Source organism: Polaribacter reichenbachii, assembly GCF_001975665.1.
Taxonomy (GTDB): Bacteria; Bacteroidota; Bacteroidia; order Flavobacteriales; family Flavobacteriaceae; genus Polaribacter; species Polaribacter reichenbachii.
In genome coordinates, this window is record NZ_CP019419.1 from 3,430,930 (window position 1) to 3,488,600 (window position 57,671).

Consider the following 57,671-nt stretch of genomic DNA (forward strand, 5'->3'; position numbering starts at 1 on the left):
ACCGTTAGTTTTAAAGGATTTTTAAAGAAATTCATTCGATCTCCACCACTTTGTAAATAATCTGTAGTTAATACTGAATACGATTTACTTTTATCAAAAGGCTTTCCGTTTATTTTTAGTGTATAATCATTGCCCTTAATGGTTAAATCGATGTTCTGAGACAAAGGATGAGCAGCCTTAGTTTTTATAAAATATTGAATTAATTCCTCCATTTTATCCCCAGAAAGGGTAACCACAACCAATTCATTTTCAAAAGGCATTACTTTAAAAGCACGTTCTCTTGTAACTACTCCTTTAGGGATTATTGCACGAATTCCCCCAGAATTAAACATTGAGAAATCGATATTCTTCTTTGTTTTTTTATGAAAAACAGGGTTTGCCATTTCTATACATAAATCTGCCAACAAGTTTCCTAAGTTACTTTGTTTACCAATATTTTCTTTGGTTAAATCGATTGGAGCAAACGTTAAAGGCTCTTGCATATCGTCTGTGAGTTCTTCTTTATAAGGCTTTATTATCTGATTGATATCTTCAGAAGCTACAATTGTAGTATCAATTTTAATATTTTTTCCGGTGATTTTAGTAACGCTCTGTTCTGTTTTTTTACAAGAAGCTAACAACAGAAAAAGACAAAGAAAATGGGTAAATTTCATAATGGTGTTATTTGTCCGAAAGCTAATAATTTATAGGTTAAAATTCATGTTAATTTTTAATTAATATGTTATTTATATTTTTAGTTATAATAAATACTTTTCTTTTACTTAACGCACTTTTCACGTTTAAGTAACCTTGTTGTTGTACGCTTGTAAGTTTAAATATACAAGATGACAAGAGGCACTTTTATCGCTTTTTTTATACTATTACAAACTTTAGGACAAGAGATTAAATTTGAAAACTTTACGGTTAACAACGGACTTTCTAATAATTCTGTAAGAGATATTGAGAACGACGTAAATGGTGGTTTATGGATTGCTACTTGGGATGGTTTAAATTACTTTGATGGTTATACATTTACCGTTTTTAAAAATGACATTGATGCTAAAAATAGTATTGCAGGTAATTTTATTACCAAAATAAAACGCGATGCAAAAAACAGAATATGGATTATTACTGAAGATGCAAAAATTAGCAGATATATAGGTAACAAAAAATTTAAAAATTACACATTTAAAGAAATCCCAAAAAACATTTCTATTTCTAAAAATGGAAATGCATTGGTTTGTACAACTAAAGACTGTTATGAGTTTATTGATGGTCAGTTTATAAAAACCAAACAAATTATTGAACCCTCTGAAACTGATAAATTAAAAAAACTTTTATTAAACCAATATCCACACCTCTTTATTAATGATGTTTTAAAAGACCAAACAGGTAACATTTGGTATGCTACTCGTAAAAACGGTTTATTTATTATTAAAAATAAACTCGATAAAAGCAATACCTATCATATAGAAAATTACGTTAAAGACCCTTATTCTTCTACCAGTTTTAATAGCAATGAAATAGAAACATTACACGAAGACCTTTTTGGTAATATTTGGTTGGGGGCAAAAGATGGCGGAATTTGTATGGGGTATTCTAATTCTGATAAAATTCTTTCGGTTGCACCTCACCCTATAGAAGCCCCAAACATACCTAATGAAACTTTACGTGCCATAACCAAAGATATAGAAGGTAAACTTTGGTTGGGCTATTACACCAAGGGCTTGTATTCTTATAACGCTGAATCTAAGAACTACAAGAAATTTAATATTAAAGAAGCAAATCATCAACCAGATTGGAAACGTATTCGCTCTTTGTTTACAGCTTCTGATGGAACTATTTGGGCAGGAACTTACGCTGGTATTATAAGAATACAAAAAAATGGAAGCTATCTTTTATATAAAGCTAAAGATATTTCTAATTTACCTAATAATAGAAATTATTCTATTTACGAAGACAACCACAAACAATTATGGATTGCATGTTGGGGTGGTGTTGCTAAATTTAATTTAATCAGCAATAGGTTTGAAGCTTTTAAAGGGCAAGAATTATTAACTAAGTATCATATTAGAAATTTAAAGTTTTTAGACAATGAACTTATTTTAGCTACTGAAAATCACGGCGTACAATTGTTAGATGTTCGTGAAGGAAAACTCAATAAAATTACTGTACAAAAAGACCTCTCTAATTATCATAAAGAAGATAAAAATGTAACAACTAATAGTAAAAACATAAAATTAATTGATATTAAAAATGGCGAATTACAAACTATAAATACCAACAAAGGCCTTTTAAGTAATAGTATTTATGCTGTTTATAAAGATAAAACTACGGGGTATTATTGGCTAGCCACTTTAGGTGGGTTAAGCATTTATGATAAAGAAAAAGGGATTATAAAAAACATTACAGAAAAAGAAGGTTTACCCAGTCAGTTAGTATATGGTATATTAACGAACAATAAAGAAGTTTGGATTAGCACCACAAAAGGAATTGCAGTAATTAATAAAAATACTTTTTTGGTAAAAGCTTTTTATCCTAAAGGAGGTTGGCAAGTTTCTGAATTTTCTGAAGGCGCTTATTATAAAGATGCTAAAGGCGATTTGTATTTTGGAGGTATTAACGGATTGAATTATTTTAATCCGAATAACATTCAATTTAATAATGCCAAAGCCAAGCTAAAATTGTTGGTCGATTATAATGAGAATTTTAATACTAACATTGTTAAAAGCCACAACCACAATCATATTGATATTGATTTGGTGCCTATTCGATTTCCGATAAAAGTAGAAAAAAACATTTATTACAAATTAGAAGGTAAAGATCATGACTGGATTTTATTGAATGTAAATAACGAAATTAGTTATAGCAATTTAATACCAGGCAATTATAACTTTTTAGTAAAAGAAGGTAAAAACAGCAAAACCAAATTGCTATTTTCTTTGCAAATACAAAAACCATTTTACCAAACCGCTCTCTTTTATGTTTTATTAAGTCTCCTCATTTTAATTGGTGCAATTATTATTATTTATGTTAAAAACAAAGCTGCTATAGCACAAAAAAAGAAATTAGAAGCTAAAATTATTGCACGTACCAAAGTTATTGAAAATCAGAAAAAAGATTTGCAGCTCATTAATAGCAAGCTCGATGAAAAGAATAAAGAAATTGTACAACAAAAAGAAAAGTTATTAGCACTACACAACAATCTTAAAAATGAAGATTTTGAACTAGAAAAATTTAAAACCTTTGTGTTATCAGAATTTCAAGAACCGGTTTCTCAAATTATAAAAAAAGCTAATGCTTTATCAGAAGATTCAGATCACAAAAAAAGCATTCTACAACAATCTAATCAATTGGTAACATTAATTTCTGAATGGAATTACCTAAGCCACATTAAAGATATTGGGGCTATAAAAACTTCTGCAATTCACCTATTGCCTGTTCTAAAAAACAACATTCATAAATTAGAAAAGTCGTTACACAACAATAAAGTAGATTTTAATTTTACTATTGATGCAGGCATAAATTGGGTAGAAGTTGATGTTTTACGCTTTCGGTTAATGCTGCAATATTTATTTAACGATATTAGTAAATATTCAGATGCAGGTAGTAAATTAGAGGTAAACATCTATTGCAAAAACGCCATATTAAGTTTAGAAATTAACTCTAACAGTAGTCTTTTAATCAACAATTGGTATAGTGTTTCGCATTACAGTCCATATTTTAAAGCTTTACAAACTTTGTTATTAGATTTACAAGGCAGGTTTATAAACCATAATTTAAATTCTCTATTTAAAATTACTGTACAAGTGCCCATTAACAGCATTAATATTAAAGAAAAACAGACAGAAACCATTTCTTGGAAACATTTTAATACCCAAGAAAACTTAGCCAATAATAAAAAAAATGTACTGGTTTTTAGTGACGAAGGTAATTTTGCTACTGCAAATCAAATCTTAGCACAGAGCGATTACAATTTAATCTTCGAGAATTTAGCTAGTAATCTAAACTCTGCTACCAAACAAATTCCCATACAAATTATCGTTTTATATCAAGTAAACTTTTCTAAAGAACTCTTGTATTTTATCAATAATTCCAGTGAAATTCAAAGAAAACAAATACCAATGATTTACATCTCTGAAGATATTAATTACGAATTAAGAGAACAATCTATCGAATTCGGAATAGACAGTTTGGTTCAGCTACCTGCCAGTGAATCTTTTATTCAGAAAAAGATGGAATCACTCATCAACAAAAAACATATTTCTACAAAAGAAAATCAATTTCAACAAAAGATCTTCGACATTTTAACAGATAAAGACCAAGTATTAACTGCCAATGATAAGCTGTTAAAAAAGAGTTTAGAGATTATTAAAAAAGAAATACACAACCCTGTTTTTAATGTAGAAATGTTGGTAGACCTATTGGCTATTTCTAGAGTAAAATGCTACCGATTATTTAAAGAGCGTTTAAAACAATCGCCTTCTGATGTAATTATGTCTTTGCGATTGCAAAAAGCAGAAGCCTTGTTAAAAACAAACAAATTAAACATTTCAGAAATTAGTTTTGAATGCGGTTATAACGATCCTAAGTACTTTGCAAAGACTTTTAAGAAGCATTTTGGCAAAAGTCCTAAAGAATTTAAACAGCAGTTTTATTAATTGTTTTGTTATTATAGGATTTTCTTAATGTTAGCGAATTGTTACTGCAACCAAACAACACCCAATCTGTTTCTTTTATATACCAATTTGAACGATTTATACACCTTCTAGAAACCAAAACACCCCTAATGGAGGGTAGGGAAAACTACTTTTATTTCAATCAAAAAAACTTAAATTAGAATGAACAAATTTTATTTAGTACTAATTCTTGCCTTAGGATGCCTATCTTATACAAATGCGCAAGTGCAAGTATCAGGAAACGTGGTTTCGGATACTGAAGGACTACCCATACCTAATGTTACTATTGCTTTAAAAGACAAGCAAAGTAAAGGCACAACTACAGATTTTGATGGAAACTTTGTGCTACAACTAAATGATGAAAAAGGTATTTTAATCTTTTCTTATTTAGGATATGAAACCCAAGAAGTAGCTTATGCTGGCAGTCAAACTTTAAAGGTTATTTTAAAAGAAGAAGAAAATTCTTTAGAAGAAGTGGTAATTGTAGGGTATGGTTCGCAAAAAAGATCTGATGTTACAGGAGCTATTTCATCTGTAAAAAGCGAAGATTTTAATCAAGGAGTAGTTGCAAACGCGGGTCAATTATTACAAGGTAAAGTGGCTGGTGTAAATGTTTCTTCTACTAGTGGAGAACCAGGAGCAACACAAGATGTAATTATTAGAGGTGTAGGTAGTTTACGTTCGGGTACTACTCCACTTTATATTGTAGATGGTTTTGCATTAGACAATTCTGGCAATGGCGTTGCTTCTAATCCGTTAAACTTTATCAATCCTCAAGATATCGAAAGTATCGAAGTTTTAAAAGATGCTTCTTCTGCAGCAATTTACGGTTCTAGAGCAGCAAATGGTGTTATTGTAATTACTACCAAAAAAGGAAAGAAAGGAAAAACGAAAATCAACCTAACCTTATCCAACGGTTTTTCTAAAATAGCCAATAAAGTAGCTGTTTTTTCTGCGGATGAATTTAGAACCAATGTAAATGCGGTTAACGGAACTTTGGTTGATGGTGGAGCTGCTACAGATTGGCAAGACGAATTAACTAGAACTGCTATTTCTAAAAACGTTAACTTTTCGATGAGTGGTGGTACAGACAATTCTTCTTATGCTGCCTCTATTGGTGTAGATGACCAAGAAGGTATTTTAAGAAACAGTAATTTAAAACGTTATTCAGGTCGTTTAAACTTAACACAAAAAGCTATTGACGATAAATTAAATGTTACTTTTAATTTAACAGCCACTAAATTAGACAATACCAGACCCAACTCTAGATCTGTTGTGGGGAATATGTTAAGCCTAAACCCTACTGATGCGCCTTATGAAAATGGTGTTTTAAAAGGGAACTTAAGCAACGATGTTTTAAATCCTTTTATTGCTGAATCTATTTACGGAGACTACACCAACAACAACCGTATTTTGGCAAATATTTCTCCGTCTTATAAAATTATAGATGGTTTAACCTATAAATTAAACGTAGGTGTAGATTATTCTATTACAGAAAGAGATGTACAATACATGCCTTATGCTACAGAAACTAATACAACATTAGGTAGTGTAAATACAGCGACTACAAAAAACAGTAACACCCTTGTAGAAAACACCTTAAACTATAATTTATATACAGATTCAAGTAGTTTTACTTTTCTATTAGGGCATTCGTATCAGCAAACAGAAGTAAGTCAAAAGCAATTTTACTTAGAAGGTTTTCCTGATAATGGTGTAGCACCAAGATATCAATTAGAAACTGCGAATCAGCAAACCATACAGTCTGCATACGCTACTAAAAACGAGTTACAATCTTTTTTTGGTAGAGTAAATTATACGTATAATGATAAGTATTTGGTAACAGCAACCATGCGTGCAGATGGATCTTCTAAATTCGGAGAAAACAATAGATATGGATATTTTCCTTCTGTTGCTTTGGGTTGGAATATTAGTAAAGAAAGTTTCTTAGCAAACTCAGATCAAATCAACAACTTAAAATTAAGAGCAAGTTGGGGACAAACAGGTAGCCAAGAAATACCTTCTAAAATTACACAAGCAAGTTATACAGAAAGTAACACTGAGAATGATACTTATCCTTTAGATACTGCTGCCACCGATTTAAGTGGTTATCCTTATGGTTCTATTTTTACACGTTTGGCAAATCCTGATATTCAGTGGGAAGTTTCTACGCAAACGAATATTGGTTTAGACTTTGGTTTGTTTGGTAACAAATTAACAGGTACTATCGATTATTTTAGTAAAGTAACAGATAACATTTTATTAGAAGTTGCCCCTACAGATCCTATTGTACCAGTATCTAGTTATTGGACCAACATACCTAATATGGAAATAAAAAACAATGGTATAGAATTGGCTTTAGATTATAACAATTATGTAAATGATAATTTTTCTTACAATATTGGTGGTAATATTTCTATTACTAAAAACCAAGTTAACAACTCACCTTACAAAATATTAACTACAGGTGCTGCACAAGGTTCAGGACAAACTGGCGCTACGATTAACGGAGTTTTAAATGGTGAATCTATTGGTGCATTTTACATGCAAGAATTTACAGGAATAGATGCAGATGGCTTAAATCAGTTTGCAGATGCAAATAACGATGGAGAAATCTTAGATGATGATCGTAGGGTAGCCGGTAATGCCTTACCCGATTATATTTATGCTTTCTATTTAAACTTTAACTACAAAAACTTCGACTTAGGTTTAAACTTTAATGGAGCTGGAGGAAACAAAATATACAATCACGTAGCCATGTCTTCTTTTAACAAAGGAAACTTAGCCAACTCTTTTAATACAACTGATAGAGCTGTAGAATTTTTAAATGAATCTGCTACCAACTCTAACTTGGTCTCTACAAGGTATTTAGAAGATGGTGATTTCTTACGATTAAACAATGCAACTTTAGGTTATAACTTTAATCTAGACGCTTTAGGACTTGGAGAAAGCATTAAAAACCTGCGTTTATCAATTACAGGGCAAAACTTATTTGTAATTACAGATTACAGTGGTTTTGATCCAGAGATTAATACAGGTAGTGCAATAGGTGGCATTCAGACTTTTGGTATTGATTATTTCAGTTACCCAAAAAGTAGAACCATTCTTTTAAGCTTAAATGTAGAATTTTAATAAAGACAACAATGAAAAATAGAATAAAAAGTATCGTATTCGCCATTAGTATAGTATGTTTATCTAGCTGTAGCGATTTAAAAGAAGAAGTTTTAGATGAGTCTTTAACAGGAAGTGGACAAGCTGAAGCCATTAGTGGAGCCATTGCTCCTGCATACGGACAAGTTTCTTGGACCTGGAGGCACACCAATTATTATGGTTTGCAATTAATACCAAGTGACGAAGCCATTTTACCATACAGAGGTGGAACAGATTGGTATGATGGAGGTAAATTTTTAGCTGCCCATACACATTCCATTACACCAACAAACGACTTGGTAAAAAGCGCTTGGACAGAGCTTACTATCAATATTTCTAGAACAGTAACTGCCATAGAAGTTTTAAGACCTTTGGCAGCAGCTGGTAATACAGAAGCCGAAGGCGCTTTGCACGAAATGATTGCATTAAGAGCTTATTTAAACATGCTGGTTTTAGACAGCTGGGGTATTGCCTTTAAAAAAGAATCGTCTAATGTAGATTCAGAAATTTTAAGAACGCAAGCTGCTATCGATTATATAGAAAGTGAATTGTTATCGGTTGCTGATGTTATCAATACCAACAAAGGTGCTGGTAGAATGACACAAGCTGCGGTTTGGGGATTTTTAGCAAGATTACATTTGAATGCTGCTGTGTATAGAGACCCTTATGGAACGCCTAACTTTACAACTGAAGATATGGATAAGGTAGTTGCCTATACAGACAATATTATCAACTCTGGTCAGTTTTCATTATCTCCAGAATATTTCGATTTATTTAATGATAACAACAATAGCAACCCAGAATTAATATTCGCTTTAGACCAACGAGGCATCTTAAAAAGAGAGCACAGTCGTTGGGCATATTGGTCTATTCCTGGTTCTATGTTTCCAAGACCAGAACACATTAGCGCAGATGGTACAGATGGTCCAGCCATTACATCTGATTTTTATGAAACTTGGGTAGCTGCTTATGGTAGCATAGATCCTGCTGATGCAGACCCAAGGTTTTTACAGAAAAACACACAAGAAGTAGCCAATGGTGTTAACGATCTTACTGGTCTTTCTCCTTTAAATGATGCCGATAATTACTACTGTGTACAAGCACAAGACTTCGAAATTGATCGAGGTATTTTAAGAGGCATTCCTTGGGCTGCAAGAAAAGATGAAAATGGTGCTTTTTATACTTGCGATGATGGGTACAGAATTTATCCTGTAAAACAGATTAAAGGAAATGGTACAGACAAAAATGTAGATTATGTAAACCTTACGTTAAATGTAGATTTTACCAACGAAGGTAGAGCACATCATACAGGGTATCGTGTTTCTAAATATCAATTTAGCCATTCTTCACCAAATGGAAACAATTATAGTGATGTAGATTTAGTATTGATGCGTTATGCAGAAATTTATATGATGCGTGCAGAAGCTAAATTAAGAAAAGGTGATGATGCAGCAGCATTAGCAGATGTAAATGTGGTTAGGACCTCTAGAAATGCTCGTGAGCCTATACCTACTGCCCTATCTAGTATTGATTTAGATATTTTATATAGAGAACTTGGTTTTGAGTTTTATTGGGAAGGTTTAAGAAGAACCAATCAAATTCGTTTTAGTCACTATGAAGATTCGTGGACAGAAAAAACGGATACAGACGTAAATAATAGATTATTTCCAATACCACAAGTAGCTATAGATGGGGCATCTAACACGCCTGGTTATTTAGAACAAAATAAAGGATATTAGTTTTTTTTTGTTTATTGCTTGGGGAGCTTTTCTATAAAAGAAGGCTCCCTTTTTTATACAATACAACATTAAAAAACAATTCAAATTTTAAGCATTAGAATGAATAGATTTACAAAAACAATACTACTGAGTTTAGTGGCTATGTGTTACATAGGCTGTGAAAATAAATCAGTACAAAACACCCCAAAAGAACCACTCAATGTTATTTTTATGGTTGGTGATGGAATGGGGCTCTCACAAATCTCTACCGCTTTTTATTTTGGTGAAGACACACCAAATTTTGAGCAATTTCAAGACATTGGTTTTATAAAAACACCAAGTACAAGCCATACCATTACTGATTCTGCTGCTGGTGCTACTGCTTTTTCAACGGGTCAAAAAACCTATAAAAGAGCCATTGGTATGTCTAAAGACAGTTTACCAATTCCTACTATTATAGAAACTTTACAAAAAGAAGGCTATACCTCTGGTTTGGTAAGCTTAACGCCTATTACACACGCTACTCCTGGTGCTTTTTATGCACACGTAAAAGATCGAGATTTGCATGAAGACATTGCCTTAGATTTGGTAAAGTCTAATATTGATTTCTTTGCAGGTGGTGGGTTAAAATACTTAAAACACAGATCAGATCAAAAGGATTTGTATGCGGAGTTAATTACAAAAAACTACAAATTAGACTCTGTTGAATTGTCGAAATACGACATTAATAAGAAAAACGGATACTTATTAGCTCATGAAGGTTTGCCTTCTAAACTAGAAGGTAGAAAGCGCTTTTTCCAAGACGCCACACAATTGGCTTTAAACTATTTAACCGAAAAAGAAAAACCGTTCTTTTTAATGCTAGAGGGTTCTTATATTGATTGGGGAGGTCATGCAATGGATGCAGAATTACTAAAACAAGAGGTTCTAGATTTTGATAAAACCCTAGGTGTAGTTTTAAAGTACATCAAAAAACACCCAAATACATTGTTAGTAGTTACTGCAGATCATGAAACAGGAGGTGTTAGCATTGGTAAATCTTATGTAGTTGACGAAGCCACTGGAGAACGATCTGAAGAAGTAGACAACGTTTCTATCAATTTTAATAACGATCAACACAGTGGAACTTTAATTCCTGTTTTTGCCAAAGGAAAAGGTTCGGCACATTTTAGAGGTATTTATGAAAACAACGAAATCTATCATAAAATACTCAAAGCCATCCACCATAAATAAACAATACTATGAAAAACAATTTTAAAATTCTTATTGCCTTATTCATCGTTTTTACTGGGCTAAACAACAAGCTTGTGGCACAAAAAAAAGCCATCATTCATTCTCATAACGATTATAAGCAATCTATGCCTTTTTGGAATGCCTTTGCCAACGGAGCTACTTCTTTTGAAGCTGATATCTTTTTAAAAGACAATAATCTTTATGTTGCACACGACCTTAAGGATATTCACCCTTCAAAAACCTTAGAAAACTTATATCTAAAACCTTTAGAGAATGTTTTGAAACCCGAATATCAACAGGATAAAAAACTTATTCTTTTAATTGATATTAAGTCAGAAGCAGTGGCTACTTTAGCTCGATTGATTACTACTTTAAAAGCGCATCCTGCTATCATCAGCAATAAAAATATTCAAATAATTATTTCTGGTAACCGACCTAAAGCGCTTAATTATGTAAATTATCCTGAATATATCTTTTTCGATTATCAAGAATTAGGTACTGAGGTTGCTTCTGAAATATGGCACAAAATTGGAATGGTTAGTTTAAATTTTAAGCGTTTCTCGGAATGGAATGGAAAAGGAAGATTGACTCATGATGATGAAAAGCGTGTAGCTGCTGTTATCTCAAAAGCAAAGAACACCTACAAGCCTTTCCGTTTTTGGGCAAGTCCAGATTCTAAAAGAGCTTGGAGAGTTTTATCAGAAATGGGTGTTGATATCATCAATACAGATCATCCTTTTAAATGTGTAAATTATTTTAAGTCTTTATCAGAAAGAGTTGTAATTTCGGATACCTTTTCTGATGTATATGCACCTACATTTAAAGCAGACCAAAAAGATTTACCCGTTAAAAATATTATTTTATTAATTGGCGATGGTAATGGTTTGGCGCAAATATCTGCAACAACCTTAATGAATAAAGGGCAATTATCTTTAACCCAATTAAAAAGTATTGGTTTTATCAAAACCCAAGCTGCAGACGATTTTACTACAGATTCTGCTGCTGCAGGTACAGCTTTGGCTACTGGTGTAAAAACCAATAATAGAGCCATTGGAACAGATGTAAACGGAAAGCCCTTAGAAAGTATTACTGAACTTTTACACAAAGAAAACTTTAGTACCGCTGTAATTAGTACTGATAATATTTTGGGTGCAACTCCTGCTTCTTTTTATGCACACGCCATTGACAGATCTGATGATTCTGTAATTGCTAAAGATTTACTAAACAGTAAACTGAACCTTTTTATTGGTGGTGGCGCTGCTACTTTTAAAGAATCTACCATTGATGCGCGTTTTAACATCTTACCCTCAATCAGTGATTTGAATACGACTACTGCTGATAAAGTAGGAATTTTTATGTCTGAGCACGGAATGAAATCGATAATTGACGGTAGAGGAAATGTGTTGGCTGAAGCCACCAAAACCGGATTGGCATTTTTAAAGCAAAAGAAAAAGCCATTCTTTGTTATGATTGAAGCTGCTAAAATAGATCATGCAGGACATTCTAATGACACTGCAGGCATCTTAGCAGAATCTATAGATTTTGACAAAGCTATAACAGAAGCTTTACTTTTTGCAGATAACAATCCAGAAACCTTAGTTATTATTACTGCAGATCACGAAACCTCTGGTTTTAGCATTCCGCAAGGAGATGTTAAAAAACACGAAATAGAAGGGGATTTTGCCTCTTACGATCATACAGCCATTATGGTACCCATTTTTGCTTATGGTGCGCAATCGAACAAATTTCAAGGTGTGTATGAAAACAATGAAGTTTTTCATAAAATACTAAAAGTCTTAAAAAAATAACTCACCCCTATCCCCTATTTTTTTTATTAAAAACCCCAAACGTAAGTTTGGGGTTTTTAGTCTTTTTTCATCCATAGAAATAGGGTGCTTTTTTGATGTTTTGTTGAGGTGACTAACTATGGCTTTGATATGACTTTCCTATGGCTTTCCTATGGCTTTGCTATGGCGCTGCTATGGTGTTCCTATAGAAAGGGAATTATGCATTTAACTCTTGCATAATTTCTGCAAATAATTGATAGGATTTTATTCTGTCGTTAATATCGTAAATATTGGTTACTGCGATTAACTCATCAGCTTGGGTATAGGCTAAAAATTCTTTTACTTGAGCCTTTACTGTGGCTTTACTCCCAATAAATGAGTATTTTAACATTTGATGTACTTGCGGATTATTCATTACTTCTTTGTAGTAATTGCTCATTTCCGTTGGTGGTTGCACTGCTGCACGTTTACCAGTAAATAGCCCCACAATTAATTGAATTAAAGAAGTTGATAATCGTTCTGCTTCTTCATCAGTATCTGCAATAATAATATTTACACCTGCCATTACATAAGGTTTTTGCAAATCTTCTGAAGGTTGGAATTCCTCCCTGTAAATTTTTAAGGCGCTCCCCAAATAAGCTGTTGCAAAATGACTTGCAAATGCATAAGGCAAGCCTTTTTTAGCTGCCAAATGTGCACTATCTGTACTCGACCCCAAAATATAAAGTGGTACCTCTACCCCTTCTGCGACTGTTGCTCTTACCTTAGCGACAGCATTTTCTACTGAAAAGTATTGTTGTATTTTTTCTACTTCTTTAGGAAAATCTTGAGCAGCCACCATAAAATCAGAACGAATGGCCTCGGCAGTTTCTCTGTCAGTTCCTGGAGCTCTACCCAAACCTAAATCAATTCTATCTGGGTATAAAGCAGCTAAGGTTCCGAATTGTTCTGCAATAATCAAAGGCGAATGATTAGGTAACATAATTCCCCCAGAACCAATACGCATTGTTTTGGTACCTTGAGCAGCATAGCCAATTAAAACAGCAGTAGCACTAGAACCAATGTTTTCTGAGTTATGATGCTCTGCCAACCAATACCTTGTATACCCTGCATCTTCTGCACTTTGTGCCAGTTGTAAAACATTGGTAAAGGTTTGTTTTAAACTTTGATCTTGCGATACCAAAGCCAAATCTAAAATGGAATATAAAGTGTTCTTTGCTTTCATATATTGCTTTTAACCCTATATAAACCCAAAAGGTTTACTTTTTAAGGGAAAGCAAAGTTACGCAAGCTTATTTGTTCTGTATTCTAAGATTTTGTTAATTATCATCTCCCTAACATCCTAAGAAAAATAATGCATTTAAATAACCATTATTTAACCGCTAATCTCTTGTCTTTAAGTGATAAAATACGGAAATTAGTAAAAAAATTAAAATGATGACAATATTTGTTGATATGGACGAAGTACTAGCAGATACTTATGGCCAACACATTGCATGGTACAATAAAAACCACCAACAAAGTTTAACCAAAGAAGCGATTGTATCTGGTGAAGTTTGGGAAAATGTTCCTGCAGCGCATCAAGAAAGTGTAAAGAAACACGCTTTTATGCCTGGATTTTTTAGAAACTTAACGCCTATGGAAGATTCTATTGAGGTTATGCAGGCCTTGTACAACAAGCATGAGGTATATATTGCTACTGCTGCCACACAGTTTCCAACCTCTTTAAAAGAAAAATGTGATTGGTTAGATGAACATATGCCTTTTATTTCTTGGCAACACCGAATTTTATGTGGCCATAAGTTTATTTTAAAAGGCGATTTATTAATTGATGATCGTGTTTATAATCTAGAAAATTTCGACGGAGATACATTATTGTACAACTCTAAACACAATACTCTTGAAACTGGTTATACACGTGTATCTCATTGGCAAGAAATAGCCAAATTGCTATTGTAATTTTTTAATAAAATAATGCTACTTTACTTTTCTTGTTGGGGGACTATTCTTTACCAATATGACAATAAAGCAAAGCAACATTATTATGAGCCCATCTTAATTATTTAATATTGCTACAATTTGTTCTTCGGAAATTACAGGATTTGCACCCTCGCTACTTGCAACAATGGCACCAACTGCAGAGGCTTTATTTAAAGCCGCTTGTGGCTCAGTATCTTTTAATAATTGATCTATTAGCGTTGCTAAAAAAGAATCGCCAGCCCCAACAGTATCCACTACTTTTATTTTATAGCCTTTATTGTAACAAAATTGTTGATCTTTAAATAGTATTGCTCCTTTTTTACCTAAGGTTACACAAATGCATTTTGTGTTTGTTTTTTTTGCAATCCATTGAATAATGGATTCTAAATTATCTGTAGGCTGCCCTAAAGCTTTTGCAATTTCAAAAATTTCTTCATCATTAAATTTGATAAAATCTGCTGCATACATTAACTCTAATAAGGTTTCTATAGTATAATGAGGTGGTCTTAAATTGATGTCTAATATTTTATACTTTGCGCATTTTAAATATTCAAATAACGAGTCTCTAGAAATCGCATCTCTAGCAATTAAACTACCAAATACAAAAGCATCTGCTTTAGCAATCATTAATTTTGCATGCTCTTCTATGGCTATATGATCCCAAGCTCTTGGATGCATAATGGTGTAAGAAGCACTACCTTTAGCATTTAGCGAAACTTGTACATCGCCGGTTTTTAAATGTTTATCTATCTGAACACCTTCTGCATTAATTTTATGATTTTTTATAAAAGCAGCAATTTCGTCCCCTTCTGTATCTTTACCAATTCTTGTAATAATTGCTACTTCATTATCTAAAGATTTTAATCTTGTGGCTACGTTTAAAGGAGCTCCTCCTATTTTTTTATGTGTAGGAAAAATATCCCACAAAACTTCTCCGAAACAAACTATCTTTTTCATTAGGCTTTTGATTTAGCGTATTTGTTATTTAAAGCAATTACACAAGCTTCTACACCTTTATTTACAATATCTTGATAAGCTTCTGTGTACGCTTTTACAAAAGTATTATTGGTGTTTAAATCTCCAAAAACACTGTCTATTTCTAAAAAAGTTGCTGGCTTAGTTTGTGCTTCAATCGCCTTAGATTGTAAGGTTATTTTTAGCGCATCTTTAATCGCTAAAGAGTTACCATTTTCATCAACACCAATGCTATAAATTGCCCAAGCAGCTGTTACCAAAGCAGCCATTTGAATGGATCCTTTATCTTCTAATTGACTATTGATGGTTGGTAGTATAAAAATCGGGAACTTAGCAGAAGTTTCAGAACAAATACGGTCTATTTGATCTTTAATGTTAATGTTACCAAAACGCTCTAACAACGAATGTTTATAATCGTGTAAATTGATGCCTTCTAAATCGCCTAAAGTAGGTGTAACTTCTACATCCATATAGTTATTCAGAAAGGTTCTAATGTTGGGGTTATTAACAGCTTCATCAATCGCATTATACCCAACTAAAGCCCCTAACAAACCTAATACAGAATGCCCAGCATTTAACAAGCTTAGTTTCATTTTTTCGTAAGGCACTACATCTTCTACAAACTGTGCGCCCACTTTTTCCCAAGCAGGTCTGCCCGCAATAAAATCATCTTCAATAACCCATTGTTTAAATGGCTCACAAACTACCGGCCAAGCATCTTCAATGCCAGTATTTTCTTTTAGATAGGTAATATCTTCTGGCGATGTTACTGGCGTAATACGATCTACCATGGCATTAGGGAAAGATACATTACTTTCAATCCAAGATACCAAGCTAGGTGCAGCTTTTGCTACATAACTCAACAGCATCTTTTTAGCCATATGCCCATTTCCTTGAATATTATCGCAAGACTGAATCGTGATTCCTTTTAAGCTACGCTCTTTTCTTAATTGTAACGCCTGGGTTAAATAACCAAAGATGGTTTTTGGTGCCTCCGAATTTTCTAAATCATGAATGATATCTGGATTGGTAAAATCAAATTGTTTGGTAGCCTCATTATAATTATACCCCCCTTCTGTAATGGTTAAGGTGATGATCTTTACTTCTTCACTTGCCATTTTTTCAATGACTTGCTTCGGATTTTCTGGCGCAAACAAATATTCTACAATCGCACCAATTACTTGTTTGGTGTACGAACCATCTAATTCTTTAATGATTAAAGTATATAAACCATCTTGCTCTTTTAAAGTGTTGTAGATTTTTGTATCAAAATCTAATAAAGCCACACCACAAATACCCCAATCTTTACTACTTTCTTCGTGTAATAATTGGTCTGTATAAAAAGCTTCATGGGCTCTATGAAAACCACCAATACCTACGTGTACAATACCGGTTTTTAGGTCGTTTCTTTTGTAAGTTGGCGTAGTAATACGTTCTGCTATCACAGCTAGATTTTTATTGTTTAATTTTAAGTTTTCCATGATCCTTATTTTTTTATTGAATTACTTCTTCTTAATACCCAAATTGATGTAATGAAGTAAATTACTGTACACACGAATCCGTAGGTATAAAAGAATTCACGATTTGCTACATATTCACTTTTATTTGCGCTGCCAAATAATACCATACTAGACAACACTAACGTAATGATTAAAACAAGTATACCTACCCATTTTAATACTTTTGTAAATGCACTATTATCGATAACAGGTGCTGTTTCTTGTTTTGCTTTTTCTTCTTGAAACTTTTCGATATTTATGTTTCGTGTCCTTTCTTTTTCTTCTTCTACAGGATACCTTTCTTTAGCACCATATTTACCAGCTAAGAAGGTATAGATAATAATGGTGAAAATCCAAGTAGGAATAAACAAATAATAGAAAGACATTACATTTAAAGCATTTAGCCCAAAACCAAATACCAAGCCTAAAGCCCAAGAAGCAATGGCTGGAGTGCTATAGGTTAATTTTTGATAACGTGCAAAATAACGTGTATAGCCTATTTTAGGAAATATCTGATGCTCTGCAAACACAATACTACCCACAGGCACAACCAATAAACCTGCATACGTTAATAAAGGTAACATTTGAGAAAACACAAAAGGGAAACACGCCACTACAACAGTAACAATACCTACAATAATGGTGGTCTTTTTTCTTGATGTCTTTGTAAATATGGCTTGAGCAGCTAAACCTGCTCTATACAGATTGGCTACAGCTGTGGTCCAACCTGCCACAATTACAATTACAAAACCAGACCAACCCAAAGCATAATAAGCTACATCTCCTGGATCTAATTCCACAATAGATTTCCCAATAATTACAGCAGCTCCTGCCCCCATAACTCCTGCAGATATCCAAGCAATAAAATGTCCAAACATCATTCCTGTACTTGTACTTAATCCGTACACTTTCTTTTTTGCAAAACGGAATAATGCCATATCTATCAATCCGAAATGCGTTATGGAATTGGCAGCCCAAGCAAAACCAATGACTTCTAATAAACCAATACCAGGTTCACCATCACTATTTACCCCTGTCCAAATAGATTCATCACCTAAATGAATCAACTCGCTCCAACCACTTGGAATTGTTTGCCCCAAAACCTCTAAAGATAAGGCTGGTAACAAAACAAAGGCACCACTAATAAACATGACAAATAACCAAGGTGCACAAATGGATGAGAATTTAGACACCGCTTTAAATCCGAAGATAGCAATTGCCACAACCACAGCACCTACACACAATACAATGAGAATAAACCAAAGATTTGTTGGGTACCAATCGAGTTGGGCAGGAATGTTAAAAGCAAATCGAACCGCTGTTGATGATACTGTAATCATTGCTGCAGAAATTACTGTAAAAATAATTACATTGGCCCAGTTGTATAGTTTGGTCATTGAATCTCCTGCTATTTTATTTAAGTAGGTATATAAACTCAATCTTGTTTCTACAGCTATGGGAGACGTTATAAACGTCCAACTCAATACCGCTAAAATATTACCAATTAATAACCCTAATATAATATCTAAGGTAGTTGCCCCTAAAGCTACAAAAGTAGCTCCAATTACAAACTCAGTGGCTGCAACATGTTCTGCTGCATACAAACCTGCAAAATGCGTCCAATTATATAGTTTGTGTTTTCCAATTGGTAATTGTTCTTCTTCCACGTTGTTAAACTGCGGAAAGTTATTGGATGTTTCCATATTATTTTTGTTTATAGTTAATCGTTAATTTAAAATAAAGTAAGGTCTACTTGTAATACGGTTTTTTCTTGTTCTGGGTTCCACATTAATGTAACATCCACAGGAAGCTTATAATCTAGTATTGATAATTGTTTGTTATAAGTAGCTCCTACATTTATGATGTTTCCTGCACTTTGTGTATAAAATGTTTTATCTGTAAAAAAAGACCAAGCTCCCCCAGCAAATAGTGATAAACTCTCTGTTTTGTTTTGCCAAACTTTGCTATTTACCTCAAAATAGTGCGTCCAAGAATTTGTTAAACTACCATCAGATTGTACTTCATAATCTCCAGAACCACCGTTTATAATGGTTGCTAAATACAAAAGTGTATTTGGAGTTAGATTATATCCGAAGTTAACATCTACAAAATTATAACCCTGTGTTTTGTCATAACTCCAATAGCTTAGTTTGTCTCCTCGTTCTTCTACACCTGTATAGTTATTATGCGTAACAGCTTCTATAAAAAAGCGGTCTGAGAATCTGTATTTTGTATAAATAGACAATTCTTTATAATACGCACTTACATTGTTGCCCGTATTTATGTTGCTCACATCTACAGGACTAAAACTTGCTCCTCCCCAAAAACCAAAGGTAAATTTCTTGTTTTTAGAGTTAAATTCTAAGCTGGTGGCAAATAAAGCCCCTGGGTGTACTACAAAACCGTGCCAAGTATGCATGTTCTTTACATGCGCACTAATGCTAAAAGGTTTGTACTCTTTTTTAACTGCTGTGGTTTGTGCCTGTGTACTAAGCACATAAAATACTAAAATAATCGCTAACCACATTGTTGAATGTTGCTTTTTAGTATTTAAAATAAGATCTTGAAGTGATAAGATTAAAGCATTCATTGGATCGTTTTTAATCAGCGAAAATATATAACGTCATTTTTACGTTTATTTTTCAAATGTATAAAAATAATATTTACCAAATGTTAATTTTCGTCAAAATAATAGGTTTATTTACCATTTATGTGTTCTAAATTGATAAATATCATCTTAAAACATTAATATGGGTTAAAATATTATAGACGTTAAATAAACGTTTATTACTATATTTTGTTTAGATTTGTAACAGAAATAATATTTATGACAAACGAGTTGATACAAAATTTATCGGTAGATTGTGTGGTTTTTGGATTTGACACCAATACCAAGACTTTAAACGTATTATTAATAAAACGTTATTTGGAGGATGAAAAAACCAATCAACCCTTAGTAGACGATTATGTGTTAACCGGATATCATGTATATCAGAATGAAAGCTTAGACGATTCTGCTACGCGTGTATTAAAGGAATTAACTGGATTAACTGGGCAGTACAAAAAACAGTTTAAGGCTTTTGGTGATCCGAATCGTTTAAAGAATGAAAAGGATTTGATTTGGGTAGAAAACCAAAGATTTAATGTAAGAACGATTACTATTGCCTATTATTTTCTATTAAAAACCGAAGATGTAGATGTTTCTAATAATACCTACCAAGCCAAATGGCATCCTATTAATCAATTGCCTAAAATAGGTTTCGATCATAAACAAATTATCTTAGAGGCATACGAAGATTTAAAAACAAAATGTTTGTCTGAGCCTATTATCTTTGAGTTGTTACCCGATAAGTTTACGATTAATGATGTGCAAGACTTATATGAATCAATCTTAAACATAGAAATCGATAATCGTAATTTTAGGCGTAAAGTTATTAATAAGAAGTATATTATTCCTTTGGATGAAAAACAAGTGGGAGTTTCTAAAAGACCTGCGCAATTGTATATGTTTAGTAAAGACATTTATCAGAAAATATATCAGAAGAGTTATTTGATTAATATATAACTGTACTCAATACTAGTTTTTCTCATTTCAATCGTAAAATTCACTAGAACTGACAGTTATTGGTTTGGGGTTGTTTGACCACATAGACACATAGGGAACATAGTTTTTTTTGTCTCTTGTCATTTCGACTTTTTGGAGAAATCGCATAACAACATAATTCATAAAACTCGTGTTCTCGATATTAATTTTTCTCATTACAATCATAAAACGCACTCGAACTAACAGGTGTGGGTTTGGGTTGACCACATAGACACATAGGGAACATAGTTTTTATGTTTGTCTCTTGTCATTTCGACTTTTTGGAGAAATCTTATCCCAATATGAATGATAAAAAGCTGTTCTCGATACTAATTGCACTCATTTCAATCGTGAAATTCACTAGAACTGACAGTTTAGGTTTTAATTGAGCTAAAAGGTGTGTAAAAGAGAAGAGCACACAACCTTTTACGGTTATGTACTCTTGCAATTCAATCCCCCAATCGAATCACTTTTCATTTAGTGCTAAAAACACTACATCTTCATAAGCACTTTTTCTACTGCTGTTCGGTTGGGTAAACTACCATTATTAACTATCAAACCTACTTTTGTTATCAATAAAAAATCTTGTTTTGTATTGATCGTGTAAAATTAGTATTTATTGAAATTTTAAATGAAGCAAAATAGGTATATGACTTTTTCGTGTCTACTAAAAACACTTTTATATAGACGAACGTTTTTTACTAAACACCACTTTAACAAGTCTTTAACTTAATTTTTAGATATCTAACATTTTGATTTATTGAAGAATCGTATAAATATTTAGATGGTAAAATAACTGTTCTCGATACTAGTTTTTCTCTTTACAATCGTAAAATGCACTCAAACTGACAGTAAAATCTAATAAAAAAGAGCACATATAATTTGTACTATATGCACTCCTCAATCACTAATCAATCAACCAAATTGAAACTTAATTCATTTCTATAATTCCTACTATTTCGTAGGCTCTCATACCATCTACTTGTACTTTTTCGTACAATATGTTAGCGTATTCGTAATATGTTTGTCCGTCTATAACTACTTTTTCAACTTCATCTGGTAGTTCGTAAACAATGGTTCCTATTTCTGGATCTACCACCTCATAAGCATTATTACTTTGTATGTAAAAAACACCTTCTGTATAATAATAGTTATTGTTGTTGAAACGGATTCTTCTGTGGTTAGCAGGTAGAATGTTTATGCGAAAACCCACTTTAGGCGCAATCGCTATATATAGTCCCCTAGAATAGGTATAATAACGGTTGTTGGCATAATAGTAGTTGTTACCTCTAAAACTTACTGTTCTTTTGTTTGGTACATTTCTTACAGCTACCACTTTTCTAGATGATTTTTTATACGTTACCGTAGATCTAGGTACTCTTTTTGTAGTACTGGTTCTATTATTGCTATTCGTAGTTACTGTTCTTTTAGTTACTGTTGTTGTTTTTTTAGTACTTGTATCTCTTCTAGATTGTGCATTGGCTTGCGTGCTGATTGCCAACACAAATAAAGAAGGTAAAATAAACTTTGATATCCTAACGTTCATAATGCTACTTTTTAAATTAAACTTCTTTTTGTTATCAATACTAAGACCTTGTTTTGCATTGATAGTTTAAAGGTATCTTTTAAATAAAAGTTAAAAAAAGAAAATAGACGTTTGCAGTTATTCTAACTACAGAATGGTGTTTTTTATAGAACAGATATTTTGGTTTAGTATGTTATTGACTAGTTTTTTGTGTTTTTTTTATCATATAGAAACATAGAAAACATAGTATTTGAATTTTCTTAATTAACTGTTGTTTTTACTCCTTGTCATTTCGACTTTATGGAGAAATCTCATAAGAACATAAATTATAAAACTCGTGTTCTCGATACTAATTTTTCTCATTGCAATCGAAAAATTCACTCGAACTGACAGTTGTTGATTTGTATTTTGAGTGGGTTAGATTGAACACATAGTAACATAGAAAACATAGTATTTTAAATAGCCCCATAATAAAATAGAGCTATATCTTATTGATTACCGGTTCCAATTGCTGAAATATACTCTCCTATAGGTATGTCCATTGAAATACCTAAAAATGCATTATTACCAAACCTCTGATTTTCAATAAAGGGAAAACCAATTGAAAAATTTAAATCCAAAGAATTATAAAATCTTAAACCTGTACCTAAACCAACATGAGAAAAATCAAAGTTCTGATCTGTGGTAAGATTAGCTATTTTATATAATAAACCTGAACCATAAATGGTAAAATACCATTGATTTACAAAAGGATTAGGTTCATTTTTTATGTCTTCAGTATTTATTATAGATTTTGCCATTTTATCTGCATAATCACTATTTTTAAAACCTTTTATCTTAAATTTATACCCAATTTTTTCAGAGGCAAAACCAATTGAATTTATGTTCTCGATTACACCATCCGATTCATATTTATATTTTTTTAGCAAGACATTTTGGCTAATACCTATTGTAAAATAAATAGAGTGTTTACCATATTCATTTTCTCTATTATATTGTTCTACAAAAGTATTTAAAAAAGATAATATATCTATTTCTATGATTTCTTTTGTACTGTTAACGATAGTGTATTTTTCTATGCCATTTAAAAGTTTTTCATAAATCCTTCGAAATTCATCTATATTTCCCTCTTTATCTTCTTTATTATCCATTGTTGTAACAACAAAATTATGTGATTCATCTAGAAGCTGAAGTATAAATGAAAAAGTATTGGCTTTATCAAGCCTATCAATATTAGAGATAAACTCAAAAAATGTTATAATATCTTGATTAAGCTCTAAATGATTTAATTCTTTTGGTGTTAAATAATATTTCATTAAAGGAATTATACCGTCTGTAGCCTTAATCATTTTATCAATAATTGAATCATTTGCTCTATCAGTTACCAACAGTTTTGCTTTTATCAGTTTTGGTAAAACATCTTCTTCAAAATACAATACATCATCTATTTTTAATTCTTCTTTTTCAGATAATTCCTTTGTTTTAATATATAAATCAGTAAAAAAATCTACATTATTTTTTAAAAATAGAGTATCATTATTATTAAAGTTTTCAGAAAGTATTTCTTTTGAAACATTCCCCATAATTTGCTTTAAAAAACTTAAATCTTTTATAGCAATCTCTTTTAGCTCTTCTTGATATTTTTGAAATTTTTTTTCAAATGAAGTAATGGCTGAAATATCAATAATACCTATTTTTTTTGCAAAGGTTTTAATTTTAAAATCATTTAGTTTTTTCTGTACCTTTTTATTGTACCATTTAACAGTATCTATAGTTATCGAGTCTAACTCTCTTATCTCTTGCAGTTCTTTCGTGATTAAAGGATAATAAGTCTCTAATTCTTTATTAAAAGTGAAATCTTTTTCATATAAATTTTTAAACTTTTCTACCTTAGCCTTTAATTTAGTAAATACATTTTTATTTGGAATAGTATCAATGGTTTTTTTATTGATTTCTCTAATTAATGAATATATAGTATCAACCTTATTTTTTAAATTTGGAAGGTAATTGTGATAATTTTCAACTATTTTTTTTGTTTTTTCTAAATTTGATCTTAAATTATCTTGATTACTAGGACCGATGTTAACTGTATCTGAAATACTATTATTTATAATACTTTGCTTAAATTCATTAATTTTCTCATTATACAAATCTATTAGACTTATTGTTTGGCTAATTTTTACAGAAACTTCTAAAGCATTTATAAATTTTGAATCTTTATTATTTTTAGCTAGCTGTTCAAATAAATTATTTTTATTTAGCAATGCTGTTTTAGACTCTCTTAAATACAAGTCTTTTATATTCTTTAATTTTGAATAATCTTTATTCTTTAGAATTTTTTTTACATACTTATAACTACTTAAATAAGAAGTAACAACCTTATCAATAGATTTTTTTAATTCAACTATTACAATACTATCTTTTTTTCTAACTTCTTTGTCAATTTTATCTGACTTAAACTTCTCATTATAAAAGTTGGAAGCTGAATAGTCAATTTTTGAATCGAAATCAAAAAAACCTCTACTTTTTAAAAGTTTATTATTACTCAAAGAAGTACCCACAATATCAATTAAAAATTGTTTTTTTAATTTTTTTGACATTTTAGGTTTAATAGAATCAAAGTATACAGTAGTAATAGAATCTTTATTTTTTTGATAATAAATTTGTTCATAAATATTAGCAAATCCAAGAATTAATGAATAATTAGTAGAAAGTTCTAAAAGCTCTTTTTCAATGATATTTTGGTTTTTTTCTTCAATTAATGTAGTTATACTATTTTGAAGAAAAAGCTTTGTAGAATAATGATAATCAGGTAGTTTTCCAAAAATGAATCGTTTTAAACCTTCTTTTTTTAATTCATTTTGTTTACGAACTAAAACTTTTCTTAAAGCATCAACATCAATAGTCCCTTTGCCAAAGGTTAATGATTCTAAACCTACAGATAATGAAGGGTCTTGACTTTCTTGAGCAGTATATTTTGTAGTATAACAAAATACAATAACTAGTACTAGTAGAATTTTTTTCATGATGATCTTGTTTTAGTTAATATAGTTTACTGATTTATAAGTGTTTATAAAACTAATACTATAATTAACGACAAAACATACCTACAAATAGGTATTTAACACAATATCAATAAATTACAATTTTATTTTAGAAGAAAATATGGTTGTTAAAAGAAAAATAATAAAATACCCTAAATTTTAACGTAATGCATAAATTAATTATTTTTAATATCATATAGCTTAATAGGTATACCTACTCTAATTCTGGCAACAAAGTTGTCTTTCGCATTCCTGCTATATAATGCATTATCATACCCTATATCAATACCAAAAGTTAATCCAGTATCATCATCTGCTTTTGTTTTTCTGAAAATAGGACCTAAAAAAATTGAATAGTTGTTCTTATAAAAAGTATGCTCTGGTTTACTAATTAAGTATCTATGCGCAGCACTCAAATTTACACCTATGGATTTCTTTTTACCAAAATAATAGGCTGTATAAAAATTGAATGCACCAAACTTTAAATTCTTTTTAATACTATCAAATGCTCCTAGAACATCATCCTGTGCCTCTTCGTCAATATAATCTTTAATTAAAAACAGTCCTGTAGAATTAGAACTATCTATATGAGGTGTACCACTAATCAGGTTGCTGTTTAAAAAGGAACCAGAATTATATTGTAGACCCGCTTTTAGATACCATACTCCTCTAGTTTTATTACTTGTATAATTATAATTAATATCTACAGCAACTTTTAATTTATTAATACCTGTTTTTGTTGCTTCATATGCATCAAAAGCCTCTTTAACATCACTGTTTATATTTTCTTTAGCTTCAGAAAAACCAAATGTATTATTATTTAATGCTGTATTTAAATCTAGCCAATGAAAAGAATAACCCGTATTTTTTATATGTTTGTCATCGTAAACTGCTGCTACTTTTTTTATTTCACTTTTTAGTTTTGTATCTTTTTTAAATTCAAATATTTTAGCTATTTTTTGCAATATTCCAACTTTTTCAATAGTATTTAATTCATTTTTTTCTGACCAAAACTCTTTTAATAAAAGTGATATGATTTTGTCGTTATTATTGTTTTCTGTATTTGTATAGGTTGCAAATTTAAGATTAACCTCATTTTTTGTCTCTTCTGAGCTTTTTTCGTTATTTTCTTTTTGAATTTGAGTTTGTACAGGCTTTTTTAAGCTTTTATTACCTTCTAATTCTTTGTAAAAAGTTTCGTTTTTTTCTAAAATTTTTAGGTAAGCAATTAAAAGCTCTTTTTTGTCTTTATACTCTTTTATCTGTGGATAATTCTTTAATTGTACATACTTACTTCTAATTTCTTGGTAATTTTTTAAACTATAATTTACAGTTAGATCTTTTAAAATACTGTCTCTTATGTAAATTTCTCTAAGCACAAGGTTGTAATCTAGTTTAGGAATATTTTCATTAGTTAAAGTACTACCTCCTACTTTCCAAATAAATCCTAAATTACCACCAATACTACTTTTCCAAGCATCTCTTGCATATAAATTAAATATACCACTACCACCAACCGAATTGATACCTGCTTTTAAAAATAGTTGGTTTCTACTTTTACCACTTAAATGAAAATAAGAATTTATAGAAACTGTTGTACCTTCTTTATTTTGTGAAATACCAAAAGCAGATGCATTATCTACTAAATCTGAATTGCTAAATATTATTTGATTAAAAGCTTTTGTAAGGCGTTTGTTTTGCAGTATAGGTTCTATTATTTGAGTCTTTTTTTTGGAGTCATTATCAACCATCTCAGTGCTAGTAGTATATTTATCTAAAACATCTTTTAATTTTGTTTCAAATACTTTTTCTTTTTCAATTGTAGATGTTTGTGCATTTAAAAGTATATAACTAAATAAACACAGTAAAAGAAATGTTTTTTTCATGATAATTAATATTTTGACCAAAATAGCAATAAAAAATGCTTTAAAAATACCTATTAATAAGTAATTTTAAAGTTAAAGCACTATATCATTGACATTTACTTTTTATACTCTAATTATGATTACACTTACTATTATTAGCTAATACAGCATTATATGTTACCCAACATTCGTTTCGTATAAAGCTTGAGGTTTCTCCACTGTACTAACGTTGTGTTAGATACAACGTTGGGTGGGGTAAAGAGTTTTGAGTTTTCTGCCTACGCAGGAATGACAATACTAGATGTTTATTAGGTGGGATTTCTCCGTAAAGTCGAAATGACAGGGTTAAATTAATATTTGCTATTGAATTCATAAACTATATTACAAAGTTTTTTTTCGAAGCAATCATTTTGTTAGCAATTGGATTAGTAACTCCCAAAAACCGATAGAAAACATAAAAAAAGAAGAATAAACATCATTTGAATAGGGATTGATTCAAGTCCACTTTGGGGTCTTGTTCGGAAAAGGGTTCTTTTTTAAAAATTAAGACCCTAGCTCACCTAAAGAACCCGAACAAGACTTACCCCCTAAATAAGCCTTAACTTAAACAAAGATAAAAAATTATAAATTATATAAATTCTTTAGCCCTTAGCTAAATTTATTTAATAGCAATTGTACTTATATAAGTCCAGATTATAAATAGGATTTGTAAAGGTATTCGAAACCATAAATATGCAAGTCCATTTCCATTAAATGTACCTTCTTGGTAGTTTACATTGTTTATAGAAGCATATATATTTGCGGGCAACATTAGCAAAAGAAAAATAATAAGTGCGTACCCAGATAAAACTTTTAGATTGTGGGTGCATAGCCCTATGGCAAGTAAAATTTCAAAGATTCCTGTTAGGTAAACAAAAAGCGTTTTAAAAGGAATAAATCCAGGTATCATCATAGACATTCCTTTTGTAAATACAAAGTGCCCTATTGCTGTAAAAAGAAGCATTACAGCCATTGCAATTCTTGCAGATAAAGCAAAATAGTATTCTTTATATATCAACTTAATTATAATTAGTGCTAAGGTAAAAGTTGATAAAAGGATTAATAAAGGTTTCATATTTTTCTAAATTATTAAGGTGCAAAGTTTAGAAAAGTATGGATAAAAAAAATGAACCCAGGTTAAGTAATGCGTTTTCTTATTCTACTTAAAGCTTGTGGTGTTACACCAATATAAGAAGCTATATATTTTAAAGGAATTTGTTGTAGTAATTTTGGTCTTTCAGAAAATAAATCGAAATATCTTTCTTCTGCTGTTTTACTTAATAAAGCAAGCTCTCTTTTAGATTTTATTAGAAACATCTTTTCTGCCATTTTACGACCTATAGTATTTCCGTTATCTGTTGTTTTATAGACTTGTTGTAAATCTTTGTAAGAAATTTTCCATAGGGTTGTTTCTGCTAATGTTTCTATTTGATATTCTGATGGACTTTGCGTGATAAAAGAATCATAGGCAGTGACAAATTCGTTGTTGAATAAAAAACCAAAAGTTAAATCTGCTGATTCTCTAGGAATGTAAAGCCGAACGATGCCTTTAGTAATAAAAGACAAATAATTTTCCACATTGCCCATTTTTAATATTGTGGTGTTTTTTTTAAGTTTTACCTCTTGTAGTTTAGAAGAGAAAAATTTCCAGTCAGCATCGTTCATAGGAGAAATATGATCAATAAACTTTCTAATTTCGTTCATTTCAGTATTTTTTAATTTGTGAGGCTAAGATTGTTGTATTGGTTTTGTGTAAATTTAGCAAATCATAACAGATAAAAAGTTTGCTCATATTTTTGTGATTTGTCTTGAACCAGCAATAAATTATATAAAGTAATGTACTGCGTTTATTTCATTTTTGATGTAAATATATTCTTAATTATATCTAATTCTTTTTTGTACTTCAAATCTGTTCTAGATGCAAAATATAAAGTGTTTTCCGTTTTTACTTTTCCTTCCCAAACTAAATTTATTTCATTTCTTAAGATTTGTTCTTGACATAAAAAATCTGGAACTAATGCAAGTCCGTTTCCATTGTTTAAACATCTTATAATAGAAGTAATATTTGGTAAAATGTAGTTGGGTTTAAAAGCAGGTTTCTTGTTAAAATTCTCAAACCAAAAACGTCTAAAATGTTCCATTTCGTTTGATGAACTATACCAAATATTTTGAAGTAGTTCGTCCTCTAACTTACTTAAATCCTTAGATTTAATGTGTTTTTGTATTTTAGTTACATTCGTTTTATTTCCTGCTATTAAAACAATTCTTTCTTTTGAAAACGGAATATACTCAACTAATGATTTTTTTTCATTTTGTTGTTTAGGTGTTATTACTAAATCTAAAATTCCATTGTTTAGATCTTTTATTAAGTCTGTATGAGCTCCAAATCTAGCGACTAGGTCAAAGTCTAGTTTGGGAATTTCGGGTTCAATAATAAGTTGAAACATTTCAGAACACATTCCAATGTTTAGAGATGGATTTTTTTCTTGCGTTGTTTTTTTAAAATGCTGTTCTGCTATTTCAAGTTTTTTTAAAGATTCAATAATATATTCGTATAAAAATTTTCCATCCTCTGTTGGAATCATTTTTCTCGAAGTACGTTCAAATAGTTTTTTGCCAACATAAGCTTCTAGTGCATTTAAATGAACACTAACTCCGGGTTGAGAAGCATATAAAGCAATAGAAGCTTTAGTTAAAGTTCCGTTTTCATATATTTCCTTAAATGTTCTATACCATTCTAAATTCACCATAGCTATCAAAATATTAATACAAAGGTATGATTTGTATTATTTTTACAATAATAAATATTACTATAATTTTGTTTTAAATAAAATAAGAGACAAATGAAAAATATATTTATCATTAATGGAGGTCATCCATTTGCACATTCTGGAGGAAGATTTAACGAAACACTTTTCAATACTACTATTTCATATTTTGATACAAGTGAGGGGTTTGAAGTGAAATTTACCCAAGTGGGCGACAATTATAATGCAAACGAAGAAGTAGAAAAATTTAAGTGGGCAGATTTAGTGATTTATCACACGCCAATTTGGTGGTTTCAAATACCTTTTGGATTTAAAAAATATATAGATGAAGTTTTTACGGAAGGTCATCAAAATGGAATTTATACAAGTGACGGAAGAAGCAGAAAAAATCCAAACATCAATTACGGGACTGGTGGTTTAATGCACGGAAAAAAATATATACTTACTACAAGTTGGAATGCACCTAAAACCGCATTTACTTTAGAAAATGAATTTTTTAATCAAAAAAGTGTAGATGAAGGTGTCATGTTTGGGTTTCACAGAATGAATGCTTTTACAGGAATGGAATTATTAGCAAATCATCATTTTCACGATATGGAAAAAAATGCAGATGTTCCTTTTGAGTTGAATAATTACAGTACTTTTTTAAATGATTTAATGACTAATTTGTAATTATCTGGTTTCGTTTCGAAATATTTTACAACGGTCTTGTGTATGAAACGTAGCGTATAAATAAACGCTAACTTTTCGGATTTAGCACGAGCCGAATTTTTAATTTTTATGTTTAATTTTCTTTTCTAAATATTACCAAATTAAAAATTTGGCATACTTTATAAATATACAAAAACCTTTCGGAAAGCCTATAATAGCTATGTTTTATACACGTTGTTAGCCACTGGCTTTATTCCGTAAACTTGTTAGCGTTGGCGGTTTAAGCTCTTTTATTTTTTTGTGCGTTGGCTTTTTAGTGTTTGCAAAAAATAAATGTGCTTGAACCTTGCGATGGCTAATTCTTTCTTGACAAATGTTGTTTTACTTCTTTTATTGAAATTGACCACCTCAAATCATCAAATCCCATTTCATCAAGTTGAACTATTAAAGTATTCATCTTTTCATTTATATCAATTACTTGCCAATATAAATCGTGATTTGATTGAGATGGTGTTGATTCAAAATAGACTTCATCACCAATATTGATGTCAATTATTTTATACTTCATTTTTGCAAATATTTAATAATTATTTCTTCTTTACTTTTTTTGATTCCATCAATTATAGATTGAGCCTTATTGATTTTAGTTTCATATATTTTGAATTCTTTGTTATATGCTTTTTGTGTATTCAAATCTTCAGGCACAGGTATCTTAATTGCCTTCATTTTTGTTGCATTTATATTTGCTTGATTAATTGATTTAGAAGCTTTTGATTTTGCAATAGTTTGAAAGTTATTTGAATTCATTATATAATTGATATATTCAGGATATGCTTTTTTTACATTAACTTTTATTCTTATCAAGTATGAAGCAAAACAATATTCACCTTTTAAATTAAATAAACCCGTTTTACCAACGTGTTCAATTGAGTTGGTACGATTAAAAAGTATGTCACCACTTTCTAATTTGTATTTTTTGAATTCTTCTTTAGTAATATCAACGTGTTTCATTTCGCCATTGTCATACATATAGCCGTTAATTATTTCATTCATCCTAAAAATTTTGTAACCAATATCTTTAGTGTTCATTCCTTCGTTAATGCCATAATCTGTATCAATGCTTATTTGTTCTATTGTTTTTAATGGTAAATCAGAGTTATATATTTTGTGGTACAATTCATTTCTGCTTGTGCTTTCTTTTTCTATTATCTCTTGTGCTTTTTTGAATTCTAAATCTAATTGATCACATTCTATTACAATTTTACTTTGAATTTTTGGTGATGGTACAGGTATTTTATATTGTTTCAAATATTTGTAATGTCTTTCATATTTGGGACTATTTACTCTAATTAAATTTGTGTAATGAAAAACATATTTAGTTAGTAAATCATTTTCAAATTTCATTAATTGCGTGCCATCAGCTCCTCTTATAAAATCAAAATCAATAAGTTTAAATGTGAATGAATGATCACCAAAAACTATTAATGGAAAATCTGATATAGGTTCAGGATTATCAGAATATCCTGAAATCAATTTATAAGATTCTTGAGTAATAACTGGATATTTACCTTTACTTTTTATTTCGTTTTTATCAATTTTGGTTTTATTTCCAATGACATCCTTCAATAGATTTTCTATTCTGTCATAAGGATGTTTATCGAATACATACTCTGTGTATAATTTTTCACCAATAAGAGAAATTGATTTATTAAAGTCTGGTCTTGAAAAATCTAGCATTTTTTCTAATGAGACTTTTGAAAGATGTTCTTCTAATTCAATTGGAATTTCAAAGTTTTCTCCTTTAAAATTTTGTGAAATCAGATAATTTATTTTCTCCTTATTGTTTTTATCTTTAGGATCATATAAAGGGGTTTCTATGTTGTTTAGATTAAAAAGATTACTTAAGACTCTTTTATCTTCTTCTTCTAAAGTAACGTTTCCATCATCATCATCTTTATCTTCCTCTATTAAGTCTTCTAATTTAATTCCACCTAAATATTTAATCCCTTCATTTCCTTTTTTTGCACTCCAGTCATACCCCAAAAATTCTTTAATCTTGGAAGTTGTTGTAGGGCTTTTTAAAACTAATACTTTTTGCGGATTTAAACTTGCTAGAACAAAATAGTATATTTTGTCCTTTTCAGCTTCTACTATGTAAGAGAGAAAACGTTTTTGAATTTCAAGCTCCTGTTCAGCTAAAAGTGATTCTTTTCTTTTTGGTATAATTCGCTTTACTATTGCTTTAATTTGAACTTGTGTTCTTGCCTTTTTATTAGCCTTTAAAATCCGTTTTATTTCTATTTCTGTTTTAGCTGACAATCCTCTTATCTTTTTTGAAAAAGATTTTTTTAGATTTATAATATCTGACCATTTATCAAAATCCTTTCTGTATTCAATAAAAAGCTCTGTTTCTAAAAGTGAATTATTAGGTTTGTTTAATAATAGCGTTTGATAATCTGCAAACTCTATTTCTTGAAGGTCACAATATTTTATAATTAAATGTTCATCTTTAAAAACACCTTCTTTTGTTTTATCACCTTTAAACCAGTCATTAACTCTGTTTTTATAATGTTCAGCAGGTGCTGGGTTCTCATTCTTTCGTCTGATAAATAAAGTGGCTGTATTAGTACCAGTTTTTCCGAATGTGCCACTACCAAATTCTGCGATAGCTATAATATCGAAGTATTTTAATAATATTTCTCTGGCAGATACATAAACATTTGTAGTTTTTGATGTGCTTTTTGCACTTCCTTTGGTAAGATTAGGTAATGGATAAATTATCCCAGCAACACCACCAGGCTTTAATAGTTGTTTAGCTTTTTCAATGAAAAATGCTTCTATACTATTATTATTGGGATAACTTTTTTCAGAGATTGTATTAGTTAGATTATATTTCTTTCGATCTATCTCCGAAAGTGTTTCCAAGTAACCCTTCACACTGTAAGGTGGATTGGCAACCAGAACAGAGTATTCATTATCATTTATTTTCGGTAATTCAGCAAGTGCATCACCATATACAATATTTATATCATCCTGTCCATACATAAAGGATGATACTTTTGCTACTTTTGAAAGTCTGTATTCTTTTTCAATACCAACAATAGATTCATAATATTTTTCAATTTCAGTTTCTTTATGTTGTTTTACGATAGGCTTTATTTCGTGAGCGTATTCATTTAGGAAATGTCCTGCACCACAAGCATAATCAATAACTTTTGGGATATTTTCATTGTCTTTTATTATACTTTCAAGAGGTAAAGATTTAAGAATAAATTTAACAATTGGCATAGGTGTGAAAAACTGACCTTCTGATTGTTTTACACCTTGATCTAGAAAGCCTTCAAACATATCTCCTAAAAATTGATGTTCTTCATCAGTATCTTTAAGTTTAATGTCTTGTAGCATTTTTACTATTTTAAGTAAAACACCAGCATTTTGATAAAAAAGTTTTTCATTGTGAACATCAATAAATGCAAAATCATTATTTGTAAAGAATTTCAGTTCTCTAAAATATTTTTTTATTGTTTCCTTTGTTGCATCAGGGTCATTTTTAAAAAAACGGAAAGCTTGATCTATTGCTTCGTTGTCAATATATGTTACATCTTCACCAAGAAACCTTTTCATTCCTTCTTGATACAACTTTTGTAAACGGTCTTGTAAATCAAAGAAGTTATCATAATTTATTCCTTTCCAGTAAAATTTTAATTCATCTGGGTTGTTGGTTTCATCAACAATTTTGCAGAGAAATAAGTTTACTAGTTTGTCAAAAGCATTTTCACGTCCAGAAACATTATGTTGTCTTAAAATAGTAGCGAATTGATGGTATTTTCCTTGAATATCATTACTACTTATAGTACTTAAATCTTTAATGGAATATTTAGTCTTCCCAATATTATAGGCAGGAATATCTTCTTCAAAGATTCCCATTGTAGCGAAGTCTTGAGCGTAAGTTTGCTTCCAAGCAAGAAAGATATCTTCTTTGTTTTTTTGTTTAGCGTCAAAAAAGGAAAGTAATTCTTTTCCTTCATTTTCTTTCAAATAAGACTCATTGTCTTTAAGAGTAATTAGATTATATCGAGATATTATTTTGTTATCAATAAAGCCAGAAGCATACAAGCATAAAAATTGTGTTTCTCTTTTATTTGTTAGATAGCGAAATAATTGATCTCCATCTAGTTCTGTTTTTTTCCAATGTAGATCAAATTCTTTACCAAAAGTTTTACATTCGATAATCAATAGAACCTTATTATTGTTGTCTTTTACGACTACATCTGCCTTTCCTCCTCCATCTTCCTTTTTAATTTTTCCGTAACGTTGTTCTAATTCTAAATGGTCTGCTTTATATCCTTTTTTTAATAGATTATGCACACATTCGAATACAACGAAATTTTCAGAATGATGAAAATTAGTTGTTGTTTCATCACCTTTTTTAATTTCTTTTGGAAAAATTAATTTTTTATTCTTAAAATCGACTTTAAGGATTGCTCCATTTTCAAATTTTTTAGAATATATTTTCTTATTCTGTTTGAATTCCAGTTGTTTTAAAACGGTTTCAAAATTTTTAATATCGATCATTTATTAGAATTAGTATTTCTTTCAATTAGTAAATCCTTGACTTCTACATTTAGAATTTCTGCAATCTTATATAAGTCTTCTAAACTCGGTTGTCTTTTATTTTGAGCATAAGAGTGTACCATATTGTAACTCTTTCCCAACTTTTCAGCCAACCAGATTTGTTTAATTCCTTTCAGTTCTAAAACCTCTTTTATTCGGTTCATTTTGAATTTTTTTTAATTCAGTCCACTAAAGTAAATAACATTTTCAATATACTCACTAAATGAGTATTAAAATTATCATTCCGTAAGAGTGAGAAGTGGGAAAAGGCAAGCTCTTTTTATTTTTTGAGGCACGAAAAAAATGAAATGTGCTTGACTGCGCGTTGGCTTTTCAGAGCTTGTGGCTAACTAGTTCATAAACACAACTTATATAAGTTTATCCCTCTTTTTTAGTGGAATATACCTATACTATTTAATTTATTATTTGTGTTTAGACCTGTTTTTTTTTTGATAAATATAAACTTTAGTTTTTTAATGTCAAACTTAACAGGCTAGTTTTTATTAATAAGTAAAAATTATCCTATACTTCCCTAGTTTGTTTTTTAAGGCATAATTAGTTGTAATTACAGGCTTTTTTAGTGTTTAGTTTGGTTTTATAGTTAAGTTACCTTGTAAATTTCATTTAAAAATCAAGCAAATAGCATAAAAACACCACAAAAAAACCACCTTTCTATAGGTTTTGCTCCAGTTTGCTTCGAGTCTTGTTCGGAAAAGCATCTATTTTTAAAAAATACACCCAACCCTCACCCGAAGGAAACCCGAACAAGACTCGAACAAAACCCCCTAAAATCAAGAAAATAGGGTCATTGAGGGTCAGTTGGGGTCAGTTGGGGTCAGTTAGGGTCAGTTGGGGTCAGTTAGGGTCAATTAGAGTCAGTTAGGGTCAGTTAGGGTCAATTAGGGTCAATTAGGGTCAGTTGGGGTCAGATAGGGTCAAATAGGGTCAATTAGGGTCAATTGAGGTCAAATAGGGTCAATTGGGGTCATGTGCTTGGTTTTTAAAAAATTAGCTTTTAAATTTGGACATATTAATTTTAAAACCATTCAATTATGGTAACATTCGAAAAAGGAATCCTTGGTGGATTTTCTGGAAAAGTAGGTAACGTAGTAGGCTCTCGATGGAGAGGTAAAAACATCATGCGTAGTTTACCCCAACGTGGTAAATACACTCCAACTACAAAACAAGAGGAACAACGTTTAAAGTTTAAAACCCTAATCTCGTTCTTGAGCCCTATTGTAGATATCCTAAGTCAGTATTTTGGGAGTCCGCAGGGCGATAAATCGAGATCTAACTTGGCTACCTCCTATCATCTTAAAAATTTAGTTTTAAGTTTTGAGTAATGAATAATAGGTTTTCTGACTGAGCAGTAATGATAATACTGGATGTTTATTGGGTGAGATTTCTCCGCAAAGTCGAAATGACAGGGTTAAATTAATATTTGCTATTGAATTCATAAACTTTATTACAAAGATTTTTTTCGAAGCAATCATTTCGTTAGCAATTGGATTAGTAACTCCCAAAAACCGATAAAAAACATAAAAAAACCACAAATAAAACACCTTTCTATAAGTTTTGCTCCAGTTTGCTTCGAGTCTTGTTCGGAAAAGCATCTATTTTTAAAAAATACACCCAACCCTCACCCGAAGGAAACCCGAACAAGACTCGAACAAAACCCCCTATAATCGCGCTTTTGGTGTCAACTAGTGTCAGGTAGTGTCATATGGTGTCAAATAGAGTCATTTGGTGTTACTATTTTTTTGCTTTTTGTGGAGTAGGTTTTGGGTTTGATGTATGATATATAGTGCTGATTGTTTGATGTTTAGAATATAGATTATTAGATTATAAGTTTTCTATTTGCGTAGAGAATATAGTATTGGATGTTTGTTGATTGAGATTTCTCCATAAAGTCGAAATGACAGGCTTGGATTATTACCTCTTTTTGGCTAAACAATCTTGCTGTTTGAAGTTTGAGATTGCTACGTTGTAACCTCCTCGCAATGAAGGGTGTTCATACTATGACAGGTATCATCAAAATAACGTTATAATTACTACCACCAAGCACTACTACTCACCTCTTTTATATCATCAATAAAAAATACTTCACCAATTTTTGGAGTTCTGATGTTTACCTTTAATTCCTTTGCTTTTTTGGTAACCCGTTCTATAGGATCTGTCCAAGTGTGCATTGCCAATTTAAATGCACCCCAATGAATGGGCATCATTTGTTGGGCTTTAAGATCGATACTGGCTTGTACGGTTTCTTCTGGAAACATGTGTATCTCTGGCCACATTTTATTGTACTGACCACATTCTATCATGGCAAAATCAAAAGGACCGTATTTATCACCTATCAATTTAAAATGATTGGCATAACCACTATCTCCGCTAAAAAAGTAATTTTCGGTATCTGATTGAATTACCCAAGAACTCCATAAGGTTTTGGTTCGGTCTGTTAAACCTCTACCCGAAAAGTGCTGTGCAGGTGTACAAACAAAATTTAAATCGGCAAAGGCTACTTCTTGCCACCAATCTAATTCTGTTATTTGCGTTTTTGGTATGCCCCAAGCTTCTAAATGCACGCCCACGCCTAAGGGTGTATAGAAATGCTTTACTTTGTTTTTTAAGGCTTTTACAGAACCATAATCTAAATGATCGTAATGATCATGAGAAATTAAAACTGCATCGATTTGTGGCAGTTTTTCTATAGCAATGGGTAATTCTTTACTAAAACGTGCACTCCCTAATTGTTCTAAAGGTGCTGGTACTTTACCAAACATCGGGTCTATTAATACCGTTTTATTGTTAATTTGCAATAAAAAAGTAGAATGCCCAAACCATACAAAACGCGTTGGCCCTTTATAGTTGGCAATATTTAGAGAATCTATTTTAGTTACCTCTATATTTTCTTTGGGTATGGTGTTGGGTTGCCCTTTAAAATAGCCTATTAAACTTGTAGTCATATCTTTTAGGCTCATGTCTAATTTTACGGCATTGGTATTTACAAACTTACCGTCTTTATAATTTTTAGAGGTTTTATATAAAGCTTGTTGCTCTTTGGATGCTTTGCCCCCAAACTGCGGACTTAAATTTACAAATAGCACAACAATTAATACAAAAACAAGTAGCATTGCGATAATAGTATAGGTCATTCTTTTTAAAAATTTCTTAATGTGATGTTTCATTGTTCTGGTTTCCAATCTTAAAGCTGATTACAACGTATAAGATTTGGATTTTTTTAAGGTTTTTCTGATGTGTTCGCTATCCCAATGTTTATCAAAATCGACCACACCCCGTTTAAAGTCTTCATTTAAAAACTCCTCTTGTTGTTTTAGCTCTTCTCTAGCTTTAAAAATATAACTTTCGCCTCTATTGGGTTCTTGTGCCAAACGTCTTAAACTGTCTTCGTCGTACTTTTTAAAATTCTGAATCTGCCTGTTTAAAGTATATTTACGAAACCCCATTTTACTTAACACATCTCTAGCCAATAGTAAAGAAGTATCTAAAGATTCTCTATAAATATTGGTATGCCCTAAGTTTAACAACTCATAGGCATCGTATCTATTTTTAGTACGAATCATTAATTCTACATGCGGATATTTTTCTTTTACCAATTTACTAATGGCTTTAGAAACCCCTATTTTATTGGTAGCACAAATTACTATTTTAGCCTCTGCAATTCCTGCAGATTCTAGTAAATCGGTTCTGGTGGCATCTCCATAATAGACTTCAAAACCCATCTTTCTTAAAAAATCTACACGATTCGAATCGTGATCTAGAATGGTAGCTTCTACTCCATGCGATCTTAAAAAACGCCCAATAGTACTCCCAAAATGACCAAAACCTACTAAAATGATCTTTTGTGATTTTGCAATATGATCCATAGGCCTTTGTACAGATTCTTTGGTACCCATTCTAGGCAAAATTACTCGCTCGTTGACGATAGATATAATTGGCGTTAACGACATGGATAATGCTGTAATTACCAACAACATGTCCATTTGTTCTTGTTCTAAAATATTTAATCCGAAGGCAAAAGAAAGCAATACAAAGGCAAACTCCCCTATTTGTGCCAAGCCAAAGGTTAGTAATAATCGTTGATCTAGTTTTAACTTAAACACCACCCCTGTAATGTACAATACCAATGCTTTAATTACAATAATAGCCACTAAAACACCACCAATCATAAAAGGACTTTTGGCAATAACTATAAAATTAATCGAAGCCCCAACTGCCATAAAAAAGAGCCCTAATAATAAATTTTTAAAAGGTTCTAAGGTACTTTCTAGTTCGTGTTTAAACTCACTGTTCGATAAAACCACACCTCCTAAAAAGGCACCTAAAGCCGGACTAATACCTACAAACTCCATTAAAAATGAAATACCAAAAACAATTAAAAAAGCAGCTGCAATAAGCAATTCTCGCACCCCTGTTTTTGCCACTTTACGCAGCATAGGTACAATTAAAAATCTACCTGCCACAATGATAATAACTACGGATAAAATAATGGCCAAAGTTTGGAACCCCATGGGTAAATTCTGAATTAAACTCACAGAATTGCTATGGGCATCTGCGCTTGTATTATGCTCTGGATTTGCCAATAATGGGATAAAACCCAACATAAAGATGACAATGATATCTTGAAACAATAAGATAGAAAATGCTGATGTACCAAAGGTGGTATCCATTAAGCCTTTTTCTTTAATGGTTTGCATGGCAATGGCTGTAGAGGATAAAGCAACTGCCATAGCAATGACTAATGCCACTTTAAACTCAAACCCTAAAAGTGTAAATAAGATGTAAGCAACCAACATGGTACCCCCAACCTGTATGCCTCCCATACCTAGAATGGTTTTACGCATGTTCCAGAAGTTCTTCGGTTCTATTTCTAAGCCAATTAAAAACAGCATCATGACCACACCAAATTCGGCAAAGTGTAAAATATCATCACCCTCTTCGCCAATAAAACCAAAAACATAAGGGCCAATTAAAACCCCTGCTAGTAAATAACCAATAACCGAACTTAGGCCTAGTTTTTTGGCTATGGAAACGCAAAGAATTGCACCCGCTAAAAACATAATGGCTTCGAAAAGTAAACTCCCTGTCATAATTTATATGGTATTAAGTTGTGAAACATCATTTAAAAAAGAAACTTGGTCAAAATCATCTAACGTTACATTGCTCTGTAATAAATCGATGGCCTTACCATATTTAATTTTAGATTGCTCTAAAATATCATCTGTTAATCGATGCGTACCCATTACTGCAAAAGGCGGAAAATAAGTCATATTACACAAATTTGCAGTTTGCTCAAAAGGCCTTAAAAACTGCCTAACTGTAAAACTGTTAATACCAGCAGAACAATACATGGCTTTAGAAGCCCCAGTAGTAATGGCGTTTAAACATATTTTACCCTCTAAGGCTTTCCCTTCTGGACCATAAGCCCAGTTGAACTCTAGTACCATATCTATCCATTGTTTTAATAAAGGCGGACAGCTGTACCAATAAAAAGGATGATGCCAAATGATGATATCATGTTGTTGTAGCAGTTCTTTTTCTGCTTTTACATCGATATGAAAATCGTGGTATTGCTCGTACAAATCGTGTATGGTAACATTTTGTTTACCTCTAATATGTTCTATTAAAGCCGTGTTTACTTTCGATTTTTCGTACTTAGGATGTGCAAATAATACAAGTATTTTTTTCATATGGTTGTTGATCTGCTTAGTTGTAAATGTAGCCTTTAAACTCTTAAACTACTATTATTATTTGAGCTTCGAAAATTATGAAATAAATTTTAGTAAAAATTGTTTATCCGATAGTAAAACTGCAGGTTATTTATAGCATTAAGCATACCAAAAGAAGCTGTTAAATTAAAAGAGGTTTGAATATAAAATATCCAAACCTCTCAACCTAAACCTGAGTCTCTCAAACTCCTCAGGTTTGCTTTTATATGGTTATTTTAATCCACCACCAAGGGCTTCATATAGATCTACAATAGCAGTTAACTGTTGCAATTTGCTATCAATCACATTTAACTCAGCACTTAAAGCGCTTTGTCTTGCCGTTAATAAATCTAAATAATTGGCATACCCATTTTTAAGTAATTCTTCTGAATTGGCTTCTGCTGCTCTTAGAGCTTGAACTTCGTTTTTTCTAAACTCAAATTTCTTTACCTCAGCTTCGTAAGCAAACAAAGCATTCGAAACTTCGTTACCTGCAGTTAATAAGGTTTTCTTAAAGTTTAACAATGCTGTTTCTTGATTTGCAAGTGCCACTTCTTTTTGTGTTTTTAACTTTCTTTGATTAAAAATAGGTTGTGTAATTCCGCCAACTATGGTTGCAAAAAGAGAGTTTGTATCGAATAAATCATCAATATCTAAACTCTCCAAACCACCAGAAGCGGTTAACGTTAACGACGGATAAAAACTACTATTGGCAACGTTTGTTAATTGAAAAGACTGAATTAAGCCAAACTCTGCAGCCATAACATCGGGTCTGTTTCTAAGTAAGGTAGTAGGTACACCCAATACAATTTCTTGTGTTATTTTTTGACTATCCAAAGAAGTTCGTTCAAAATTTTGAGGCGTTTTACCCAATAAAATACTCAATGTATTTTCTGTTTTAAAAATAGCCGTTTCAATATCTACCTGTAAAGCCAAAGCACTGTTGTATTGTGCAATATTTTGATCTACAGCCACCTGAGTAACTTGACCAGCTTCTTTTAAGGCTTTAATGGTTTCTACTCCGCTTTTACGTGTTGCAATGGTTTCTTTAGTTACCAATAGTTGGGCATCTAAAGCCAATAAATTATAATAAGTATTGGCAATACTAGCTATTAATTGTGTTTTTACAGCCTGATGACCAGCAACATTTTGTAAATACGAAGCTTGTGTAGCTTTTACATTACTTTTTATTTTACCCCAAATATCGGCTTCCCAAGAAAGATTTGCAGTAACATCATAAGTATCTATTCCGCCACTAAAAAGAGCTCCAAACTGACTGTTTTCTGATAATTCTTGATGTGTTGCATTAGCGCCAATACTTGCAGATGGCAAATACCCTGCTTTACCTTGTTTTGCATACGCCTCTGCTACAATCATTTGTTGAATGGCAATACGCACATCCATATTATTTTGTAAGCCCTCTGCAATATAGTTTTGCAAATACTGGTCTGTAAATAAATCTTGCCAAGAAACATCTGCCAAAGATGTACTATCTGTTGGCAAATTTTCTGTTCTGTATAAATTCTCGGTTTCGCTAAGTGCTGGTCTTGAGTACTCCTTTGCTGAAAAACAACTTTGTAGTACTAGTGCCATAATTACTAAAACGGTTCCTTTTGTAAGGTGATTATTTTTTAAATTAAGTTTCATCTTTTTAAGCTTCAATTGTTTGTACTGTAGGTTTACCAGAAACTTTTTCTTGTAACCATTGGAATAAAATAAATAGGATAGGAATTACAAAGACCCCTAAAATGGTACCAATTAACATACCTCCTGCAGCACCAGTACCAATAGAATTGTTACCTTCTGAACCTACACCTTTTGCTAATGCTAATGGCATTAATCCTAAAATAAAGGCAAAAGAAGTCATTAAAATTGGTCTTAAACGTGCTTTAGCGCCGTCTATAGCTGCGTTAACAATACTCTCTCCTGCTTTTCTTCTTGCTAAGGCAAACTCAACAATTAAAATGGCATTTTTGGCCAATAAACCAATTAGCATAATTAAGGCAATTTGGAAATAGATATTGTTTTCTAAGCCTAAGAACTTTGTACTAATGTACGCCCCAAATACCCCAAATGGCAATGATAAAACTACTGCAAATGGTAATAAGTAACTCTCGTATTGTGCACTTAATAAGAAGTACACAAACAGAATACTTAAAATAAAGATAAAGGTTGTTTGGTTCCCTGCATTAACCTCTTCACGTGTTAAACCAGAATAGGCTACAGTATAATTACTTGGTAATTTTGCCACCTCTTCTTCAATTACTCTAATGGCATCACCTGTACTAAAACCATCGTTAGTAGCCCCAGAAATCATTGTTGAGTTGAATAAGTTAAAACGAGTTACGGACTGAGGCCCATACACTCTTTTTAAGGTTACAAACTGTGTAATTGGTGTCATTTCTCCTGATGCTGTACGCACATACATGCTATTTAAAGCACTTGCATCTGCTCTATCTTCTGGTAAAGCCTGAATGTACACTCTAAACTGTTTCCCAAATTTTGAAAAGTCTGATGCGTAAATTCCACCAATATACCCTTGTAAAGTCGCAAAGATACTGGTTACAGAAACCCCTTTTTCTTTGGCTAAAGGCACATTTACTTCCATTTCGTACTGCGGATAATTGGTATTGAATGAAGATGTAGCATATTTAATTTCTGGATGACTCATTAAGGCCATTTGGAAATCTTTATTAGCTTTGTCTAAATCTGTAAACTCCCCTCCGAATTTATCTAACAAATTGATTTCAAAACCTGAAGAATTACCAAAACCACGAATACTTGGTGGTGAAAAGAAAATGATATTTGCTTCTGGAATAGTTGCTGCAATACCAAATAATTTACCAGTAATGGCTTGTGCAGAAAGTGAAGGATCTGTTCTGTCTGCCCAATCTTCTAATTTAATAATACCAAAACCAAAGTTACTACCAGCACCACTTATTAAACTACTCCCTTTAATAAAGTTAACTGCATTAATACCTTCTATATTTTGTATTTTTTGATATAAAGTTTTAGATACAGCATCTGTTCTATCTAAAGAAGCCCCTGGTGGCAACTCTATATTTGCAAAGATTATTCCCCTATCTTCATTCGGTACAAAACCTGTTGGAGTTGTGGTTGATGCCCAGTAAATTCCTACTCCTGCAATTATCAATAATAACACAGAAACAAATTTTCTTTTGTATAAAAACTCTAAGGATTTTCCATATCTGTGGATGGTTGCATTGAATCCTCTATTAAATAACGTGTAAAAACGTTTTAATGGACTTTTACCTTTTAATTCCTCATCATTTTTATGCTCTTTTAATAATAAAGCACATAAAGCCGGACTTAAGGTTAAGGCATTTACTGCAGAAATTAGAATGGCAATAATTAAGGTAACTCCGAATTGCTCATAAAAAACCCCTGTTGGCCCAGTAATAAAGGTAACCGGAATAAATACAGCCGCCATTACTAATGTAATTGAGATAATAGCACCAGAAATTTCGTTCATTGCAGTTAAGGTTGCTTTTTTAGGATTATGTTCCCCATCATCCATTTTAGCGTGAACCGCTTCTACTACCACAATGGCATCATCTACCACAATTCCGATTGCGAGTACTAAGGCAAAAAGCGTTAATAAGTTAATTGAATATCCGAAGACATTTAAGAAAAAGAACGTACCAATAATCGATACAGGTACTGCAATTGCTGGTATTAATGTAGATCTAAAATCTTGTAAGAAAATAAAAACCACTAAGAATACCAATAAGAACGCCTCTAATAAAGTAGTGATTACCTTATCAATCGAAGCATTTAAGAACAAACTTGTATCATAAGGTACAAAGATGTTTAACCCTTCTGGTAAATCTGCCTTTACCTCTTCTAAAGTCAGTTTTATGTTTTCAATAATTTCTTGTGCATTAGAACCTTTGGTTTGAAAAATACCCATAAAAACTGCAGGATTCCCTTTACTCATTGCATTGGCTGCATAAGACTGTGCATCTAACTCAATCGTTGCCACATCTTTTAAACGTAAGAATTCGCCATTACCCAAAGCTTTAATTACAATATCACTGTATTGTGCTTCGTCTTTAAAACGACCACTGTAGGTTAAGGTGTATGAAAAAGATTCCCCATTATTTTGCCCTAAAGAACCTGCAGCAGCCTCTAAGTTTTGTTCTGCTAAAGCCGCAGAAATATCTGAAGGAATTAAACCATAAGAAGCTAATTTTTCTGGATTTAACCAAATACGCATTGCATAATCTTGTTGCGAGAATACACTTACGTCTCCTACACCACTAATACGTTGCATTGCAGGAATCACGTTAATTTTTAAGTAATTCTGAATAAAAGTAGCGTCGTAATTTTCGCTTTCAGAATACATTGAAATAAACATTAATGCACTGGTTTCTTGTTTTTGTGTAGTTACCCCAGTTTGAGTTACCTCTGCAGGTAATAAAGGCGTTGCTCTAGCTACACGATTTTGTACATTAACAGCTGCAATATCTGCATCCATTTCTTGGTTAAAGTAAACCGTAATTTCTGCAGCACCTGTGTTTGATGCTGTAGAAGTAATGTAGGTCATACCCTCTACACCATTAATTTGCTCTTCTATAGGTATAATTACACTCTCTAAAACGGTTTCTGCGTTGGCTCCTGTATAATTGGCGGTTACCTTAATGGTTGGAGGTGCAATATCTGGGTATTCCTCTACTGGTAAGCTAGTTATACTTATTATCCCTAGTAAAACTATGATAATAGATATTACTGTCGAAAGAACGGGTCTTTCAATAAATGTTTTTAACATGATTGATATGTGTTAGGTTTGTCTAGTTTCTAAATAAGGTAGCTACTTGTGTTGTGGCCTCTTTAAATGAAGTTTCTTGTGGCGCAATTACCATTCCGTTTCTTAATTTTCCAACTCCGGAAACGATAATTTTATCGTTGGTTGTAATTCCTGATTCTACTACATAAAGGTTATCTACAGTACCTTTTACCTGTAAAATGGCAGTTTCTACTTTATTCCCTTCTACTAGTTTAAAAATCATAATATTACCTTGTTGCTCAAAAGTTGCGCTTTGAGGTACTACAATGGCATTTGTATACTCAATTGGTATACGAACAGTACCACTATTACCATTCGTTAAAATTTCGTTTGGATTATCGAAAGCCGCTCTAATCTTAATAGTACCTGTATTTTGGTTGATTTGACCTGTGCTGGTTTGAATGCGTCCTTTTTCTGAATACACTTTACCATTGGCTAAAATCAGGCTTAAGTCTGGAGAGTTTTTAATACGTTCTGCTTTGTTTTGTCCTTCAGATCTTTGTAAATGATTGATGTATTGCGCCTCATTAAAACTAAAGAAAGCATATACTTGACTGATATTACTTACAGTTGTTAAAGGAGTAACATCATTAGAACTTATTAAAGTACCTTCTCTAAAATTAATAGCCCCCACATAACCGTCTATAGGACTTTTGATTGTTGCATAACCTATACTTGCAGTAACACTGCTGTAATTCGCTTTGGCCTGTGCTAAATTTGCTTTGGCTGTTTCTAACTGCACAGCACTAATAATGTTTTTCTCTACTAAAGGGATTAACTTATTTACCTCTACTTGCGCTACATTTACGCTAGCTTTAGCTGCGTCTGCCTCTTGACTTAAAGATTGTGTTTCTAATTTAAAAAGTAATTGCCCTTTACGTACTTTTTGACCTTCGTCTACATATACTTTTTCTATATAACCCGATGTTTTTGCTCTTACATCACTATTTACAATTCCTTCTATGGTTGCAGGATAATCTGTATAACCAGTTACAGTTTGTGCTTCTAATTGCGTTACAGGAAATGGTAATACTGGTGCTGCTGCCATAGCTTGTTTTTGTTCAGTTTTGGCACAACTTACAATCATTAAAAATACGCTTAATGATAATATGGTATAAATACTATTGTGTTTCATTGTTGTTATTTGTTTAAATTTCAAATTTGTTGCTTGTTAATTTTACTCTAAGTTCTTTGATGGATGTTGTTGCACCATCTAGAAACTTTATATAATCGTTATGAAAGTTTAAATCAAACTTTTCATCTGTTTTATTGGTGTTAATACTATGCTTGTATGCTTTAATTTCTAGGTGTAATTCTCTTACAATTTCCCATTCGTTAATCAGTTCATCTATATGTTTAACTACTGAATCTTTATTAATGACGAAGTACTTTTTACGATCGCCTGTTTTGGTATAATATTCTACCTTATTTAAATTCTGTAGATGACTTAGATGCGTTGAAATGGTACTTTTACTGGCACATAAAATAGTTACCAACTCATCGAATGTAGTTCCTTTTTTACCTGTAAGAATAATGTAAGACATGATACGAGCAGCAACTGGAGCCAACTGCTCTCTGTTCTCTAAATGCACACCTAGCTTTTCTACCAAGCGCATTTTTTCTTTACAAATATCTTCTTTCATCTTTTTTGTTTTAACTTACTGCTTTGAACATCTATTATTCAATTACAGTATTATTCTTTGCAAATATACACAGTTAGTTCGGAACAAACCGAACTAAACGAAGTTAAAAAGATGTTAAATAAAAAAAACAGGTAAATACCTGTTTTAGTGATTATTAAAAATAATTAATTATCAATTGAAAATCAATAACTAACTATTTGTTAACGATTTCTGAAGTAATCTCTAGTAAAGTATCAATTTTAGTCTCATCATAAGCATCTGGATGAGCTGGTGAAAAGCGGCCAATTGTTTCGCCTTTATCATTATCGAAATATTTACCTGTGGCGTCTTTATATACATCAGAAGTAGCTAAATCGTATAAGATATTTACCCCTTTTTCTGCAGGAGACCAATGTTGCCCATAGGCTTCTTTTGCCATTTTGGTATTTAATAAAGAACCAGGATTTACTGCTATGGTTGTTATATTTGGATGTTGTTTTGCAAAATGGAAGCTCCACATGGTTAACGCCAATTTACTTTGTGCATATGCATCGCTTGCGTTAATAGCCACATCACCTGTTAAAATACCTTTTTTTACTGAAGATTGAGCTGCAGAGCTTAAATTGACAATTCGTGTTGCAGTTCCTTTTTCTAAAACGGGTACTATGTTTTCGGTTAAAATATAAGGCGCTAAATAATTTACTGCCATTCTGATATCTAATCCGTCTTTTGTTTTTACAGCTGCTGTTTTAAAGATTCCTGCATTGTTGATTAGAATATCTAAACTTGGCACTTCGTTTTTAATTTGTATCGCCAATTGTTTAACTGCGTTTAAATCAGAAAAATCAGAGATAAAACCTTTTATATTCGGGTTATTAGAAGCCTCTTTAATTTCGGCAACTACCTTATTTACTTTAGCTTCACTTCTACCATTTAAATAAACTGTATTTCCTTCTTTTGCTAATTTTAAAGCGGTTAATTTACCTATTCCGTCTGTACTTCCTGTAATTAGTATATGTTTCATTTTTTTTGACTTTAGATTGATTCAAATTAAATTATTGGCAGAAGTATATTCTGCCAATAATTGTTATCCTTTTTTAAAACGGAGCAATGGTATCTTTAGGACCATTAGGTAAACTCCAACGTTGGCGAGCGGTAACGCTTTTCAATGCAACATCTTTGATGGTGTCATTACTACTATTTCCATAGCTACTAGCTCCTCCTCTTGGTATTTGCATGCGATCTCCATACAACCAAACCACTAAATTATTACGTTGTCCGCTAGTAATTGGGTGAGTAGCGTGTGGCACATTTCCTGTATGAATTATTGCTTTACCTGGCTCAAAAATAGTTTGTACAACTTTACCTGTGGTTCTGTTATGAAAATCTACTTCTGACCCTGTAAATTTTTCATCAGGCAAATTGATATTGATATTTAAAGTGGCAGCTGATGCATCTGTATGCGCATGTAAATCTTTGTCTTTATCTGGATTGTACTGAATAGAAAAACCAAACGTTTGGTTATCATACCCATAAGTACCCAATAACAAGCGTGCAATAGGGCGCATATAACGATTCATAATATCGTTGTAAAAAGCCTGAAAACTCGGTGCTGCAAAGTATCCTTCAGAGCGTGGATCTAACATCATTCCATAACGATTTAATTGTATACCATAAGGTGCTCGTTTAGGAATTTGAGCATTAACTACTTCTTCTAAATAATTACGAAATGCTGCTAAACGTTCAACATCGAAAAATTGAGCAGAATACACACCAGGAATAATTTCTTGCCATAAATCTGCCACTGCTGTTTCTTTCTCTGGGTTTGTCCAAGCTTCATTTATTGCTTTTCTTAATTTTGGATCTAATAATGTTTCATCAGGAATTAATAAATTATCTTTATTTTGAATTTCCCATTCTGCCCAAGCCTCTTCTAACAACTTTCTGTTGTTATTCCAAAATTGAGAAACAGAAAGATCGCGTTTTAACGAAGCTTCACGAGTTGGCTGTGTCAATGCACGTGCTTCTTCTAGTGCATTTGTATTTGTTGTTGTTTTCATAATATGATTGTTTTTGTTAAAAATTACTATTACAGTATATTTTATTTTTTATAACTATTTGTTCGTCTTAATAATCTAACAACAAAGGTATTTAGACACACAAACTTAAAAAGAGTAAAAAACAAAGGCCTTTTAGTAAAAAAAGAGGTAAATAGTAATTTATTAGGAAATGCTTGCCTTATAAGCACTAATAGTCATCCCTTTATAACTTTGAAAAGTTTTGTTTAGATGACTAGAATCTGTAAAACCTAGTTCTGCTGCAATTTCTGTATATTGTAAATCAGTATATTTTAAACGGGTTTCTACTAGTTTTAATTTATAGTTGATAATGTATTTCTTTAAAGATACTTCTGTATGCTTTTTAAAATACTCACTAATATAATTGTCTGCCATGTAAAATTCTTCTGCTAAACTTTTAGTAGACAACAACTCTGCATTATAAATATTAGAATGAATATAGTTGATGATTTGCTGAATCTTAGATGATTTTAATTCTTTTACAGTATTAGTAGTATTGGTATACTGTATGTTTCTGGCAATTAAATGTAAAATTACAGACAATGAATTTTGAATGATAAAAATATCGAAAGATTGTTTATTTAAATATTCTATAGCCACCATATTTACCAAAGCCACTAAATGTGCTCTGTCTGCATCTGTTTCGAATTGCATTTCTCGAAGTTCGTGACTTTCGCTATTTAAAATTTCTTCGATTTTACGAAACCAGTCATTTACAGGTAGGTTTACATTTTGGGAACTTGTATTTCTAAAAAAACTTTTTAAAAACTTTATGGCTACTGTAGAAGTTGTGGTATCTGGATTTACGATATAAATATCATCAGGAATAAAGACAAAAACGCTATTTGGTGTATAGTTTACTGTTTTACCATTTATTTTTATGGTACCTGTGCCTTTTTCGAAATACACGATTTCAAAAAAACGAATGGTGGTATATTTACAAAACTCAAAAAAAGTTTGGTTTTTGTATTGTTGAATTACAATATTTTCGATTATTGTTCTTGGCATAATATCCTTTTAAAAGAGACCTGAAAATTTATAAAAATAGAAGCCACAAATCTGTGGCTCTTACTCTTTTTATTAGTAAAATACAATTACTCTACCAAAAAAACACCATTACTTCTTATGTAAATAACAGTTTCTTTTTCTGTTATTATTTTTGATGTAGCATTTTCTTCAGCACCAAAATAAGAACCTGGTTCTAAAACATTTTTATCTCCTTTTTTAGAAAACTAATGTATAATTTTTCCTGAAATAACAACCGCTCTAAAGTTTTTACTTAAGTTTTTAATGCTTCCGTTAAAACCTGCTGGTAATTTTAAAAGTGTTGCTCGCAATTGATTTTCTTGGTGATTCCCCCATAAAAAAGCAGTTTGTACATTACTTTTTTTTGCAACCCATTCCATATCCTTAGCATTTAACCAAACTAAATTCGTTTTGTCTACATTAACGGGTCTTTCTCCATTATCAAAAGCTTCTGATGTTGGTTTTACTAAATAAGGCCCTTCTTGAATATCTAAAAAAGCCATATTTTCATTATCATCTGCAGCTGTAATATGTGCTTCACCTGCTGGTTGTTGCCAATAAGAACCTGCTGGTAACCATTGTTTTTCTGCTTTTTCATCATCATTATGCAACAATCCTTTTATAACTACACCACGATAGGTAATGTTATGAATATGAGGTGGTGAAGAAAATCCTTTGTTGAATTTTACTAAAAATCCTGCTGGTTCGTTTTTAGTTCTGTCTCCCCAAAGTTTCCCTGCAGCAGGGCTTTTATCGCCACGAAGTGGATTTAACCAACCCCACTCTATGTTGTCTGCGGTTACTACTTCGTTTTTAGATTTTGCAGCATCTGTTGTTGGTGTTTGTGCGTTTACAAAAACGGTAACGATAAATGCAAATATGAATACTATTTCTTTTTTCATAACTCTAGATTATGTTTTAAATAAGTTTATATTTCAGTAAATAATTCGTGCTCTGATAATCTAGATTTAGGCGTTTTTTCTGTAGAATTAAAATCAGATTCTGCTCTATAACCTAAAGAAACTGCTACTAAAGCGGAGTAACCTTTTTCTCTTAATCCGAATTCTTCGTCTAAAGCTTTTACATCAATTCCTTCCATTGGTGTAGCATCGATTCCTAAACTTGCCACCCCTAATAAAAAGCTACCAATGTTTAAATAAACTTGTTTTTCCATCCAATGTTGTAAATCTTTTAAATCGTATTTATGAATGCCTGCAAATGTTTTTACAGCACCTAAAAATCCGTTTTTAATATCTTCATTAGGAAACCTACCATCTTTATCTTCTGTATCTGCAATATGTTGATAATATGCATCATCTGCATCTGTTTTTACACAAAATAATACCACAGCAGCAGCATTGATAACTTTAGGTTTGTTAAAACTAAAAAAACCTTGCGTACCTTTTGCTATTCTTTCTTTACCTTCTGTAGTTTCTGCAACTATAAAATGCCAAGGTTGTAAGTTTACACTAGAAGGACTCATTCTTAATAAGTTTTTAACCTCTGCCATATCTGCATCAGATATTTTTTTACTTGGGTTAAATTCTTTGGTTGTGTACCTCCAGTTTAATGTTTCTTTTAAATTCATTTTTATCTGTTTAATATTATACTATCATTTTTATAGTGACAAAAATATAGATAGTATTCAATCCTCACAATAACTATCAAAAAGGATAGTATAAAAAATCAATAAAAAATAGCAATCAAATAACTGATATACTGTATTTTAAATGAAATGTTAAATTAACTATAAAAAGTATAGTTGTATAATTTATGATAGTACATTATCTTTGTAAATAAATAAAATTTTTAATACTCTAATTATGTATAAATTAAATGGAAAAGAATACCCATGTTGCGCTAGTTTAACAATGGGATTTATTGGTGGAAAGTGGAAAACGGTTATTTTATATCATTTAAGAAAAGACACGCTTAGATATAATGAATTAAGAAAACAAATACCTACTGTAACCGAACGTACTTTAAGCTTACAGCTAAAAACACTAGAAGAAGATGGCTTAATTAAACGAAAAGTATATACCTCTAAACCACCTTTAAAAGTGGAATATTCTTTAACCGATTTTGGAAAAACATTAGTACCTGTAGTGCAAGCTATTGCTGATTGGGGTGTAGCAACTGTGCAAGAAAAAGGTGAAATTTTGTAATAAAAAATTAAACTACCATTTCCATTTTTTAAGATTCTCTAATTAATGAACTATCTAAAACAATGGTTACATCTATGAGACTATCTTCAATTTTATTGTATTGATTGACTAAAGTTAACCAAAAAATCTTTACATCAATTTAGAAAAAACAATTAATTATTACTTTTCCTAAAGGATGAAGGTGTAGCACCAACAAATTTTTTAAAAGCTGTATTAAAAGAAGATAAACTGCTAAAACCAGCATCAAATGCAATGGAAGCAATGGTTAAATTATCATTTTTTGAATCATTCAAAAGATTTTTTGCAACCTCAATTCTATAAGAGTTTATAAAATCGTTAAAGTTCTTTTGCGCATATTGATTAATAATTTCTGAAGTTTTCTGAGTGGTTACCCCTATTAATTTACTTAAACTAGTTAAAGAAACATCAGCATTTAAATACATTTTATTGGCAATCACCAAATTAGAAATTTCTTTAAATAATATAGCATTTTCATTTACTTTAAAAACCTCTCCATCAATATCAGTAATTTTTAGTAAATATGCTTTATAACTTAAAAAATAAATAACAATAGAATACATTATTGGACCTATAATATAAGGAACAGCATCTTCTATAATATTTAAGAAATACGAAACCCAAATTACTACAAAACCTATCACTAAAAAGGTTAACCAATCTAAAATTGCTTTTTGAGATTTGGTTTGTAAACTATTGTTTAATTGATATTTTAGACGCAATACAATTTTAATAGCAATAAAAATATAAGTTGCAAAATGCAGATAAATAAAAATTATAATACTACCAAAAACAATAACAGTTGTAGGATTATTTATATCATTTTTATCCGCAAAGAAACTTGCGATAAATATCATTACAAAAGGCAATAATTCTACTAAATACTGCTTGCTTAATTTAAAATTAGGATTAGTCATAACTAACATATATCCTCTTAAAAAAGGACCAATCAATAAGAGTAATGCCAAACCAATAATTATAAATGTGGGCTCTAAATTATCTCCAAAATTTAGCATTATTGATTTGCCAATTCTAAAAGCCATAAAAAAAAGTATCAACCCTAATAAATAGTTTGATACCTTTTTTTTCTTTTTAAATAGAAATAAATGTATGGCAAATAGAATACCGTGTAAAAGTCCTACACTGCTTAAGATGATTAAAAGTATATCTATAAATTCCAATTATTCTTTATTCCAAATTTAATTATTTTTTCTCTATTTTAGAATCGCAACTTTTAGTAAATGAAAGTAAATTTAAAATATTGAAAAAATCGCCAATCTCTACTTTCATTACTGAAACAATTGTATGTTGTGCTAATAACATTCTGTCTATGGATTTGTTTTCTAAATTTATCATATTTTCGATAGCATTTTTTGCTTTCTGTTTGCCCTCTTTACTATAAATGGATAAAACTTTAATTGCATTTTCTTCTGCAGTTACCATTCTTTTCTTTGGTGTATTACCAAGTTGTTCTATCATTTTTTCTGCTAAAGCCCAAGTAGACCAAGGATTTTGACCTGTAATTAAGTTTTTATCTTGACTTATTTGTTCTAAATACATTTCGCCTTTATTAAAATTAGCACCTTGTTCAGTTAGTTTTTCTTGTAATAAAAATGGAAAAATAGATTTTGCATCAGGAATTAAAAGTAACTCCTCTTCATTTGTAAAACCACTTACAGACTTATTTTCTAACAAATGATTACCATTTGTCAACCTTACATTTACCAAAGCTGCAGGGCCATGACAAACAGCACCAATTACTTTATTTGATTCGTAATACTCTTTTACAATATTTTGAATTGATTTATCATTAGGAAAATCGAACATTGCACCTTTACCACCAACAAAATAAATAGCATCGTAATTGTCTGCAATTACATCTTTCATTGCTATGGTATTATTTGTTTTTTGTTGGGCAATTTTATCATTTAAAAAAGCAAAATCATACGCGCCCATATCATCATTATCGATAATAACTCTAGGTTTACCACCTAAAGTGCTTGCAACATCTACTTGATAACCATTGGCTTTAAATACATAATATGCTCTTGATAATTCAGTTAATTCATAACCTGTTTTTTTGCCTGTAGTTCCTATGGTTTTTGTACTGGTAACCACTGCTAAAATTTTTCCTTTTTTGGGTAAAACGTTTTCTGATAAATAAGGTAAATCTTTAACTGTGGTATTTTCTATATTTAGATTCGTAGATGGTAATAAACTCACAAACCAAAAACCAAAACATACTAATATTACTAAAAGTGATAACAAAAAAAGTAAAACCTTTTTTACAATTGGGTATTTTTTAAACATAACTTTTCATTTTAATTATTTGGCTAAATAATGTGGTTTTTATTATAAAACCTGATGAAATGATAATTCAGTCAGTGTAAAAATTATTTAATTATCCTTAAAAATGGAATAAATAACTAAAAATATCTTTTCCTAACTTTAAAATTATAAAAACACTTAAACCTCTTTTCTTAAAACTTCTAAAGGCGGACTTTGTAAAACCGATTTTAAATTACTTAACCCAATAATTACCACTAAAACTGTGATGCCTGGCAGAAAAACCAAAAACGGAATTGCAGATGGCACAAAAGGTTCTTTAAACAATAATGTAGCTAATAATTGGCTACCAACTAAAGACAATAAAATACCTGTTAAGCTCCCCAACAAGCCTAAATACATATATTCTAAAGCTGTGATTTGTAAAATCTGCTTACTTTTAGCACCTAATGTTCTTAATAAAACACTTTCTTTTATGCGTTGATATTTACTGTTTCTCACAGAACCTATCAAGACAATAAAGCCAGTTAGAATGCTAAAAAATGCCATAAAATTGATAATCCAAGAAATTTTATCTAGAATATCTTCTACAATGGTAAACACTTGGCGTAAATCTAAAATGGTAATATTTGGAAAGTTTTTTACTAAATCTCGTTGTAAATCTGCTGAACTCTCTTCATCTGCTGCATAGGTTGTCATTACATTAAATTGTGGTGCTTTTTCTAAAACACCTGCAGGAAAAAGAATTAAAAAGTTTACTTGCATACTACTCCAATCTACTTTTCTAATACTACCTACTTTTGTGTTCATCAAAACACCCTGAATGTTAAAAGTAACTTTATCACCGAGTTTTAATTTGGCATCTCTTGCAATACTTTCTGATATGGAAATTGGTACAGGTTGCTCACCCTTAAAATTACCAGTAAACTCACCTTCTAATAGTTCTTCAGTTTCCACTAAATGATCTCTATACGTAACTCTAAATTCTCGATTTAACATCCATCTACGCATTTTAACAGTCGTATCTTTTCTAATTTCGTTGGCTAATTTGCCACGAATACTGTGCATACGCATTGTAATAATTGGTATGTTATCAATTACCTCTAAACCCTTACTTTCAAAATTCTGTATCAATGCTTTTTCTTGAGAACTTTGCACATCCATCAAAATAATATTCGCATCCGTCTTTTTGTTTTCTATGGATGTTTTTGCCAATAAAATATCCTTAGTAAAATACAACGTACTAATTAAAAAAGTACCCAAACCAATGGCTACAACTAACACCATTGTTTGATTATTAGGTCTGAATAAATTCAGTAAACTTTGTCTGCTTATAAAACCCCAAGAACTAGGAAAAAACTTTTTAATTAGATTGATAAATACATTAGAAACTCCTGCAACAATTGCAAAAGTGATGAAAATCCCGATGGTAAATAGCAATCCATTTAAAGCACTTTTTAACATCCAAAAGGAAAATAAAAAGATAAATAATAGAATGGCTAAAATTACTAATATTCTTGCTTTTTTAGGTTTCTGCTGATTTTCTTCTTGTCCTCTTAAAACTTCTAAGGGCGAAACATACCAAGTACCTAACAAAGGCAATAAGGCAAATAAAACCGACATTAAAATACCAAGAATAATCCCCATTAAAATAGGTTGAACAGAGATAGAAACTTCTACACTAAATGGTAAAAACTCTTGTAAAATATAAGGAAATAGAAATTGTAAGCCAATACCAATTGCTGCACCAACGATACCTCCTATTAATCCAATTCCTAAAATTTGAATCATATAAATAAAGAAAGATTGTTTTCTAGAAGCACCCAAACACTTTAAAACAGCTACGTTTTTTAATTTTTCTTTAATGTAAATATGTACAGAACTTGCAATACCAATACAACCTAATAAAAGTGCAATAAAGGCTACAAGATTTAAAAAACGACCAACATTATCATATCTTCTACCTAGATTTCTACTGGTGCTCGTGTGTGTATCTAAATCAGCATTTTCATCATCTAAAATAGGATCTATTGTTTTGTCTAACAGATCTAAATCCATTTCTGGAGCTTTAAAAAAGTATTGATATTCTGTTCTACTGCCTAATTGTAGCAATTCCGTTTTTTCTAAAAGTCGATAAGGAATTAACACAGATGGTGCTATAGAAGATGAAATAGCTGTACTACCAGGAATCGATTTTAAAGCACCCATAATTGGAAAAGAAACTTTACCTAGTTTTATAGAATCTCCAACAGCTAAATTAAATTGTAATAATAAAGTTGCATCAACTAAAGCACCACCTAATTCTTGATAGGTTTTACCCGCATTTACTGGGGATGTAGTTAATTCACCATAAAAAGGAAAATCACCTTGTAAAGCTCTTACTTTAACTAATTTAGTTCCGTCTTTTTCTGGAAAAGCTGCCATAGAAACAAAATTGACTTCAGAAGCATCTGCGCCTAAAGAATCGATTATTTTCTGTACTTTTTCTGATGGTTTTTTTCTGCTATCAATAATAAAATCGGCACCCATTAAAGATTTGGATTGCTTTTTAATATTGTCTTTTAAATTTTCGCTAAACAACTGAATAGAAACCACAGCTGCAATACCTAAAATGATAGATGCCATAAACAGCATTAACCTAGAAAGACTGGCTTTACCATCTCTCCATGCCATTTTTAATAACCAATTGAAACCTGCTTTAGATTGATTTTTGCTCATTAAACTACAACTGTTTTTTCATTAGATACAATCTTACCACCTCTTAAGCGTAAAATTTGTTGGGTTCGGTTTGCCAAATCTAAATCGTGTGTAATGATTACTAAAGTTGTACCAGCTTCTTTGTTTAATTCAAACA

Annotated in this window: 40 protein-coding genes and 1 pseudogene (2 of these 41 only partly in view); 10 read left to right on the forward strand and 31 right to left on the reverse strand. The window is 31.2% G+C overall.

Annotated features, from left to right (window positions below; translation table 11 throughout):
* A protein-coding gene (locus BW723_RS14625) for a 5'-nucleotidase C-terminal domain-containing protein (RefSeq protein WP_068358900.1) crosses the window boundary here: on the reverse strand, positions 1 to 653 show its 5' portion. It extends 94 nt beyond the left edge of the window; 653 of the gene's 747 nt are visible here — the first part of the coding sequence; its start codon is at positions 651 to 653; its stop codon lies off the left edge, out of view.
* A 171-nt stretch (positions 654 to 824) separates the two neighbouring features.
* Between BW723_RS14625 and BW723_RS14630 the strand changes: the two genes are divergently transcribed.
* The 5 genes from BW723_RS14630 to BW723_RS14650 all read left to right on the forward strand — a co-directional run bounded on the left by BW723_RS14630 (position 825) and on the right by BW723_RS14650 (position 12,567).
* Positions 825 to 4,640, forward strand: coding sequence for a two-component regulator propeller domain-containing protein (locus BW723_RS14630; RefSeq protein WP_068358904.1), 3,816 nt, complete (start codon positions 825 to 827; stop codon positions 4,638 to 4,640).
* Between the two features lie 180 nt (positions 4,641 to 4,820).
* A complete protein-coding gene (locus BW723_RS14635) occupies positions 4,821 to 7,790 on the forward strand; it encodes a SusC/RagA family TonB-linked outer membrane protein (protein ID WP_068358907.1) in 2,970 nt (989 codons plus the stop codon).
* 11 nt (positions 7,791 to 7,801) lie between these two features.
* Positions 7,802 to 9,547 carry a RagB/SusD family nutrient uptake outer membrane protein gene (locus tag BW723_RS14640; protein ID WP_068358910.1) on the forward strand — a complete coding sequence of 582 codons (1,746 nt, stop codon included), beginning with the start codon at positions 7,802 to 7,804 and terminating at the stop codon, positions 9,545 to 9,547.
* A 99-nt stretch (positions 9,548 to 9,646) separates the two neighbouring features.
* Positions 9,647 to 10,759, forward strand: coding sequence for an alkaline phosphatase (locus BW723_RS14645; RefSeq protein WP_068358913.1), 1,113 nt, complete (start codon positions 9,647 to 9,649; stop codon positions 10,757 to 10,759).
* Between the two features lie 74 nt (positions 10,760 to 10,833).
* On the forward strand, positions 10,834 to 12,567 hold the full coding sequence (locus tag BW723_RS14650; RefSeq protein ID WP_226789217.1) for an alkaline phosphatase: 1,734 nt from the start codon (positions 10,834 to 10,836) through the stop codon (positions 12,565 to 12,567).
* Between the two features lie 196 nt (positions 12,568 to 12,763).
* Here BW723_RS14650 and BW723_RS14655 read toward each other — a convergent pair whose 3' ends face one another.
* On the reverse strand, positions 12,764 to 13,771 hold the full coding sequence (locus BW723_RS14655) for an LLM class flavin-dependent oxidoreductase (protein WP_068358916.1): 1,008 nt from the start codon (positions 13,769 to 13,771) through the stop codon (positions 12,764 to 12,766).
* Positions 13,772 to 13,980: 209 nt separating this feature from the next.
* On the opposite strand from BW723_RS14655, the gene BW723_RS14660 reads away from it, so the two are divergent.
* Positions 13,981 to 14,505, forward strand: a complete 525-nt coding sequence (locus BW723_RS14660) for a 5' nucleotidase, NT5C type (RefSeq protein ID WP_068358919.1) — start codon at positions 13,981 to 13,983, stop codon at positions 14,503 to 14,505.
* Positions 14,506 to 14,601: 96 nt separating this feature from the next.
* Here BW723_RS14660 and BW723_RS14665 read toward each other — a convergent pair whose 3' ends face one another.
* Genes BW723_RS14665 through BW723_RS14680 form a run of 4 tightly spaced genes read right to left on the reverse strand, consistent with a single transcriptional unit; the run spans position 14,602 to position 19,590 of the window.
* Positions 14,602 to 15,483, reverse strand: coding sequence for a carbohydrate kinase family protein (locus tag BW723_RS14665; protein WP_068358921.1), 882 nt, complete (start codon positions 15,481 to 15,483; stop codon positions 14,602 to 14,604).
* Complete coding sequence (locus tag BW723_RS14670; protein ID WP_068358924.1) at positions 15,483 to 16,982, reverse strand: mannitol dehydrogenase family protein; 1,500 nt, start codon at positions 16,980 to 16,982, stop codon at positions 15,483 to 15,485. Before BW723_RS14670 ends, BW723_RS14665 begins: the two co-directional genes overlap by 1 nt.
* Before the next feature lie 5 nt (positions 16,983 to 16,987).
* Entirely contained in the window at positions 16,988 to 18,703 is a 1,716-nt protein-coding gene (locus BW723_RS14675) for a purine-cytosine permease family protein (protein WP_068358927.1), read from the reverse strand.
* 29 nt (positions 18,704 to 18,732) lie between these two features.
* Positions 18,733 to 19,590 (reverse strand): hypothetical protein, encoded by an 858-nt coding sequence (locus BW723_RS14680; protein WP_068358931.1) that lies wholly within the window; start codon positions 19,588 to 19,590, stop codon positions 18,733 to 18,735.
* Between the two features lie 237 nt (positions 19,591 to 19,827).
* On the opposite strand from BW723_RS14680, the gene BW723_RS14685 reads away from it, so the two are divergent.
* A complete protein-coding gene (locus tag BW723_RS14685; protein WP_068358934.1) occupies positions 19,828 to 20,565 on the forward strand; it encodes an NUDIX hydrolase in 738 nt (245 codons plus the stop codon).
* Positions 20,566 to 21,514: 949 nt separating this feature from the next.
* On the opposite strand, the gene BW723_RS14690 is transcribed toward BW723_RS14685, so the two are convergent.
* From BW723_RS14690 to BW723_RS14715, 6 genes are all read right to left on the reverse strand, one after another.
* Positions 21,515 to 22,129, reverse strand: coding sequence for a DUF6515 family protein (locus BW723_RS14690; RefSeq protein WP_068358937.1), 615 nt, complete (start codon positions 22,127 to 22,129; stop codon positions 21,515 to 21,517).
* A gap of 467 nt (positions 22,130 to 22,596) precedes the next feature.
* Positions 22,597 to 25,134, reverse strand: coding sequence for a hypothetical protein (locus BW723_RS14695; RefSeq protein WP_068358941.1), 2,538 nt, complete (start codon positions 25,132 to 25,134; stop codon positions 22,597 to 22,599).
* Positions 25,135 to 25,328: 194 nt separating this feature from the next.
* The gene (locus BW723_RS14700; protein WP_068358944.1) at positions 25,329 to 27,038 is read right to left on the reverse strand and encodes a hypothetical protein; all 1,710 of its coding nucleotides are present in this window, start codon (positions 27,036 to 27,038) and stop codon (positions 25,329 to 25,331) included.
* A gap of 637 nt (positions 27,039 to 27,675) precedes the next feature.
* Positions 27,676 to 28,131 (reverse strand): DoxX family protein, encoded by a 456-nt coding sequence (locus BW723_RS14705; RefSeq protein WP_068358946.1) that lies wholly within the window; start codon positions 28,129 to 28,131, stop codon positions 27,676 to 27,678.
* Positions 28,132 to 28,193: 62 nt separating this feature from the next.
* Positions 28,194 to 28,760: a Crp/Fnr family transcriptional regulator gene (locus tag BW723_RS14710; protein ID WP_068358949.1), complete on the reverse strand. Its 567-nt coding sequence runs from the start codon at positions 28,758 to 28,760 to the stop codon at positions 28,194 to 28,196.
* A 143-nt stretch (positions 28,761 to 28,903) separates the two neighbouring features.
* Positions 28,904 to 29,806 carry a LysR family transcriptional regulator gene (locus tag BW723_RS14715; RefSeq protein ID WP_068358952.1) on the reverse strand — a complete coding sequence of 301 codons (903 nt, stop codon included), beginning with the start codon at positions 29,804 to 29,806 and terminating at the stop codon, positions 28,904 to 28,906.
* A 93-nt stretch (positions 29,807 to 29,899) separates the two neighbouring features.
* Here BW723_RS14715 and BW723_RS14720 point away from each other — a divergent pair, with 93 nt between their 5' ends.
* Positions 29,900 to 30,496 (forward strand): NAD(P)H-dependent oxidoreductase, encoded by a 597-nt coding sequence (locus BW723_RS14720; RefSeq protein WP_068358955.1) that lies wholly within the window; start codon positions 29,900 to 29,902, stop codon positions 30,494 to 30,496.
* Positions 30,497 to 30,830: 334 nt separating this feature from the next.
* Here the strand turns inward: BW723_RS14720 and BW723_RS14725 are convergent, their stop codons facing one another.
* The 3 genes from BW723_RS14725 to BW723_RS14735 are packed head-to-tail and all read right to left on the reverse strand — an operon-like array spanning position 30,831 to position 35,253.
* Positions 30,831 to 31,043: a hypothetical protein gene (locus BW723_RS14725; RefSeq protein WP_068358958.1), complete on the reverse strand. Its 213-nt coding sequence runs from the start codon at positions 31,041 to 31,043 to the stop codon at positions 30,831 to 30,833.
* The gene (locus tag BW723_RS14730; protein WP_068358961.1) at positions 31,040 to 35,050 is read right to left on the reverse strand and encodes a restriction endonuclease subunit S; all 4,011 of its coding nucleotides are present in this window, start codon (positions 35,048 to 35,050) and stop codon (positions 31,040 to 31,042) included. The genes BW723_RS14725 and BW723_RS14730 overlap by 4 nt, the downstream gene beginning before the upstream one ends.
* Positions 35,047 to 35,253 carry a helix-turn-helix domain-containing protein gene (locus BW723_RS14735; protein ID WP_068358964.1) on the reverse strand — a complete coding sequence of 69 codons (207 nt, stop codon included), beginning with the start codon at positions 35,251 to 35,253 and terminating at the stop codon, positions 35,047 to 35,049. Before BW723_RS14735 ends, BW723_RS14730 begins: the two co-directional genes overlap by 4 nt.
* An 888-nt stretch (positions 35,254 to 36,141) precedes the next feature.
* Here BW723_RS14735 and BW723_RS14740 point away from each other — a divergent pair.
* Positions 36,142 to 36,432 carry a DUF6266 family protein gene (locus tag BW723_RS14740; protein ID WP_068358968.1) on the forward strand — a complete coding sequence of 97 codons (291 nt, stop codon included), beginning with the start codon at positions 36,142 to 36,144 and terminating at the stop codon, positions 36,430 to 36,432.
* A gap of 708 nt (positions 36,433 to 37,140) precedes the next feature.
* Here BW723_RS14740 and BW723_RS14745 read toward each other — a convergent pair.
* The 12 genes and pseudogenes from BW723_RS14745 to nfsB form a co-directional block, all read right to left on the reverse strand.
* On the reverse strand, positions 37,141 to 38,274 hold the full coding sequence (locus BW723_RS14745) for an MBL fold metallo-hydrolase (protein WP_217491453.1): 1,134 nt from the start codon (positions 38,272 to 38,274) through the stop codon (positions 37,141 to 37,143).
* 27 nt (positions 38,275 to 38,301) lie between these two features.
* A complete protein-coding gene (locus BW723_RS14750; RefSeq protein ID WP_068358970.1) occupies positions 38,302 to 40,197 on the reverse strand; it encodes a monovalent cation:proton antiporter-2 (CPA2) family protein in 1,896 nt (631 codons plus the stop codon).
* Positions 40,198 to 40,200: 3 nt separating this feature from the next.
* Entirely contained in the window at positions 40,201 to 40,797 is a 597-nt protein-coding gene (locus tag BW723_RS14755; protein WP_068358973.1) for an NAD(P)H-dependent oxidoreductase, read from the reverse strand.
* Between the two features lie 249 nt (positions 40,798 to 41,046).
* A complete protein-coding gene (locus BW723_RS14760; protein WP_068358976.1) occupies positions 41,047 to 42,462 on the reverse strand; it encodes an efflux transporter outer membrane subunit in 1,416 nt (471 codons plus the stop codon).
* 4 nt (positions 42,463 to 42,466) lie between these two features.
* On the reverse strand, positions 42,467 to 45,604 hold the full coding sequence (locus BW723_RS14765; protein ID WP_068358979.1) for an efflux RND transporter permease subunit: 3,138 nt from the start codon (positions 45,602 to 45,604) through the stop codon (positions 42,467 to 42,469).
* A 22-nt stretch (positions 45,605 to 45,626) separates the two neighbouring features.
* Complete coding sequence (locus BW723_RS14770) at positions 45,627 to 46,757, reverse strand: efflux RND transporter periplasmic adaptor subunit (protein ID WP_068359210.1); 1,131 nt, start codon at positions 46,755 to 46,757, stop codon at positions 45,627 to 45,629.
* Between the two features lie 13 nt (positions 46,758 to 46,770).
* Positions 46,771 to 47,265: a GbsR/MarR family transcriptional regulator gene (locus BW723_RS14775; RefSeq protein WP_068358982.1), complete on the reverse strand. Its 495-nt coding sequence runs from the start codon at positions 47,263 to 47,265 to the stop codon at positions 46,771 to 46,773.
* Positions 47,266 to 47,458: 193 nt separating this feature from the next.
* On the reverse strand, positions 47,459 to 48,268 hold the full coding sequence (locus BW723_RS14780) for an SDR family NAD(P)-dependent oxidoreductase (protein ID WP_068358985.1): 810 nt from the start codon (positions 48,266 to 48,268) through the stop codon (positions 47,459 to 47,461).
* Between the two features lie 73 nt (positions 48,269 to 48,341).
* Positions 48,342 to 49,304 carry a 2OG-Fe(II) oxygenase gene (locus BW723_RS14785; RefSeq protein WP_068358988.1) on the reverse strand — a complete coding sequence of 321 codons (963 nt, stop codon included), beginning with the start codon at positions 49,302 to 49,304 and terminating at the stop codon, positions 48,342 to 48,344.
* 162 nt (positions 49,305 to 49,466) lie between these two features.
* Complete coding sequence (locus tag BW723_RS14790; protein WP_068358991.1) at positions 49,467 to 50,330, reverse strand: AraC family transcriptional regulator; 864 nt, start codon at positions 50,328 to 50,330, stop codon at positions 49,467 to 49,469.
* Positions 50,331 to 50,416: 86 nt separating this feature from the next.
* Positions 50,417 to 51,250: pseudogene (locus tag BW723_RS14795) on the reverse strand (DUF4437 domain-containing protein).
* Between the two features lie 26 nt (positions 51,251 to 51,276).
* Complete coding sequence (nfsB, locus tag BW723_RS14800; RefSeq protein ID WP_068358994.1) at positions 51,277 to 51,936, reverse strand: oxygen-insensitive NAD(P)H nitroreductase; 660 nt, start codon at positions 51,934 to 51,936, stop codon at positions 51,277 to 51,279.
* Positions 51,937 to 52,171: 235 nt separating this feature from the next.
* On the opposite strand from nfsB, the gene BW723_RS14805 reads away from it, so the two are divergent.
* A complete protein-coding gene (locus tag BW723_RS14805) occupies positions 52,172 to 52,513 on the forward strand; it encodes a winged helix-turn-helix transcriptional regulator (RefSeq protein WP_068358997.1) in 342 nt (113 codons plus the stop codon).
* Between the two features lie 152 nt (positions 52,514 to 52,665).
* Here BW723_RS14805 and BW723_RS14810 read toward each other — a convergent pair whose 3' ends face one another.
* From BW723_RS14810 to BW723_RS14825, 4 genes are all read right to left on the reverse strand, one after another.
* A complete protein-coding gene (locus BW723_RS14810; RefSeq protein ID WP_068359000.1) occupies positions 52,666 to 53,574 on the reverse strand; it encodes a helix-turn-helix domain-containing protein in 909 nt (302 codons plus the stop codon).
* Positions 53,575 to 53,734: 160 nt separating this feature from the next.
* Positions 53,735 to 54,841, reverse strand: coding sequence for a type 1 glutamine amidotransferase domain-containing protein (locus BW723_RS14815; RefSeq protein WP_068359002.1), 1,107 nt, complete (start codon positions 54,839 to 54,841; stop codon positions 53,735 to 53,737).
* A gap of 156 nt (positions 54,842 to 54,997) precedes the next feature.
* Positions 54,998 to 57,490, reverse strand: a complete 2,493-nt coding sequence (locus tag BW723_RS14820) for an ABC transporter permease (RefSeq protein WP_068359216.1) — start codon at positions 57,488 to 57,490, stop codon at positions 54,998 to 55,000.
* Positions 57,491 to 57,534: 44 nt separating this feature from the next.
* Positions 57,535 to 57,671, reverse strand: partial view of an ABC transporter ATP-binding protein gene (locus BW723_RS14825; RefSeq protein ID WP_068359004.1) — the 3' end only. Its footprint extends 553 nt past the window's final position; 137 of the gene's 690 nt are visible here — the last part of the coding sequence; its start codon lies off the right edge, out of view; it ends in the stop codon at positions 57,535 to 57,537.

What these genes read in the sequence shown, in the direction of transcription:
- BW723_RS14785 (WP_068358988.1), bottom strand. Translation starts at nt 49,304, where the DNA reads ATGAAAACAACAACAAATACAAATGCACTAGAAGAAGCACGTGCATTG.
- BW723_RS14660 (WP_068358919.1), top strand. Translation starts at nt 13,981, where the DNA reads ATGATGACAATATTTGTTGATATGGACGAAGTACTAGCAGATACTTAT.
- BW723_RS14780 (WP_068358985.1), bottom strand. Translation starts at nt 48,268, where the DNA reads ATGAAACATATACTAATTACAGGAAGTACAGACGGAATAGGTAAATTA.
- BW723_RS14675 (WP_068358927.1), bottom strand. Translation starts at nt 18,703, where the DNA reads ATGGAAACATCCAATAACTTTCCGCAGTTTAACAACGTGGAAGAAGAA.
- BW723_RS14815 (WP_068359002.1), bottom strand. Translation starts at nt 54,841, where the DNA reads ATGTTTAAAAAATACCCAATTGTAAAAAAGGTTTTACTTTTTTTGTTA.
- BW723_RS14635 (WP_068358907.1), top strand. Translation starts at nt 4,821, where the DNA reads ATGAACAAATTTTATTTAGTACTAATTCTTGCCTTAGGATGCCTATCT.
- BW723_RS14805 (WP_068358997.1), top strand. Translation starts at nt 52,172, where the DNA reads ATGTATAAATTAAATGGAAAAGAATACCCATGTTGCGCTAGTTTAACA.
- BW723_RS14720 (WP_068358955.1), top strand. Translation starts at nt 29,900, where the DNA reads ATGAAAAATATATTTATCATTAATGGAGGTCATCCATTTGCACATTCT.
- BW723_RS14685 (WP_068358934.1), top strand. Translation starts at nt 19,828, where the DNA reads ATGACAAACGAGTTGATACAAAATTTATCGGTAGATTGTGTGGTTTTT.
- BW723_RS14735 (WP_068358964.1), bottom strand. Translation starts at nt 35,253, where the DNA reads ATGAACCGAATAAAAGAGGTTTTAGAACTGAAAGGAATTAAACAAATC.
- BW723_RS14790 (WP_068358991.1), bottom strand. Translation starts at nt 50,330, where the DNA reads ATGCCAAGAACAATAATCGAAAATATTGTAATTCAACAATACAAAAAC.
- BW723_RS14700 (WP_068358944.1), bottom strand. Translation starts at nt 27,038, where the DNA reads ATGAAAAAAACATTTCTTTTACTGTGTTTATTTAGTTATATACTTTTA.
- BW723_RS14640 (WP_068358910.1), top strand. Translation starts at nt 7,802, where the DNA reads ATGAAAAATAGAATAAAAAGTATCGTATTCGCCATTAGTATAGTATGT.
- BW723_RS14750 (WP_068358970.1), bottom strand. Translation starts at nt 40,197, where the DNA reads ATGACAGGGAGTTTACTTTTCGAAGCCATTATGTTTTTAGCGGGTGCA.
- BW723_RS14740 (WP_068358968.1), top strand. Translation starts at nt 36,142, where the DNA reads ATGGTAACATTCGAAAAAGGAATCCTTGGTGGATTTTCTGGAAAAGTA.
- BW723_RS14730 (WP_068358961.1), bottom strand. Translation starts at nt 35,050, where the DNA reads ATGATCGATATTAAAAATTTTGAAACCGTTTTAAAACAACTGGAATTC.
- BW723_RS14680 (WP_068358931.1), bottom strand. Translation starts at nt 19,590, where the DNA reads ATGAATGCTTTAATCTTATCACTTCAAGATCTTATTTTAAATACTAAA.
- BW723_RS14745 (WP_217491453.1), bottom strand. Translation starts at nt 38,274, where the DNA reads ATGAAACATCACATTAAGAAATTTTTAAAAAGAATGACCTATACTATT.
- BW723_RS14705 (WP_068358946.1), bottom strand. Translation starts at nt 28,131, where the DNA reads ATGAAACCTTTATTAATCCTTTTATCAACTTTTACCTTAGCACTAATT.
- BW723_RS14630 (WP_068358904.1), top strand. Translation starts at nt 825, where the DNA reads ATGACAAGAGGCACTTTTATCGCTTTTTTTATACTATTACAAACTTTA.
- BW723_RS14775 (WP_068358982.1), bottom strand. Translation starts at nt 47,265, where the DNA reads ATGAAAGAAGATATTTGTAAAGAAAAAATGCGCTTGGTAGAAAAGCTA.
- BW723_RS14755 (WP_068358973.1), bottom strand. Translation starts at nt 40,797, where the DNA reads ATGAAAAAAATACTTGTATTATTTGCACATCCTAAGTACGAAAAATCG.
- BW723_RS14820 (WP_068359216.1), bottom strand. Translation starts at nt 57,490, where the DNA reads ATGGCATGGAGAGATGGTAAAGCCAGTCTTTCTAGGTTAATGCTGTTT.
- BW723_RS14655 (WP_068358916.1), bottom strand. Translation starts at nt 13,771, where the DNA reads ATGAAAGCAAAGAACACTTTATATTCCATTTTAGATTTGGCTTTGGTA.
- BW723_RS14715 (WP_068358952.1), bottom strand. Translation starts at nt 29,806, where the DNA reads ATGGTGAATTTAGAATGGTATAGAACATTTAAGGAAATATATGAAAAC.
- BW723_RS14645 (WP_068358913.1), top strand. Translation starts at nt 9,647, where the DNA reads ATGAATAGATTTACAAAAACAATACTACTGAGTTTAGTGGCTATGTGT.
- nfsB (WP_068358994.1), bottom strand. Translation starts at nt 51,936, where the DNA reads ATGAATTTAAAAGAAACATTAAACTGGAGGTACACAACCAAAGAATTT.
- BW723_RS14665 (WP_068358921.1), bottom strand. Translation starts at nt 15,483, where the DNA reads ATGAAAAAGATAGTTTGTTTCGGAGAAGTTTTGTGGGATATTTTTCCT.
- BW723_RS14725 (WP_068358958.1), bottom strand. Translation starts at nt 31,043, where the DNA reads ATGAAGTATAAAATAATTGACATCAATATTGGTGATGAAGTCTATTTT.
- BW723_RS14690 (WP_068358937.1), bottom strand. Translation starts at nt 22,129, where the DNA reads ATGAACGTTAGGATATCAAAGTTTATTTTACCTTCTTTATTTGTGTTG.
- BW723_RS14695 (WP_068358941.1), bottom strand. Translation starts at nt 25,134, where the DNA reads ATGAAAAAAATTCTACTAGTACTAGTTATTGTATTTTGTTATACTACA.
- BW723_RS14810 (WP_068359000.1), bottom strand. Translation starts at nt 53,574, where the DNA reads ATGGCTTTTAGAATTGGCAAATCAATAATGCTAAATTTTGGAGATAAT.
- BW723_RS14760 (WP_068358976.1), bottom strand. Translation starts at nt 42,462, where the DNA reads ATGAAACTTAATTTAAAAAATAATCACCTTACAAAAGGAACCGTTTTA.
- BW723_RS14710 (WP_068358949.1), bottom strand. Translation starts at nt 28,760, where the DNA reads ATGAACGAAATTAGAAAGTTTATTGATCATATTTCTCCTATGAACGAT.
- BW723_RS14765 (WP_068358979.1), bottom strand. Translation starts at nt 45,604, where the DNA reads ATGTTAAAAACATTTATTGAAAGACCCGTTCTTTCGACAGTAATATCT.
- BW723_RS14670 (WP_068358924.1), bottom strand. Translation starts at nt 16,982, where the DNA reads ATGGAAAACTTAAAATTAAACAATAAAAATCTAGCTGTGATAGCAGAA.
- BW723_RS14770 (WP_068359210.1), bottom strand. Translation starts at nt 46,757, where the DNA reads ATGAAACACAATAGTATTTATACCATATTATCATTAAGCGTATTTTTA.